Source organism: Cytobacillus spartinae (assembly GCF_042865285.1).
GTDB classification, from domain to species: domain Bacteria; phylum Bacillota; class Bacilli; order Bacillales; family Cytobacillaceae; genus Robertmurraya_A; species Robertmurraya_A spartinae.
In genome coordinates this window covers 115,343-171,771 of the sequence record NZ_JBIACK010000010.1, presented here as the reverse complement: position 1 = coordinate 171,771, position 56,429 = coordinate 115,343, and the positions used below count along the sequence as shown (strand labels likewise).

The following is a 56,429-nucleotide window of genomic DNA, read 5'->3' as shown; positions in this document are numbered from 1 at the left end:
CTATTTAAATCACCTACTTGTACAGAGCAAGATGTAGCTGCAGCTAAGGAGTTAGCTGAAATTGCGGGAGTAGACGCTGATCAGTATGGACTAGAAATGCTAAAGGCTGGAGCTGATTTAAGTGATAAAACGATTGAACAGTTGATTTCACTAGATGCCAAAGAGTTCCAAATGGGAACAAAAAAGGTAGAAATTGCTCAAGTAAACGCAGTAGATGTAAATGATGTACTATCAAAACAAACAGAAATCGAAGAAGCTCTTAACAAAATCATTGCAGAAAAAAACCTAGATTTATTCCTATTTGTTGTAACGGATATTCTAAACAATGATTCTACTGCCATTGCGCTAGGGAATTCAACAAATGCCGTTGAAGAGGCATATGAAGTGACGCTTAATCAAAATACTGCTGTTTTAAAAGGGGTAGTATCACGTAAAAAACAAATCGTTCCAGTGCTGACAGATATCTTTAATAGCAGAGCATAATTTGAGACGTAGACAGTGAAGAAACTCGGGTTTCACGATTTTCTTTACTGTCTTTTTCAATAATGTAATGAAGGATAATTTCTTCTAAGAGTTCAAAAAAATGTCTTTCATAGCATGGATGAAGGACAATTTCTTCTAAAGTTTTAGAGAAATGTCTTTCATAACACGAAAAAGGCCAATATCACACACTTGATTTGCGTTTAACTAGGAGTTCCGACTAGCCCCAGCAACAGCTTATGTCGAAGGAGAAATTCACCTCTAATTCTTCCCAAAAGGCTCCGTAAATCCCCACTAGAGGAACTGATTGTTGTAAAACAGGCAGTTTGTCTTTTTCTTGAATTACCATCCCCGTTGGTAAACACTTGAAGTAGAACTCACCCATACTACAATTTAGTAAAGAGAAAAAGTTCTCTATGCCCCCTTCAACACTTTCAACCCCTGACATTTCTAGTCTGTTTTTTTTGCTTTATATAAGCACTTCCCAGCAAAAAAATTTTAACAAAATCGGTAAGGTTTTATAACGATTCAACTTAAAGCGCTTACATAAAATCTGAACATTTTTTTGCAATTGACATATAAATGTTCGTTAATGTAAAATAGTCAGAAAATTGATGTTATTGGGTGGGTGATTTTTTTATGTATCAGATATTGGTAGCTGATGCAATTAATGCAGAGGGATTACAGCCCCTGTTAGAGTATAAAGATGCTGTAATCATTGAGAAAAAAGTGACTGATCCTGAGGTGGAGCTTGAAAAAATAGATGCTCTTTTAGTAAGAAGTGCTACTAAAGTAACCGAAGAATTATTTGAAAAAATGCCTCAGTTAAAAATTGTTGCTCGAGCAGGAGTCGGTGTTGATAATATTGATGTTAATGCAGCAACGAAGCGCGGAGTTATCGTTGTTAATGCTCCTGATGGCAATACGATTTCTACCGCTGAGCATACCTTTGCTATGATGGCTGCACTAATGAGAAATATTCCTCAAGCCCATCAATCTGTTAAAAACCTAGAATGGAAAAGAAATGAATTTGTTGGAAATGAACTATATGGAAAAACATTAGGTATTCTTGGTATGGGTAGAATCGGAACCGAGTTGGCTAAACGATCGAAAGCATTTGGCATGAATGTTCAGGTGTTTGATCCATTTTTAACAAACGAAAGAGCTAGTAAATTAGGCGTGCAAAATAGCTCCTTAGATGAAGTTCTAGAACATGCAGATATCATCACTGTTCACACCCCTTTAACCGCAGAGACAAAAGGTCTCATAAACGAAAAAGCATTAAGTAAGACAAAAAAAGGTGTATACTTTTTGAATTGTGCTCGAGGTGGCATCATCGATGAGGATGCTCTAGCAACCTTTATTGGTAACGGACATGTTGCAGGTGCAGCCTTAGATGTTTTTGAAGTAGAGCCACCAGGTGAATATCCACTATTTAAATTTGATAATGTCATTGTAACCCCACATCTCGGTGCATCAACTAGAGAAGCTCAATTAAACGTTGCTACACAAGTAGCTAAAGAAGTAAGAATGTTCTTTGAAGATAAACCAGTATCTAATTCCATCAATCTACCAGCAATGTCAAAAGATATCTTTGAAAGAATACGACCTTTTCATTATTTAGCGAAACAAATTGGGTCGACTTTATCTCAGTGTATAAATGAGGGAATCCAAGAGATTTCAATCACGTTCTCTGGAAGTGTTACTGATTTAGAAACAACCTATTTAACAAAAGCCCTTCTATCTGGGTTCTTCAAGAATCGAATTGATATTTATGTGAATGAAGTAAATGCTTTACTCACTGCTAAAGAACGTGGAATTACTGTAGGCGAGAAAATTTCCACGAATTCTTTTGGTTACGCAAATTGCATTTCTGTTACAGCTAAGAGTGAGACTCGTCAGTTTACGATTAGGGGTACTTTTATAGATCACTATGGTCCTAGAATTGTTTATTTGAATGATTTTAATATTGATTTTTATCCTGAAGGAAATCTTCTATACATTCAACACATGGACCGACCTGGAGTAATTGGACGTGTAGGGAAAATACTTGGCGATCATTCAATAAACATTGCTACGATGCAAGTAGGGAGAAAGCAGGTAGGTGGAGAAGCGATCATGATTCTTTCATTTGATAAACCTATCGATGATATCGCAGTTAACAAGTTGAATGAACTTGACGATATTGTATCCATGAATCATATACTTTTATAAGTTAATGCTTTTTTAGTCGGAGGGGAAAACCTCCGACTTTTTTATTCGTATGTGACTTAACTTCAATCACTCATTTTGAATGATGAGTAATACTTGTTGTGGGTGAATAACTTCATTAGTTAATCGATTGATTTCCATAAGCTGCTGAACGGTTGTTCCCGTTTTCTGGGCAATCGATGACAGGTTATCAAACGGTTGAACAATATATTGGTTTTTAGAAATTCGTTGAATCTTTAATGTCTGACTTGGTACGATTTGATCACCTTGAATTTGATTTGAAGCTTGTATACTCTCAATTGTAGTATGATATTGTTCTGCAATGGACCATAGAGTTTCACCAGGCTGAACCACATGTTCTAATTGATCTGCTTCTACCTCAACTTCTTCAGACGCTATTGCCACTTCTTCAAATTCTTCCATGAAATGTCCATAATTGAGCTCTGCACCTTCGTATAATCGGATTCTTCCAATCGTCTCTAAGGCTTCTTTAGAGTATGTATCCTCATTGAACGCCAGAACAGTCTGGCCAACTTCTACTTCATTTAACACAACTACAGGATCAATTACATTCTCTTTATTAATGGTCCATTCCGATTGATGAACTTCGAAGTGAAGATGCACACCAGAAGAATCTCCTGTGCTTCCCATGTTCCCGATTATATCCCCTTGAATAACCTCTTGGCCTTCATCTACATTTCTCGTTTTTAAATGAGCATAGACTGTTTCCAACCCATTTGCATGTTTGATAAACACCACATTCCCGTAAGAATACGAGTAATATGCTTTTGAAACTACCCCATCATCTACTGTATAGACGGGAGCTCCGTACGATCCAGCAATATCAATCCCTTTATGTTTTCCGTGTCTTGTTCCAAACGTATCTGTTATAAGACCATCGGACGGCCAAATCCAATGTGCAGTTTTATCTTTAATGGATATTTCTTCTGCTTGAGAGTGTTTCCCTCCGAGAAAGAGTAAGCTGATACAAAGTGCCATTATACCCGCAATAATCAAACGCCTTATGTAATCTCGCATGGTTTTTCCTCCTTGTTCTTGTACTCTCTAAATTCACCATATGAATGCATGTACTTTTTTAGAACAACTTGTATGGTACTTACCTAAAAAGCACTATTCTAAAAAAGAAAGTACAATAAAGAATAGACATTAACAGTTACTCTTCTGTCACTAAGGCTGTTTTCGCATAGATTTTTGCTACTCGAATATGGTCTCCAGCACGGATTCTATGCTGCTTCGTGGCGTCTTTTCTTCCTTAAACAAGAAACAGCACCCTAGTCCTTTTTAAAAGCAATTTTAAGTATTTAAATAGCAACAAAATTTACGAATAGAGCCTTCACTAAAAACACATTTGTTATTATTAGGGTAAAGTGAATTTTTTTATGCAAAAATAGGAAAAAAAGATCAGCAAATGAATGCTGATCTTTTTTTGAGATGCCTATTTATATGACTTGAGGCTTATTCCATAATATATTTCTTATTAGGAGCAACTGGAACCTTCCACTCTTCGTTAAAAACAAATTTTCCAGCTTGTTCAGTTGGTGCATTTTCAATCTTCACTTTCTTAAAGTCAAAATCCTTAGCCGTTAAAAGAATGGCTTCTACCATATAAGTTATCTTAGAGCTATCCCCTAATTCAGATTGATCTTCTAGACGAATAACAATCAGTTCCTTAGTAGGCGTATCAACTTCAAATTCAAGATTAGATGGTATTGAGGCCTTCAATCCATGTGTTTCAATGTCATTCTTCATTGCTTCTAGTGCCTCTTCTAGACTTTCATGTGTATCTAAGTAAGGGACTAGATAAGGAACGCTGCCTTCAAATGGATAGTAAAAATAATAAGCATGGTTCGTATCTACTTGTGGTGTATATTCATTCAAGACCCCTGTGTTCCCCAACATGATTCCACGATTACCTTCTGTAGAAAGAATGACCTTATCAATATTTAACATGTTTAAAGAATCATTTAATACCTTCTTAAAAGCATTTTCAGATGCTGCACCATCCCCATAGTAGTGCCCTTCAGGTACATCAACTAATAATTCATTCACATCTTCATTATATTCGAGTGTCGCATTTAAAGGATAATACTCACTCAAACCCCATTCTTCTTCCTTAAGCTTTGGCATCGCTTCAGTAAAAAGCTCAAACTTAGTTTTTCCTTCTTCCTTTGGAACAGTTATACTAACAGGAACCGCAATTTGCGCGTTCTTATCCGGAATCGCAAATGTAAGAACCTCTTGGTCTTCCATTATGTCCTCTTCATAAAGAGCTGTATGCGAATCAGCTACGAAAGATTTGTGTGTAGCGTCTCCATCACTTACTTCTACAGAGTCCATAGCAACATCGTTGGTCTCTTCTTCTATTACTTCTTCATTTTCTTTCATCATGGACATTTCCATTTTGGCTTCTTCAGAGCCAGCCGACTCATTTGTACTTTCCATAGACTGGTCAGCGGAATTCTGCCAATTAGTCAAGGTAGGAGAAAGAAGTAAGAAAAGAAGAAATGCTGCGGCTGTAGCAACTGAAGGAACAACCCAAGCTTTTTTCTTTCTACGCTTTAATCTGCTTTCTATATTTTGATAAATGTCTCGAGGATTGCGATGATCTTCAATCTTTGGCATTTCACGTAAAAGTTCCTCTAGTTGGTTATCGCTCCACTCTGACTTTCTCACCATCAATCCCCTCCTTTACCATTAAATCTTCCATTTCCTTTTTTAAAACTTTTAAAGCCCTGTGCTGTGTGGTCTTTACCTTACTTTCTGTCCAGCCAAGTGCTTCTGCTGTTTCAGAAATAGAAAGTTCTTGAATATACCGCATGATAATGACCATTCTTTGATCAACCGTACAATGATCTAAACATTTATAGATAAAACTGATTTCTTCTTTTTGCAAAGCGATTTCTTCAGGGATGGGGTGTTCATCCTTTACTTGTTGGGTGGACCAATCGAACTTTTCCATAATTCTTTGCTTCCAACCCTTTTGTTTCCTGAATGAATCAATTGCAACATTCCGTGCTATTGAAAATAGCCATGTTTTTTCGCTGCTTTTTCCTTCAAATTGTTTGTAGGATTTTAACACGCGGATATACACTTCCTGAACAAGGTCTTCAGCTTGCTCCCGGTTTTTTACCATATAAAAAAGAAATTGAAAAACGTCATGATGATATTTGGAATATAATTCATCAAAAACGGAGTCCATTGGTTTCCCCTCCCCGTTCAATTATTTAGTCGTATATTCTATATAAAAGGTTACACTTTTAAATATAGTATTTTTCCAAAAAAAAAGGAAGGCTTTCTTTGAATAGCCTTCTCCTAAAACGTGAATATTAAATTTTTAAAAAGTCATTTGTAAAATGTTTCTCGTGAATCAAGAACAATCGTCATAATTTTCCGTATTATTCGTAATTTCGAGGAATAAAGAAGGAAAATGTCGTTCCATGGCCAACTTTGCTCTGAACGGAAATATGACCTCTATGTGCCTCTATAATATTCTTCGCAATAGCTAAACCAAGGCCTGTGCCCGATCCTCTTGTACGAGCCTTATCCGCTTTATAGAAACGTTCAAAAACAAATGGTAAATCCTCTTCGGGAATCCCATAGCCTGAATCACTAACTTCCACATAAAAACCCTTTTCATCTGTTCTCCCAGTAATTTCAACTGCACCATTTGCTGGAGTATGCCTAATCGCATTGTCAATTAAATTGGTTAAAACTTGTTCAATTCGATCAGGATCAAAATAGAAATAAGGATCTTTATAGTCCATTCTTTCGTTTAAAAGAATATCTTTTTCTTTAACTAGTCCTTGAAATTTACGGGTAATTCGATGGATATAAGGAACTAACTCTATTTCTTCAATGGTTAATTGGATATGGCCAGCTTCCATACGAGCAAGATCTAATAATTCATTTACAAGACGTCCCATACGTAGGGACTCGTCGTAAATAACTCTAGCCATTTCTTTTTTCTCTTCTGTCGTCTCAGCTATATCATCGACGATAGCCTCACTATAACCTTGTAGCATGGAGATAGGTGTTCTGAGTTCATGTGATACATTTGCGATAAAGTCTTTCCTCAGTTTATCTAGCTGTCTTTCCTCCGTCATATCCCTCACAACAGCTACCGCTCCACGGATGAACTTCTTATTGTAAAGTGGACTTACGATAACCACCCAGAAGCGACCTTGAACAGAAATTTCTCCAATCTGTTCCTTTTCGGTATTTACAGCCAACTGAAAAAGCTCCATAACCTCTGACGGTACCGCTTCTGAAGAGGCAGTAAATCCATCTTGTTCGTAAAACCAACTCTGCAGAAAACGCTCAGCAGGAGGATTTGTAATAAGAATTGTACCATCTCGATTAAAAGTGATTACTCCATCTGCCATACTACTTAAGATACTACTTAGCTGTTCTTTTTCCTGGCTAAGAGCATTCATATTAAATTTTAATTGCCTTCCCATTTGATTGAAGGCAGTAGCCAGCTCCCCAATTTCATCGTTCGTCAAAATCGGAACTTTCGTATCAAACTTTCCTCTAGCCGCCTCAAATGCAGCTTCTCGCATTTTTCTAAGAGGAGCCGTGATTCTAGTTGATAAGAAAAAGGCAAAAATAGTAGTAAGAATGATAGCTACTCCTGCTGCTAACAATATAAACTTCGTGGTTGATTGGGTGGTTTCTTGCATAACCTGTAAAGATTGAAAAATAAACACTGCACCGCGTTCATTTCCTATTTCCATTGGTACTCCAATAATCAGTATTCGCGAGTCCTCTTTGTAGTTCTGATTCGGAATAGTTGCTATTTGTTTTACCGTTTTTTGATCATCAAAAGCCCTAGATAGCTCCTCATCCTCAAAAAAGAACTCCACTGGTAGTTCCACTGATGTTTCACTATTTGGAGAATAATAATACTCATTAGGATTTTTAATAATCATGGCTCTTGTAACATCGTCAAGTAATTCCCATGAGATTTGAAGCCCAATTTCCTGCTCTTGGTCCTCTAAAAAGTGAGCGATATTTAAAGCTGTATTTGTTAGGTCCTTTTCCGTTTCGTTGATATGATAGTTCTCAAAGAACTCTAATAACATAACGGTTAAAATAAACAAAAGAAAAGAAACTAACAGAAGGATTGTAAACCATAGTTTACCTACAACGCTTCGCCAGAACATCATTCATTGACTACCTCGAACTTGTAGCCTACGCCCCAAACTGTCACAATCATTCTAGCTGCTTGCTCAGACACCTTGTTTAGTTTTTCACGTAATCTCTTTACATGAGTGTCAACCGTTCTAAGATCTCCGAAGAACTCATAGTGCCAAACTTCTTTTAATAGTTGTTCACGATCAAAAACTTTATCTGGAGATTTAGCCAAGAAATACAATAATTCATATTCTTTAGGAGTTAAGCTCACTTCTTTCCCATCTGCAAGTACACGGTGTGCATCATTATCAATCGTTAAATGCGGGAATACAATAACATCCTTCGTCGTTGTTTCTGTTTGTAAATAACTTGTTTTAGAAGAACGGCGAAGTAATGCCTTTACTCGTAATACCACTTCTCTTGGACTGAAAGGTTTTACAATGTAATCATCCGTACCCACTTCAAATCCTTGAACTCTGTTAACTTCTTCACCCTTAGCAGTTAGCATAATGACTGGCGTAGCTTTCTTTTCTCTTAATTCACGACATACTTCTACTCCGTCTTTACCAGGCATCATTAGGTCTAAGAGAATGACGTCATAGTCGTTGTTCAATGCTTTGTCCAAAGCTTCAATCCCATCTTCAGCTTCTTCAATCATATAGTTTTCACGCTCTAAGTACATTTTTAATAAGCGACGAATTCTTTCCTCATCATCTACTACTAAGATTTTTACATCCTTTTCCATAAAACAATCCCCCTTATAATCATAAGCTTTTCATGCTTTAAATTAGCTTTTTAAAAATAGCCCCCACCATACAAAGTGAAGGCTATATAAAACGTTTTACGAACCAGCATAAGAGTGAAGACCAGCAATAACTAAGTTAACGGCAACAAGGTTAAACATAATAATGATAAATCCAATTACTGCTAACCATGCTGACTTTTCACCATGCCAACCTTTTGAAAGGCGTAAATGCAAGAATGCAGCATAGAATAAGAAAGTTATTAACGCCCAAACTTCTTTTGGATCCCAACCCCAGAAACGAGTCCAGGCTATTTGTGCCCAGATCATTGCAAAGATCAGTCCGCCTAGAGTGAAGACAGGGAATCCTATTAATACGGAACGATAGCTTATTTCATCTACTAGATCTAGATTTACATTTTTCGCTAGAGGCTTAAGTACTGCCCCTAAACGTTTACGTGCTATTAATCTGAACAATCCATATAATATTAAACCTACGCCAAGTGACCAAACAACAGTATTAAGTTTCTTTGCATTAATAATTCCAGGGACTTCAACAAGAGGCTCAAATTTTCCCTCTGTTAATAGTTCTCCTTCATTTGGACCTATTAATGCAGGGACATGATACTCCATTGTTGCTTCATTCCCCTGTTTATCTATCCAGTTAAAGTTTGCTTTGTAGTCCATCATCGAAAATGTAGTTATAACAATAATAAATCCAAGTGTTGCAACCAGGCCGTACATAACAGCTTCTAGCCATCTTGTACTCTTGCTACTTTTTGTTTGATCTACAGCTTTAACCAAATAGATTAATGCTGCACCAAAGCTAACAGCTAAAATTGCCTGTCCTATCCCTACAGTCGTTACATGGATATGAAGCCAATCACTTTGTAATGCAGGTATTAGTGGTGAGATGTCTCTAGGAAACATACTTGCATATGCAATAATTAATAAGGCTATAGGCATTGTAAATAACCCTAATACTGGTGTTTTATAAATATAATAGATGACAACGAATGCACCTACTAAACACATTCCAAAAAAGGCTGTATATTCAAATAGGTTACTAACTGGGGCGTGCCCAGCTACAATCCATCTTGTAATAAAGAAACCCAATTGTGAGGTAAAACCTAAGATAGAGACGATGATTCCAAGTTTTGCCCATTTATTTGGAGCTGTTTTTTCTCCACCTAGTCCTTTTTTTTGCTTAATCCCACCCGCAAAAAGCGGAATAGCAATTAAGTAAAGTATGAAAGCAATATATAAAAGATTTTCACTTAAAGTGACCAACCTTCTTCCCCCTTACCCGACTTTTTCTTCTTTTAACTGATCTTGTGGTTCAGTTAATTCCGTATCTGCTATAACTGTTTGAATTTCTCGTTTAATTCCAAACCAGTTCTTATTTGTATGTGCTGCAATCCATACTTCATTTTCATGGCGATGTACCCAAATTCTACGATGGTTCCAATACGACCCTTGGATAACACCAATCATAAAGATAATACCACCTATTCCGATTGTCCAAAGCGTCAGATCTTTACGGACCGTTAAAGCGGAAACATCCTTCGTTTCTATCCCATTAAATACCATCTTGTAAATATTATCCCCAAATGGCTCAATATTTTGCTGAATGGCTATGAAACTAATTTCTCCTTCTGGTTTCTCAGGAGAAAACATTTTAAATACAAAGGCTGGATTATTCGGAATTCTTGATTTCGTTTTTGGGTCTCCGTTTTTATCAAATTCGAAATCCGGAAAATAACTAACAATCTCCACCGAATATCCTTTGCCTAAATCATATTTTGTTGCTGGGTTTACTAAATCAACCGTAATCGTTCCGAATTGTTCATTTGTTGTCTTATGTGCTAAAGCAAATGACATTTTATTTAATTCATCTAACTTATAATCCACTTGGTAAAGCGCAAAATCTTCGAATTTTAATGGTTCGTTAACTCGGATGTTATATTCCTTTACTACTTCTAGTTCAGGTTCTTCCCCTGCTACTGTGTTACCCTTCGTTTTATAAAGGACAACATCAGATTGGTAGTTTTTAGCTACCATTCCGGCTTTATCAAGCGCTTCTTCAAATGCTTCATTATCTTTTTCTTTATCGTAAACTTCTACGGTAAATTCCTTATTTTCAAGGTAATACTCTCCATTTGTTTCTGGAATTACTTTCGTTTCGCCTTCTCTAATCCATAGGATCTTATCAACGTACATCCCAGGAACAAACCGAAGCATACATCCGACTAAGAATATGATTAGCCCTACGTGGTTAACGTATGGGCCCCAACGAGAGAAACGACCTTTTTCAGCTAATAAGTTGCCGTTTTCTTCACGGACGTTATACCGTTTCACCTTTAGCTTTTCTTTTACTTTAGCTATCTCTTCATCAACATTATTGGGCGTTGAAGTCCCATATAAACGCTGCTTTTTTAAAAAGCCTTCATGCCTAGTAACCCTTTGCTTTTTTAAGGCACGGTATAAAGGGATAACTCTATCTAAACTACAAATCACTAAAGAAATACCGATAGAAGCGATTAAGATTAAGTACCACCATGAGCTGTATAAATTATTAAATCCTAAATCATAGTACAACTTACCAAACCAACCATATTGATCTTCGTAGTATTCAGCTGCGGGCATAACCGGTGGAATATACATTTCTTGTGGTAAAATCGTTCCGAAAGAAGATGCTATTAACGTAATAACAATCAACCATACTCCAACTTTAACAGAAGAGAAAAAATTCCATATCTTATCAATAATAGTTTTATTGTATGTTTGAGAACGACGTGCACTTCCTTCATAGCGCATGTCTAGAAGTGTTTCGTTTTTATTCCCTTCTTCAAGTCCTTTTCCACATGCTTCACATAAAATAGTTCCATGTGGATTTACATGTCCACATTCACATTTTACTTCTTTCATTTTGTAAGACTCCTCTTACCCTAAGGTTTTATCTTTTCTAGTAAATTTGCAACATCACTTTCTTTTAATAATTCACCTTTATGAATATCAACAACCATTCCTTCTTTATCAATTAAGAAAGTAATTGGAAGGGGGTTAACACCATATGCATTCATAACTTGGCCGTCCTTATCGATAGCAATTGGAAACTGAAGGTCATATCGTTTTGAAAATTCTTGTACAGCAATATCCGATTCCATGACATTAACAGCTATAATTTGGACTCCCTTGTCTTTATAAATTTCATATACGCTATTCATATATGGCATTTCTCTCTCACATGGTGGACACCATGTAGCCCAGAAATTTAAGAATACTCCTTGTCCTTCATAATCAGACAGTCGATGTTTTTCACCATTAAGGTCCGTCAAGACAAAATCAGGTGCTTTCTTGCCTAATTCTACCTTTTGTATATCATCCTTTGTGAAATTAGCATACAGTGTGTATCCAACAGCAGATAATAAAATGATCAAAATAATTGTGCGGATCACTAAACGCTGCTTCTTCATAAGTAACCCCCCAAAACAAATAAGCAATTTGGTATCTATTATATCATTTTTCAACATGAACATATTGTTATCATTTAACGCTAAGTGTGACACTTCTATGAACTTTTATTCGCCAATTTTATCCAGTCTGGAACCTACTTTTTATTGGCCAAGGTTCTTAGCTGTTTTACTTCATGAGGGGTTAACTCTCTTATTTCTCCTACACTTAATCCTTGAAGATTTAAAAAGCCATATCGCTCTCTTTTTAACTTTAGAACTGGATGTCCAATTGCTTCAAACATTCTTCTAACTTGTCTATTCCTACCTTCATGAATGGTAATTTCTACAATGGATGTTTGTTTTTTCTTATCAAGGCTTAGCATCTTTACTCTTGCTGGAGCGGTTTTTCCATCTTCTAGCTGAATACCCCTCTCAAGACTTTTCATTTTTTCACGCAGTGGAATTCCTTTCACTTTTGCTACATAAACCTTGTCAATTTCGTTACTTGGGTGCATCAAAAGATTAGCGAATTCTCCATCGTTCGTTAGCAGTAACAATCCAGATGTGTCATAATCTAATCTTCCAACAGGGTAGATTCTTTGTTCAATATGTTCGAAGTAATCAGTAACCACTTTTCTACCTTTATCGTCATTTACACTTGAAATGACACCTCTCGGCTTATAAAAAAGAAAATATACGGGCTCTTCTCTTTCAACCGGTATACCATTTACCTCAACCTTATCAGATGGAGTTACTTTTACCCCAAGCTCTTTAACTACTTTTCCATTTACTCTAACCTGTCCATTTATTATCAATTCCTCAGCTTTTCTTCTTGACGCAAAACCTGCGTGGGCAATTACTTTTTGAAGACGTTCCATTATCGTCACCTCGACTGTATTCATTACTTCTATTATTCTTACTATCCTAATGCATTATGACACAACTTTGCGTGATTTCAAAGTAACGAGTAACTGTAAGAAAGCTTTTTCTAAGGCTGTATTCACATAGATTGGTGCTATTCGTATATGTCTCAAGCACGGATCACATACTACTTCGTGGCATCTTTTCTGCCTTAATTAAAGAAAATAGCACAATAATCCGTTTAAATGCAGGTTAAAAGTACTTAAATAACAACAAATTATACGAAAAGAGCCTTTTCTACAGAACATTTTCTAACACAAAAAGAGATGCCAGTCGTTTGGCACCTCAAATTTATATCTATATCAAGTTCCAAATACGATTGTTACAACTACGATTGCTGCAATGATCCCCACAAGGTCAGCTAGTAATCCTACCTTTAGAGCATCTCCCATCTTTTTAATTCCGACTGCTCCAAAGTAAACGGTCAGCACATAGAAGGTTGTATCTGTACTTCCTTGCAGAGTCGAAGCTAATCTACCTATAAAAGAATCTGGTCCATAAGTAGCCATTAGATCACTTGTCATCCCTAGAGCTGCTGTACCAGATATCGGACGGATAATTGCAAGTGGAGCTATCTCTGCTGGTACTCCTATTGCTTCTAAGCCTGGCCTAATAAAATTCATTAAAAACTCAAGAGCTCCTGATGCACGAAATACAGAAATAGCAACAAGCATGCCGACTAGAAAAGGAATGATTGAAATGGCTATTTTGATTCCTTCCTTTCCCCCTTCAACAAAGCTTTCATACGTTGGAACCTGCTTAACGGTTCCATAAAGTAATATAAATCCTATTAAAACAGGAATCATCCAAAGTGAAACTATAGAAATAATACTCATACTGCATTCATCCTTTACGGCTTCTTCGGTAATAGAAATAGCGGTCAATTAAGATTGCCCCAACGGTTGAGCAAAATGTGGCAACCAAAGTAGTACCGACTATATCGGTAGGAGAAGCAGAGTCATAATTCATACGAATCGCTATTACAGTTGTAGGAATTAAAGTCAAGCTCGAGGTATTAATGGCTAGAAAGGTAATCATTGAACGACTAGCTTCACTCTTACCACCATTCAACCTCTTCATTTCTTCCATAGCTTTTATTCCTAGAGGAGTAGCTGCATTTCCTAAGCCAAACATATTGGCCATCATATTAGAAAGAATATACCCCATTGCTGGATCATCTTTTGGTATTTCCGGAAATAACCTTTTTACAATTGGTTGGAATAGAAGCGATAACTTTTTTAATAGCCCTGAATCTTCTGCAATTCTCATAAGTCCTAGCCAAAACACTAAAATGCTTATTAACCCTATACACAACGTAACTGCCTCTTTAGCTCCATTAAATATCGCTTCATTTACTTCCTGCATGGTCCCATTAATCATCGCAAATACAATTCCAATAATCGTCATGCAAACCCATATAATATTAACCATCTGTTTTCACACCAATAACAACTAGAAATATACTTTTAAAATAATCCATGTAAGAGGTCTCTTGATCATTCTCTGTTTTAAAATAAACGGGCATTTCTTTTATCGGTCGTTCATCAAAATATATATGGACTTTACCGACTACATCAGGAACATTCCTCTGATCATCCCAATCTTTTTTAGGACTCAGCATCTTATACTCTATACGGAATAAATTCTTTTCTTCTTCTGTTACAGGGTAAGTAAAGTTATGATCTAAGTAGGTTTTATTTTTGTAAAATTCATGATCAACATGATCTATAACTCCATCTGGTAGTACTTCTACTAAATCATAATGCTTAAATGCAGTCTCATACATATTTATATGATCATTCCAATCATCAGGGCCATTTAAGGTTACAGCAATTAAATTCATGTTATTTTTTGTTGCGGTTGTCACTAGAGTTCTTTTAGCGAGCTTCGTATATCCAGTTTTTCCTCCAGTACAATAATCGTACAACTCTGTTAACAGTCTATTTTTATTTCTCCAAATTCGATCCCATTTCTCATTTGGATTTGGCGCACGATGAACTTCAGTACCAGCAATTTTCTTGTAGGTATCATTCATCATGGCATACCTCGTTAACATGGCCATATCATAAGCAGTTGAATAATGCTGATCTGAATCATCAAGACCGTGAGGATTCATGAAATGAGTATTAGCCATTCCAATTTCTTCCGCTTTTTGATTCATTAAGAAAGCAAACCCCTCTAAGCTACCACCTACATGTTCAGCAATAGCTACGGCTGCATCATTTCCAGACCTTAGCATTAAACCATAGACCAAATCTTCTAGTTTAATTTTTTCATTAGCCTGTAAATAGATTGCTGATCCTTCTGCTCTAATTGCACGATCACTAACTGTTACCATTTCATCTAGCTTCCCAGATTCAATTGCTAGGATAGCAGTCATGATTTTCGTTATACTCGCAATTCTTCTTTTTTCATGAGATGCTTTTTCATATAAGATTCTCCCAGAATCCTGCTCAATGATAATTGCATTCCTTGCACTTACAGATGTGAACGCTTCTGCTTTATAAGGAATATTCATAGCTAGCAACGAGACTAAGAGAGAAGAAATTATAACCTTATAAATTTTCATATACACTAGACCTCGTCTCATTTTATGGTTTGTACAATTCTATGCGGGACAAGTTCTGTTATGACTAAAAGCTAGAAACTAACGAAAGTTGTTATGTAAAATTATTCCATTTGATAAACAAATAGAAAAGGTGCTTGCATTAACAGCACCTTTTCCTATGAAAAATTTCCTAAGAAATATTTTAATATTAAAATGGCTTCCACTTTAATTCACTAGCCTTCTCAAAGCGCTCCTCAACATTTTTCCAATTCACTATATTCCACCAATTTTCGACATAATCACTTCTCTGATTTTTATACTGTAAGTAATAAGCATGTTCCCAAACGTCTAGAGCAAGTAGTGGAATGGTATCCCACTGAGTTAAAAGCATATGTCGTTCTGATTGTAGAATTTCTAGATGACGCGATCTTGGAGACCATACTAATATCGCCCAACCGACGCCTTCAACCGCTTTAGCTGCTTCACTAAAATGCTTTTTAAATGATTCAAAGCTACCAAAATACTTCTGAATTTCAGAAAGCAATCTACCTGAAGGCTTTCCTCCTCCTCTAGGACTCATGTTATTCCAAAATATGGTATGAAGGTAATGTCCTGAACCATGAAATGCTAGTTCTCTTGACCAATGCTTCACTAAAGAAAAGTCATCCGATTTCCGAGCTTCCTCTAGCTTTTTCTCGGCTTTATTTAAGCCATCCACATAAGATTGGTGATGTTTCGTATGATGAAGTCTCATAATTTCTTCAGCGATATAGGGCTCTAGTGCATCATAAGGGTAAGGTAATGGAGGTAATTTGTGGCCTCCTGCCTGTACAAACGGTTCATTCACATAAATCGTTCCAATTTGTTGCCGTTTGGTGAAATAGCGTTCCATCTCTTCGTGAAGGTTATCAACTTGTGCTTGAACCTGTAGTAATCTATCTTGGTTCATTTCATTAGAATTGGGTATACTTCCTAGAAAATCGGTTAATTGATCGAGCTTAGTCCATAATTCGTCATTCCGGTCAATTTTCTCTGATTGTAAAAAACTCCTTAAATCCTCGTTCCAGTTAAGTACTTCTTTAAAATAATCATCAAATTGCTTCATACATCCTTCACCTTCGCTTTCAGACATTGGTCTTTCCTATCCTATGAGCGATTAGCTTGGTTGTTTCTCTAAAATACAAAAACGACCTATCCAAAGGATAGGTCGCTTTTGTTAAATAATTATTTTGATTGAATCATTTTTGTTCGATAATCTGTTTCATAGTATTCTAATTCTTCACGAATACGTTGAAACTCACCTTCTAACCCTTTTAAAAGGTCAATGATACTCTTTGGAGTTTGCTTTTGAAGCTTAATGGAGTTTTTACCAGTATATGCAGAACGACTATCTTCAAACCATGCATCATTTTTTGGTGAAAAAAATTCTTCAATGCATTGGTGATAAATTCGGTACAATGTCTTTTCAGCTGCACCCTTTTGAAAGGATTCAGACTGTAAAATAACAGAACATGCGTCTAAACCTTCTTCACAATACACAAGTAATTTTCGAATATTCGAGAGAATCGTTTTGTAATAATCCTCTTCCCCAGCCTCTTCATTCATCAGCTTGGTTAGTGTTGTTTCATTTAGAAAAGTTTCTAACTCTAATACCGTTTTAGAAAGAAAACTTTTTACCTCTTCTAATTGAGTTTTTACCATTGAATTTCCCAATTCATACACCCCTAAATTAAAAGAATCATGCGCCTAACCAGTAAGTATCATAAGTCCATTTACCATATATTCACTGTCGTTGGACAATATATTCTAAAGGAGAACGCAATTCGCAGCCTCCATTTTTACCTAAAGCTTCAAATACTGATTTTACTTTTTCAAAATCAATGTCTTGAAAATAAGAGGCAAATTCGTTTTGTGAATTAATATAGATACGTTTTCTATGACGTAATCCTGGATTCTTTATAAGACAACAAATCGCAACCATGTCTTTAAAATTTATAGTTTGTGAGTCAATTTGAAAAACTGGATCCTGTTCAAAGGGAGTAAATTCACTCATTTTTTCATCAAAATAGCGAATATATAATACATTTAATGTTTTTACTTCACCATTTTCAGTAAAAGTAACTTCACTTCTATTAAAGAAGTCTTCTGAAGTGTTGGATTTCTCTTTTTCTAACTCGTATCCACTGCAAGATTTAATGAACAATTAAACCATCCCTTTCCACGGGTTATCTTGGATAAATATGTAAGTAATTAAGTAGTAACTCTAGGTGGATGATAGAAAATGCTTCATGTACATGAAGCATTTAGAAATATATATAGTAAATTTATTTTACCATAATCTATATACAATGTGTCAGAAAAGTGGCTATTCGCTTGATTCTTTAAATTTTTCAAAGAATAGATCTGCCTCTTCCTGGACAAAGTCATCATCCACTTTTTCAGGTAATGGAGGTAATTCCTCAATACTTCTTAATCCAAAATAATCAAGGAATTCTTTTGTAGTGCCATATAGGATAGCTCTTCCAGTCCCCTCTGCTCTCCCTACTTCCTTAATTAACGCCTTTCCAGTTAGAGTTTGGATTGGCCTTTCTGTTTTTACTCCTCTAATTTCCTCTATTTCAGTACGAGTAATAGGTTGCTTATACGCCACGATTGCTAAAGTCTCCAGTGCTGCTTGTGATAACGTATTTGTGTTGGGGGATTCGACCAACTTTTTAAGATATACAGAATTCTCTTTCTTTGTAGCTAGCTGATAGGTTCCAGCTAGTTGAACGATTGTAATACCCCGTGACCGGTCACTGTTAAAATCCTCAGCCAACTCATTAATTACTTGTTCTGCAAGAGTGATATCCATTTCTAACACGTGTGCAATTTGTTTGAGTGAAAGTCCTTCATCTCCAGCGGCAAACAAGAGACTCTCTACAATCCCTTTCCAATTAATAATCTCCAACCGCTATTGCTCCTTTCCCATAACAAATATTTCTGCGAAGTTCTTTTCTTGTTCAATAATGATTTCTTTCCGTTTCATTAACTCTAATATAGCTAAAAAGGTAACCACAATATGATTGCGCTCTCGGTACGGAAATAAATCATAAAAGCTCTTCTTACCCTTGAATGTTTTCAATTCCTGAATAATCTCTTCTATTCTTTTTTCAATCGGTATTTCCTGTCGTGCTATTCTAGTTGCCATAGGTCTTTGTAGTTTTTTTCTTCTTAAGAGCTTTTGGAAGGCCCCAAGCATGTCGTATAAAGAGACATTTAAATCTTTTCTCTCAGATTGAACCTCTTTTGAAAAATCAGTTAAATCGCTCGGAGGTTTAGTGAACATTAATCCCCGCTCTTGCTCTAACAATTTCAAGTCCACTGCAGCTTCTTTATATTTCTTATACTCAATTAATCTTTCAACAAGTTCATCTCGTGGATCTTCTTCCATTTCAAATTCGAACTCGTCCTCTAATTCTTCTTCGTGCTTAGGAAGGAGCATTTTACTTTTGATGGCTAACAAAGTAGCTGCCATGACTAAATATTCACTTGCAACATCTAATTTTAGCTCCTTCATTGCATGTATATAAAAAAGGTACTGCTCGGTTATTTTTGCCATCGGAATATCATATATATCAATTTCCAACCGATTTATAAGGTGAAGCAATAAATCGAGTGGTCCTTCAAACGCTTCTAGTTTAACATTATACTGCTCCATCGTTTCCACCAAAGTTTCTGTTTAGGATCAAAAATACTATTCTTTACTTGTGTTAATGCTCTATCCTTCAAGCATTTCTTCTACTCTTTACATATTCTTAAATGCTACTAATAGTATAGAGGATTCATCCTGTTTATCCAATAAAAATTTGTCTCTACGTTATTATTGTAAAAATTAGGCTATCCGCCCATACGTTTTATATTTTGCCCACATAGGATGTAAATGTATTAACTAAGAATTTAGGAGGTATGTTATACAATGTCAGAAGTTACAGGCGTTGGCTTTGGTTCAGGATTTGCGTTAATTGTGGTGCTTTTCATCCTATTAATTATCGTAGGTGCTGCTTGGTTATAAGATCGATTTAAAAATCTTTTAGGATAGATTCAAGGGGCTAACTTGCTTGTCAATGCTTGAAACAGTTGGGTAGGAATTCAAATCCTTTCAAACTGTATCTAGGATTGGCAAAAGGTTAGCCTCTTTTATATTAGGGCATTTCTCGCATTTAATAATATTAGATAATACTTAAAACTGTGATACACTAATCATACATCTCTTAAGGAGTGACCATATGTACCCGAAGGAATACATTGAATACTTAATCCATTTTCATGGAGATCGAGATTACTTTGAATGTCATGAGATATTAGAGGAATATTGGAAAGAAACAGATTCGAGGAATAAAGAATCCATACTGGTTGGATTTATATTACTGGCAGTTTCCAACTATCACCACCGAAGAAGTAATTATAAAGGTGCACAGAGAACCCTCAATAAAGCATTTTCCATCTTCATTCAGCATCGTGAAGATTTGGCTAAGTATGGACTAAGAAGTGAGGATTTCATCCCTTTTCTAGAAAATTGCATGATAAAAATTAAAAACCTGGAAGAGTATAAAAGCTATAACCTGCCCATACATGATCCTCAATTAGTAGATGCATGTATACAAGCTTGTAACGAAAGAGGCTTCAATTGGTGCCAGAGTAGTGATTTGGCAAACTTCGATTTAATCCATCGCCATTCCACTCGTGACCGAAGTGAAGTCATCGCTGATCGGAAAAAAGCGTTAAAAGTGAAACAAAATAAAGGCAGGGAATAATTACTTATTCCTTGCCTTCAACCAATTCTTCATTATAGACACATTTTTCAATAAATGATGCTGTATCTTCATTTGGTTTTATTTCTTTATTAGGGAGAAGTTCTTTTAATCCCCAGACCATACTCTTTCCAATTCCCTGATGACGATGAGAAGGATTAACAGAAATATGTTGAATTTCAACTGTCTGTTCGTCTACCATTAAAACTCCGATAAGTCCAATGATATCCTCCTCTTTCCACAAGAACAATTGCCAATCATCTGCTGTTTCATACTGTTTCATCGTTTGTTGTAACTTCTTCAGCTCTTTTTCATTTGGCATGAAAGATAACAAACCCATAGCAATTTTTTCAAATGTTTTCTTATACCGAATTAGCATAGTAATCCCTCATTAATTGAATAAAACATATAAAAATTATTTTTCCTACATAGGCACATTAGTCATAAGACTATTTTTTCCAATTTTTAATCTTTTTAAACTTTTTATTATAGTATGTAAGTGTTATATATTGGTTCTTCCGTTCTTAATTGTAAAAAGTATGTTAAGAAAAAAATCAATCGTTAATATCATACAAGATAAGAATCATTTATTCAATGGAATGTTTTCAACTAGTTGGTGCAATAAACATCCAATAATATACTCCCCAGGCTAACCCCATTAGTAAGATAAAGATGAACAGTATCCAATTATTCTTTTTCATGCTAGAGAAAATAACCTCCTAACCAAAGTAGATCACATCTGTGACGTACTTATTGTACACGATAGTGCGATTTTCATCCATCCCCATTCAGTGCTTACAAACTTTGAAGTATGAGAAAACACCCCTTTAGTACATGTGGTTGCCATCTACTATAAGGAGTGTCCATTATTCCTAGTTATTCACTTTAGTTTTCAGTGGAAGATCTAGTCGCACAATATCATCAAATGTTTCACGTCTGACCACAAGTTGGGCTTTACCTTTTTCAACAAATACAACAGGAGGCTTAGGGATACGATTGTAGTTGTTTGACATCGCATAGCCGTATGCACCAGTACAGAACACTGCTAATACATCATTACTTTCAGCCTTTGGAAGAGGCAGATCCCAAATTAACATATCGCCAGATTCACAACATTTCCCAGCAATTGAAACAGTTTCTTCAGGTGTTTCTAATGCCCTATTTGCTAAAATCGCTTCATACTTAGCCTCATAAAGAGCTGGGCGGATATTGTCACTCATTCCACCATCAACAGCCAAATACTTTCTTACATTTGGGACATCCTTCTTTGATCCAATCTGATAAAGTGTTGTTCCTGCGTCACCAACTAAAGAACGACCAGGTTCAATCCAAATCTCTGGAACTTCCATTGATAATTTCTCAGCTTGATCTTTTACTTCAGCAATAATTTCCTCAACGTACTGAGAGGCGGGGATGGGATCGTCTTCTTGTGTATAACGAATTCCGAAGCCTCCACCAAGATTTAATACTTTTGACTCAAAGCCAAGTGATTCCTTCCACTCTTTTAATTGAGTGAAGATTTTTCTAGCAGCTAATATGAATCCAGTTGTTTCAAAGATTTGAGATCCAATATGACAATGAACTCCTAGTAAATCTAAATAATCAGAGTCTATGGCTGTTTTAAGGGCAGTCGTTGCCTGTCCATTTTGAAGTCCAAAACCAAACTTAGAATCCTCTTGACCTGTTAAGATATAATCATGTGTATGTGCCTCTATCCCCGGTGTTACTCGGAGTAAAATCTTTGCTCTCACATTTTTAATTTCACAAAGCTCTGCAAGAAGTTGTAGTTCATGAAAATTGTCAACTACAATACAACCAAGACGGTGCTCTAGAGCCATTTCTAATTCTTCTCTGCTCTTGTTATTCCCATGAAAATGGATTCTATCAACAGGAAAATCTGCAGCTAATGCCGTATACAACTCTCCACCTGAAACTACATCAAGAGAAAGTCCTTCTTGATCAGCAAGTTGAACCATGGCAACAGTAGAGAATGCTTTACTAGCATAGGCAACTTGTGCCTTAATCCCCAATTTTTCAAATGTATCTTTAAAGCCTTTAGCTCTGTCACGAATGAGTGCAACATCATAAACATAGACAGGAGTACCAAACTCCTTCACAATTTCAATGGTGTCTACTCCACCAATTTCCAGATGCCCCTTATTATTTATCTTAGAAGTTCCATGTAAAAACATTATTTCCCCTCATTCCTATAGTAAAAATAGGCAGTGTCATAGAAAACTACTGCCTATCTATTCTCTTTATCCCTTTATTCCATTAAATTAAACATAACTTTATCATATTTTGTTTGTTCTCGCAATTACCATATGTCCTTCTATTTATGAATTGGACGGCTGTTTAAAGCGATTTTTAGGATGTACAATACTTGGTCGAATTTTTGTTCCAGGAACCGAACGTCTGAAAAGTATTTGCAAACATGCTCTTGGGCTAAATGGTAGTAAAGGCCATAAATATGGACTACTAAATGACTTAATACTCCCAATAAATAAGATAAACAAAGTTACTCCAACTACGAACCCAGGGGTGTGGAAAATGGCCACCGCGATTAATAACGCAAATTTCGCCAACTTATTCGCTATACCCAATTCATAACTAGGAGTTGTAAAGGTTCCAATGGCTGCAACAGCCACATAAAGGATGACTTCAGGGACAAAAAGTCCTACATCTATAGCAATTTGTCCAATTAATACTGCAGCAATTAAGCCCATTGATGTAGCTAAAGGGGTTGGAGTATGGATTGCAGCCATTCTTAAGAATAATATCCCTACATCCGCAAGCAAGAGCTGAACAATAACTGGAATATTAGATTTCTCATTAGGCCCAATAAAATCTAATGCTTTCGGTAGTAATTCTGGTTCCAGTACAAACAGTAACCATAACGGTAACAAAAATAATGATGCCAACACGCCCAAGAACCTTGTCCACCTAATGAATGTCCCAACAGTAGCTGATTGCCTATATTCTTCAGCATGTTGCAAGTGGTGGAAAAAGGTTGTAGGTGTAATCATAACACTAGGTGATGTATCAACATAAATAATGACATGACCTTCTAATAAATGTGTGGCAGCCACATCTGCCCTTTCCGTATATCGCACAAGAGGGTAAGGATTATAGCCTTGTTTGACTAGGAATTCCTCGACCGCTTTATCAGCCATCGTTAGACCATCGACCTCAATCGCCTGTATCTCTTTTTTTATGATATCTACTAAATCAGGATTAGCAACATCTTTAATATATCCAATAGCGATATCCGTTTTCGACCTTTCTCCGACCTGCAGTATTTCAAATCTTAGTCGTTCATCTCTTATTCTTCTTCTTGTCAATGCTGTATTTACAATGATGTTTTCTACGAATCCATCTCTAGAGCCCCTTATGACTTTTTCCGTATCCGGCTCTTGAGGAGTCCTGCCAGGATAACTTCTTACATCAACTGTTAATGCTTCCGACTCCCCCTCCATAACGATGACAATCAACCCTGATAAAACTTGATCGACTAATTCATCTAACGTTTTTATTTTAGTTACAGACTGATGGACAATGCGATTTTCAATCTTTGCGAGTAAATCTGTTGATGATTTTTCATGGTCATTAATTCCGACTAATTCTTCAAGGTTTTCAATGATAAATCCTGTGTCACAAAGGCCATTAATAAAATATAACCTTACATCTTTTTTAAGTATCTTTATTTTTCTAGTACCTAAATCAAAACTTTCTCCTAAACCAATCTTATCTTTCATAAACTGTTCTACTTCATCTGGACTTTCAGGTATTGGTCGTTTTTCTTTACTCGCTGTTTGATTCATAAAATCCGCTCCTTTCTAAGATGAGTTCAATTGCTTGTTTTGTAATAGGTGAGCCGATTTTGTAATGATCTTTTCTAGCCATTTTCCCAATATCACCGATGCCTACAACAATAGGCACATCAAGCTCGTCTATACAATAGACGGTGTCACCATTCATTTTTCCGATCTCTAATTCTGGTTCTCCATATTTATCTACACCATATGGGGTTAATTCTCCATAACGATCTACACAAACATCTACCTTTGTCCATTCTGCTTGCTTGGTTTTAGAGGCAACAGCTAAAACTCCTAGAACCTTAATATCACTATGGCGTGCTACGTATTTCAGAGCGGTTTCTCCTGCGCCCTCTCCTACAAACCCGCTATCATCAAACATAACGAGTACAGGATCGTATGGAGATTTCTTGATTAACTCTACAATCTGAGGACCTTTAAGAACAGTTGGGTTTCCATGAGACATCGATATGCATCTACCACCTATCTCTTTTGCAACATGTTCCACTGCTTTTCTTGCGTATTCGTCCCCATCTGTAATCAGGATTACGCGCCGCCGTTCCTTCATAGTGTAAGTTCCTTTCGTTTTATAATGTACGTTCTAAGATTTGTTCCTTCCTTTCATTCCAAGCATTTTAAAATGATCCTTTTATCCTTTTGCAACAAAATACACCCAATGAAAGAGTGAACCAAAGACCTTGCCTAATACGATGGCCATAAGTAAAATCACGATTTTTCCATCAAGGCCTATCCTTTTAGCCAAAATTGGAAGGACATTAAGGACCTCGGTCAGAGCAGCAGCAAGCATGCCAATAAAAGTACCACATGCTAAGCCGAGCGGGATTAAAAGGTATGGGGTAAAATTAAAGTTAGGGGAAAATAAGCTGGCTACCGTCCCCCCTATTGCGCCAAGAACAACTGACCATTCGTACCAGTGAATCATTTTCATCGTTTTTGATAACTGAGTGAGTCTCGGAATGATTCCCAAAACAGTTAGAAACGCAACAAATCCAGATCCAACTGCTAGTCCACCAGCAAAACCGATAAACATTACAAATATGATGTTAACGATCATGCAATCTTTTTATACTTTCTTTGTTTTCGTTCATACTTACGTAATGATCGAGGTCCTGCTGGTAATTAAACATTTCAACTTCTAGTGGACTTGGCTCTTCATTTATCCGTTTACGAAAAACGTGGTTAAAAAATATAATCATTCCTAACCCCAACCCCAAGGAATAAGGTATTTGAAAAATTAATGGATACTTTTCAACTTTTCCAGTAATAATGGTGTAAATTCTTTGATGAACACTCAACATGCTGACATCCTCATGAAAGTTCATAATGGCTAGTGCAGCACCAAAGAAAAGTAAAAGCCATATTAAAAGAAAAAAAGGAATGGATACTCCTCTTTTTTTGGTGATTACTTCTATAATCGTTTGAGAAGCTCCAATGGTCTGAATCTCAATGTCCCTATAGACCTCATGTACAAGGGAAATAACTTTCATTACATCAAGAACGATAAAGTTTTGATCTTGCTTTGAAACCTTATAAATCGGAAGATTTTTTAAATCATTGATTATGGAGTCATCCGTAATTACTTGTGCAATGTCCTTCAGCAAAACATGGTCGTGCGGTTGAACTTGGGCTTTATGTCGCATGCGAATATAAACCGTTTTTTCCATGACGTTCACTTCCCACACATTGATTTCCTTGTATAAATAGTATTAGTAACACCTAAATTGTTCATGAACACCAATAATTGGTTCGCTTGGTAAAATAAAAGGGGAAGGTCGCAAATTCCATTCAGATTTGGTAATTTGTAGTTTGGGAAACTTATGAGGCATATTCGCGTGTTTATGCGGGAAATTCATCATTTTATGCGGGGGTTTTTGCACCTTTATGCGTCGATTTCATGACAGACGCGGAATTAAGAATTAACTGTCGGCAGCCAACTAAGTCCATTTAACGAAACGATAAAGCATTAGAAAAAAGGATCGTATAGACTTTATAAGTCCATACGATCCTTCATTTGTTGCAGTATCTTTTTCTCTAGCCTAGAAACTTGCACTTGAGAAATTCCTAGCCGTTCGGCGACTTCAGACTGGGTTTGATCTTTATAATATCGCAAGTAGACAATAAGCCTTTCTCGCTCATCAAGTTCCCTTATTGCTTCCTTTAAGGCAATCTTATCAAACCACTTACCCTCATTTCCATCATCAATCTGGTCGAGTAATGTGATGGGGTCACCATCATTTTCATACACGGTTTCATGAATGGAAGAGGGTGAGCGACTTGCTTCCTGTGCAAGAATGATGTCTTCAGTCGGGATATCCAAGTATTCAGAAAGCTCATTAACAGTAGGTATTCTCCCCAAAGTCTTAGAAAGCTCATCTTTTGCTTTGCGGATTTTGTTAGCCATCTCTTTCAAAGAACGACTTACTTTTACAGTTCCATCATCACGGATAAACCTTTGTATTTCACCAATAATCATGGGTACTGCATATGTTGAGAATTTGACATCATAGGAGAGGTCAAATTTATCAACAGACTTAAGTAAACCAATACAGCCAATCTGAAATAGATCGTCAGGCTCGTATCCTCGATTTAGAAAACGTTGAACGACTGACCATACGAGACGCATGTTTTTTTGAACGATTAAGTCTCGTGCCTCTTGATCCCCATCATGACTTCTTTGAATAAGCTCTTTTACTTCATGGTCCTTTAAATATGTCTGGGTCTTCTCTGACTTTACCTCCACATCCATAGGCAATACTCCCTTAATTGCATAGCATTTTGCTCTGTGCTAACTGTTTTCTTAATCGAATTTCTGTTCCTTGACCAAGTTGTGAATGAACTTCTATCTCATCCATGAAATTTTCCATAATCGTGAATCCCATTCCGGACCTCTCTAGCTCAGGCTTTGTCGTAAATAATGGTTGACGAGCTTCCTCAATATCCATTATCCCTAAACCTTCGTCCTTAATGGACATATCCATAAAGCCGTCTTCTAACTTCACGGAAATATAAACAATTCCATTCGGATCATTTTCGTAACCATGGATAATAGCATTCGTAACAGCCTCTGATACTACTGTCTTAATTTCTGTTAATTCATCCATCGTTGGATCAAGTTGAGCAATAAATGCTGCAACAGTGACACGGGCAAAAGATTCATTTTGACTCAAAGCGCTAAATTGAAGCTGCATTTCGTTTTTCATTAATTTACGCTACCCCCAATCGTTCCAAAGCAAATTCTTCTGTCGGTTCAAGACGAATTATTTTAAATAAACCGGACATATCGAATAATCGTTGAATAGCTGGGGAAATAGCACAAACGACCATCTCACCGTGTTGCTGTTTAATTTGTTTATATCTTCCTAAAATAACTCCTAGACCTGAACTATCCATAAAGGAAAGCTGTTCTAAATTTAGGACAATATGACGAATACGATGCTTTTCAATTGCTTCAGTTGCATGTCTACGCAATTCATCAGCAGAATGATGATCCAACTCTCCATCTAGACGAATGCACAAAACATCATTTTTAACTTCCATTTCAATGTTAAGACTCACTATCCATAGGCCTCCTTATCTGGTATAGTGAGTCAATTCTATGCTTAATACGCTAATTCCTTCTCATTGACAGAACTAGTGGTTATTCGCTAAAAAAAGTTGGAATACACAAGGTTTTCGACAAACTTTTTTCAGGTTTATTACTATAAGTATTAACGAAAAAAATTTAAATCTTGTTATTTCCCAGCTTTCGTAAACATACCGAATGCTCTTTTGTAAAGAACCCACCAGCTTGCTTCAGCCACATCTTCTTTTGCAACTAACGGGCTCTTCACCAACGTTTTCCCGTCTTTTACTAGCTTAAGTGTTCCAACCTTATCTCCTTTTGCAATTGGTGCCTTAAGCTCTTTTTCAAAAACAACTTCTTGCTTAACGTCATCAACACTTTCCCCTTTTTTCGTTAATAGAGAAATAGGTTCACTAGTTAATGCAGTGACTTTCTTTTTATCTCCCTTGCTAACTTCCACATTTCCTAATGTGAAGTTTCTTTCATACATTGGATGTGTCTCATATTGAGTAAAAGCGTAATCTAACATTTTTGTAATTTGCGCATTTCTCTCTTTAGAAGTAGGCGCTCCAAAGACAACAGCTACCACTCTCATTCCATTCTTTTCAGCAGTTGCTGTTAGACAATATTTCGCCTCGTTTGTAAATCCTGTTTTTAAACCGTCCACTCCAGGGTAGAACTTTACAAGTCTATTTGTGTTGACTAACCAAAATTTCTTATCTGTATTTTCACGTAAATAGGATTCATATTTCCCTGTGAAATTTGTAATTTCTTTATACTTTAGAAGCTCTTTTGCCATCACTGCCATATCATGTGCAGTACTGTAGTGGTCATCAGCCGGTAACCCAGTTGCATTTTTGAATGCAGTATCTTTCAATCCTAATTCCTTTACTTTAGCATTCATCATGTCAACAAAGGCTTCTTCTGACCCAGCGATTCTTTCAGCAAGTGCAACGGATGCATCGTTTCCAGAACCAATGGCAACCCCTCTTAACATCTCTTCGGTTGTCATTTCTTCACCTGGTTCTAAGAAAATTTGTGAACCACCCATGGATGCAGCATGTTCACTAGTTCTGATTTTTTCATCCATTTTTAACTTACCTGTATCTATTGCCTCCATGATTAAAAGCATAGTCATGATTTTCGTCATGCTTGCCGGAGGTAATTGTTCATTGCTGTTTTTATCGTATAGTACAGTTCCAGTATCTCTTTCAATCAAAACTGCAGATCTCGCATTATCTACTAATTCAACACCAGTTTTTTCTTCAGCTAAGGCATAAGGAGCAGTAATAGATGTTAATAAGATAGTGATAAGAAATAAAGTTGCAAATCTTTTCATGACATAACCCTCCATTCTTTATACGCTCCATTTTTCACCATTAGCGAACAATTTATACAACTTTTTCCTGTATTATAAAATTTTTTCCACACAGAAAATCCAGCGAAGGTATTTCCCTTAAAGAAAATATCCATTTAATATGACTATTAACTAAAAGACGCAAAAAAAGCCAAGGATCATCTCCTTGGCTAAATTCAATCATACTCATGGTATCCGTTGATTTATGCTACGGGCGAACGCTTTACGCGGGCGGGGCCGAGCCGCTTCCCTCGCTCCGCTCAGTCCAGGGCTTTTCCCACAGGAGTCGTCGCCCTTCGCTTCAATCAACTAAGTAAACTGTAATATTTTGAGGTGACGTTCCTAATGACTAAAATACCAAACCAATGAACGCAACAATTAGAAATACTCCCGATTGATCAATTAGTTCCTGGAAATTACTAGTCGCTGGGCACTAGAGCTGGACGTGTTAACAAACATTTAGTTATACACACAGGCTAGTAACTTTAGAATTTCCTAAAACATAAAAAAAAGACAAAAGGTATCAGTTCGATGACTTTTGTCTACAATTTTAAGCCAAGGACCGTCTCCTTGGCTAACCTTACTATTCTGTTATCTCTTCGTAAATCAATCTCTGCGCTTCTGCTCTCTCTGGTGTAATTTTGATGTTTTTATATAACTTATCTTTTACTTCTTCAACCTGTTCAAAATTACTATAGATCGTTACGATTGATTCGCCTCTTTTAACTTCGTCACCTATTTTTTTGTTTAAAACTAAACCGACTGCTAAATCAATTTGTGAATCCTTTGTTGCTCGGCCCGCACCTAACAACATAGCCGCCGTTCCTATTTCGTCCGCAACCATATCAGAAATAAACCCATCTTCTCTTGCCTCTAACTCATATGTATACTTTGCTTGAGGTAGCTTAGATGGATCATCGACTACTGAAGGGTCGCCACCTTGGGATTCTAAGAACGTCTTCATCGTGTCTAAAGCACGGCCATTCTCTATTGCTTCTTCAAGAAACTTCCTTGCTTCTTCTAAAGTGTTTGCTTTGTTTGCTAGGTAAACCATATGACTTCCTAGTGTCAGGCAAAGCTCAGTTAAATCCTCTGGACCTTCACCCTTTAACGTATCAATTGCTTCTTTTACTTCCAATGCATTACCGATGGCAAATCCTAGAGGCTGGCTCATATCTGAAATCACTGCCATTGTTTTTCTGCCGACATTATTCCCTATCCGAACCATCGCTTTAGCTAATTCCCTTGAATCTTCTAACGTTTTCATAAACGCCCCAGAACCAGTCTTTACGTCTAGAACAATTGCATCCGCACCTGCAGCAATTTTTTTACTCATAATGGAGCTTGCAATCAGCGGAATGCTGTTAACGGTTGCAGTTACGTCACGAAGTGCATAAAGCTTTTTATCAGCTGGAGTTAAATTGCCGCTCTGGCCTATTACTGCAATTTTATTTTTATTGACCAAATCTATAAATTCATTATTATCAATTTCCACATGGAACCCTTCCACAGATTCAAGCTTATCAATTGTTCCACCTGTATGACCTAGTCCGCGTCCTGACATTTTTGCAACCGGAACACCAACAGAAGCAACGAGTGGCCCTAAAACTAACGTAGTTGTATCACCAACTCCACCTGTAGAGTGTTTGTCGACCTTAACTCCTTCAATTTTTGAAAGATCGATTTGATCACCAGATTCAACCATAGCCATTGTTAAATTTGCTCTTTCCTCTTCTGACATCCCTTGAAAAAAGACTGCCATGGTCCACGCGCTCATTTGATAATCAGGAATATCTCCTTTTGTATATCCTTGAACAATAAATTCAATTTCCTCTTTTAAAAGCTCTTTTCCATCACGCTTTTTTTCAATTAAATCCACCATTCTCATACCAATCACCACTTTTCCAATAAATAGCTAGCTTTACTACTTAATTTCTTTTACGATTTCTCGTACAAAACGAAGGAAATTTTCTTTTACTTTCTCTGTTGTTTCAATCACTTCTTCATGGTTTAAGGGTTGATCTAATATTCCTGCTGCCATATTCGATATACAAGAGATTCCAAGCACCTCTAATCCACTATGACGGGCTACAATCACCTCTGGAACCGTCGACATCCCAACAGCATCTCCCCCGATTACTCGAAGCATCCTAATTTCTGCAGGTGTTTCGTAGGAAGGACCAGTGTTTCCAACATACACGCCTTCTTTTACTTGTATAGATAGCCTAGTTGCTATTTCCTTTGCCATTGTTCTTAATGATTTTGAATAAGCCTCTGACATATCAGGGAACCTTACTCCGAGTCTTGAATCATTTGGACCAATTAGAGGATTTGAGCCCATATTATTTATATGATCTGAAATAAGCATTAAATCCCCGGGAGAAAAACTCTCATTGACACCACCTGCTGCATTTGTAACAATAACCGTTTTTACTCCTAATTCTTTCATTACTCGAACTGGAAATGTAACTTGCTCAAAGCTATAGCCTTCGTAATAATGGAAGCGGCCTTGCATGGCAACAACTGCCACTCCGTTTAGTGTTCCAAATACAAGCTGCCCGGCATGACCTTCCACAGTTGAAACAGGAAAATCCGGGATTTCACTATAAGGTACTTTCACAGCATCTTCTATCTCTTCTGCTAGAACCCCTAGTCCTGAACCAAGAATAAGACCAATTTTTGGCTCACCCTTATAATTTCCTTTTAAAAAATCAGTAGCTCTTTGTATTTTTTGAAAATCCATATTCGTCCCTCATTCTATAGATTCTTATTTTCATTTTCGATCCTATTTTAAATGCCCTAAGAAACTCTTTCCGAACTTAGGCATTTCCACCTTAAAATTATCTGCCACTGTTGCACCGATGTCCGCGAACGTTTCACTTATAGGAAGTTCTTTTCCTTCAGCAAATGATTTTGAATAAACAAGTAGGGGTACATACTCACGCGTATGATCGGTGCCTGGGTGGACAGGGTCATTTCCATGATCTGCTGTAATCACTAGCAAATCATCGTCTTTTAATTTTGCAAACACTTCTGTAAGTCTAGCATCATATTCCTCTAAAGCCTTTCCATAGCCCTCAGGATCACGGCGGTGCCCATACAAAGCATCGAAATCAACTAAGTTCAAAAAGCTTAGCCCCGTAAAATCTTCGTCGAGTGTCTGAAGAAGCTTATCCATCCCATCCATATTTGAAACGGTTCTTAGCGATTGAGTAATTCCTTCTCCATCATAAATATCAGATATTTTTCCAATAGCAATGACTTCGTAATTAGAATCCTTTAACTCGTTCATCACTGTTCGAGAAAAAGGTTTTAATGCATAATCATGGCGATTGGATGTTCGTTGGAAATTCCCTGGCTCTCCAAGAAAAGGTCTAGCAATGACACGACCTACCATATACTTCTCATCTAATGTTAGTTCTCGTGCAATTTTGCAGATTTTGTATTGCTCTTCAATAGGGATAATATCTTCATGTGCAGCGATTTGTAAGACGGAATCAGCAGATGTATAGACAATGAGAGCTCCCGTTTTCATATGATCTTCACCTAATTCATCCAAAATCTCCGTACCACTAGCCGGCTTATTCCCAATAACCTTTCTACCAGAGCGTGATTCTAACTCTGAAATAAGTTCACTAGGAAACCCGTCAGGAAACACCTTAAAAGGAGTTTGGATGTTAAGTCCCATAATCTCCCAATGACCTGTCATTGTATCTTTTCCATTAGATGCTTCTTGCATCTTTGTGTAAAAGGCAAGAGGCTTATCTGCTTTTTCAATTCCTTTAATTTCTCTAATATTGCTTAGCCCCAATTTACCCATATTAGGCATGTGAAGTCCGTTCATCTTATCAGCAATATGACCTAAAGTGTCTGATCCTTTATCGCCAAATCTTTCAGCATCAGGAGCTTCCCCGATCCCTACTGAATCCATCACAATTAAAAAAATCCGTTTATATTTGTAAGGCATTATATCTCCTCCATATGTATATGTATTTGAATAATCAGCTTATCATCCATAATATTGCCCTTGTCGATAAGGAATAACCAATGTGCTTAAGATATCCATAGTTGGAATTCATTTTTTAAAAGCCAGTATTGATCACCTAAAAAAATGATAATCTAATCAGTATTGAGATGACATAATTAGGGATTCGTCAGAAGTCTGACATCTCATTTATATTTTACAAAAGAAAATACAAAAAGAACAAGAAAAAGCTACCTTGAATATGGCAGCTTTTTGAACAAATCTATTTATCTTTAAGTCTATGAAAGCAATCATACAAACGCTCTTATGCTCTTGGATGAAATTGACTATACACATCTTTTAGTCTTGTCTTTGTTACATGCGTGTAAATTTGTGTGGTTGATATATCCGCATGTCCTAGCATCTCTTGTACCGCCCTTAGATCGGCACCATTTTCTAGTAAATGTGTAGCAAATGAATGACGTAACGTGTGAGGAGTTAGTTCTTTTTGTATACCTGCCTCTTGTGTTAATCGCTTGAGAATTTTCCAGAATCCCTGTCTAGATAACCCTTTCCCGTGATGATTTAGAAAAAGGGAATCATCTCTATATTTCTTAGAAACAAAGTGTTGCCTTCCCTCTTGTAAATATTTTTGGATGGCCTCTGTAGCCTTATTTCCAATAGGGATAATTCTTTCTTTATTTCCTTTACCTATACAACGAATGAACCCCATGGTTAGGTGGGCATCTCCAATATTCAAGCCAATTAACTCGCTTACACGAATACCCGTGGCGTAAAGTAACTCTAGCATGGCTTTATCGCGCAACCCGTAATGATCATTTGTATTCGGAGACTCTAATAGGAGTTCCACCTCTTTTAGGTTTAATACTTTCGGCAAGGATCGTTCAAGTTTAGGCGTTTCAATGTGTACGGAAGGGTCGTTGTCAACGACTTTTTCTCTTAATAAAAACTGATGAAAGGCCCTGATTGATGCAACGTGTCTTGCTAGTGTTTTCGAGGATTTTCCTTGCTCTTTTAGTTTTCCTGAAAAATGAACAATTTGTCCTCTCTGTACATCTTTTAAGCTATTTAAATGTTCTTCTGTTTTCAGATATTTAATGTAACTTTTCAAGTCCCTTTCATAGGACACAATCGTGTTTTGTGCTAGTCCTTTTTCAACAATTAGGAAATGTAAAAAATCTTTCAGTTGGTCTTCCATTCCTAGCATTACTCCCCGTTTAAGTAGAACAAGATTAATCTATCAAACCAAGTTGATTCCTCTCCTTCAATAGGTGCAGATACTTTCACTGCTGCTCCTTTTGGTTCATCATACTTGTGATAGCCTTGATACTCTTCATTTATCCACATGATACCATAATAAAATATAATTGTGCATCCAGTAAAAAGAATAAACACCTTAACCGTTTTAAAAATCATTTTAAACCACGACTTCATATACAAGCCTCCACAACATCCTATTATATTTAAAGGTATGCCATTTTGGACAAGAATTATACCTGATTTCAACGTTTCTCTTACTGTTTATTAGATTTCTTGGCGGGACATATAACTCTACGAGATACGTCTATGTTATCGTGGAGGTAACTAAAAGAGACAACTTTTTTTCACCACAAAATACAAAAAAACCTTTTCCTACTTGAAAAGGTTTCGTCTTATTATTCTTGTTCTTCTTTTTGCTGACATTTTTGACAGATCCCATGAAAGGTTAAGCGGTGATCTTTAATTTTAAAGTGCCAATCACGTTCTACGATTGTCTCAACGTCCTCTAGTAAATCTTCTTGAATCTCCGCTACAGAACCACATTCAATACATACTAAATGGTGATGAAAGTGAGCGGCACCCTCTTGTCTTAGATCGTATCTAGATACACCATCACCAAAATTTATTTTATCTACGATTTTTAGTTCGGTTAGTAATTCTAACGTTCTATACACAGTTGCTAATCCAATTTCAGGCGATTTTTCTTTTACAAGGAGGTACACATCTTCTGCACTCAAGTGATCCTCTTCATGTTCTAGTAACACTCTTACGGTAGCCTCCCGTTGAGGTGTCAGCTTATAACTAGATGAATGCAACTGTTTCTTTATTCTTTCAATTCTATTTTCCATCACGAAAGTCCTCCCTCGCCACTGTCATAATCATTATAACAGATGCTGGGAAAGTTTCAAAATGAAATCATTTTAATTTAGGAAAAAGAATGTTTGTTATCTTATAATCATTATAATATAGGACGAATACTAGGGAAAATTAAAAAACGGTTACTTAGTATTTCTAGGAATCTACGAAATGGTATTAACGACTGCTTTCATAAGGATTGGGGATACATAAGCCTCGATGCTTGCAGCTATCATTAGTAAAAGTAAGGCAGCAAGAAATACAGTCATATATCTTCCTAATAAAGGCATGAGTGGCTGACCCATTTTTTTCATAAATTGTCTTCTAATCATTTTTAACGAGAAAGAAACAGATAGTGTGGCTGTCACGATAAAGACTGGGATAATAATAAAGTTTTGTGGTAGGACTGATACAAATGATAGTAAAAATCCATCCCATTGCATCTGGTTTACTAAAAACCCTACTGTAAACCCAACAACCATTCCCTTTATAAACAATAGTATTAAGATAATAGGCAATCCAATAATAGAGATTCCTAAAATCCACATTAAGCCAATAAACTTACTATTATGAAAGAAGCTCTGGAAAAACAAATCCTTCGAAGCAGCAACTTTTCCGTCTGAAACCTGTCCAAAAAATTGTGATAGATAATAGAATAAATCTTCCTTTTGAGTGAAGCTTAAACTATTAACTACTATTGCTCCAAATATGACTCCCATCATAAATAAAACAATTACGAATAAATAAATCGAGGAATGTTCGCGAATATGATTTGTTAAGACGTTCTGGTACATTCTATTCTTCATTGCTTTTCCTCCTAAAACACTGTTACTCGAGTGAATTCATGTAAGCATTTAAGAGTAGAGTGCTAATAGAATTTATCACTCGATACTTAACTATATGCATGTCCGAATTTGCATATGACATCCGAATCTACTAAATCTCTAATATAGAATATCTTTTAGATATAGCTCGTTCTGGTTACACAGTAGGGGTGTCTTTTCGGGACTATGAGAGAAAAATCTATGAATCTTTTTAAAAACATTGTAATTCATCAAAAAATTACTTATAATCTTCCAAATATATACTATTTTTTATATAGGAGATGAAGCGATGAGTTACTTATTAATAGAGTTTCCTGAAAGAATTGAAACGGAGAGGCTTTATATACGACCATGTCACCCCGGAGATGGACCTACCTTGTACGATAGCATTCAAGCTTCAAGAGAAGAGTTAAAAAAGTGGTTGCCCTTTGCCAATAAAGAGCAAACGGTGGAGGAAATAGAAGAGGGAGTCCGTAAATCATTTTCAGCCTTCATCACTCGTGAGGACTTCCGTCTTCATATATACCGAAAAGAAGATGATGTGTTTATCGGATCAACGGGTCTCCATCGGATTAACTGGTCTGTTAGGAAATTTGAAATTGGCTACTGGTGTGATACTCGCCATCATAAAAATGGGTTTATCTCCGAAGCTGTTGAAGCCTTAACTAAGTTTGCCTTTGAAACATTAGAAGCAAATAGGGTGGAGATACGATGTGATCCTGACAACATCAGCAGCAAAAAAATACCTGAGAGATTGAATTTTACTTTAGAAGGAACTTTAAGAAATGATAGTATGAGTGCTGATGGAACAACCATTCGAGACACTTGTGTATTTTCAAAGATAAGGGAGACTAGCAACAGCTTCAAAACTACTACAGATACTCACTAACTCGCAATAAATTCACATAAAAACGACCGATTTTTCCTGAATCGGTCGTTTTAAACTATTGTTCGCTAATCTTCCCATACTTTCCTCCGCCACCAGCGTGAAAAGAAAGTTCACCATTTCTTGCACTTATGATTAGATCGGCTACCTTGGTAGGTACAACTTCAGCTAGCGCCTCTCGTGGTACCTGATGTAATATAGCCATTTCTGTCCCAAAATGATGTAGGAGTTTCTCTAGCAATTTCGGACCAAGACCGGGAATAAATTGTAGTGGAACCTGATGAATATATGGTGGCCGATCCATACGACCTTTTTCAGCCGTTCTCAATTCGCTAATTCGATCAGCCACCCCTTTTATTACTTTATTGTGACCACATTCCATGCATGAATTAGAGTTCTTATCTTGTGCTTCGAGGCAATTTGCACAAACCGTTTGATGATACTTTCCTAATAGAGGGTCTAATCCATAATTGAAGGTAACTTGTTGACCATTTTCCTCATGTAATGCCTCTTTTAATCTTAGAAAGGTTGGCTCTATCATCTTGATTATTTGGTATTCTCTTGCTATTTTTGCCAATGAATGTGCATCGGAGTTTGTTACAAAAGAATATCGATGCAATTCTTTTATTTGGTCAGCCATCTCTGTATTCGCACTTAGACCTAGCTCAATTCCGTCAATTAAATCTACCTCAAAAACCTCAGTTAATGAAGCCTTTACACCTTTGCCAAATAAGCTTTTAAAAGGCGTAAACACATGAGCAGGAACAAATATTCCATTCAGCTCTTTTACTTTCTTTTGCAATTCCCGTCCTGTTACATAAACTCGTTGGGAACTTAATTGGATATTTTTTAAATGCTGCGTGAGCCAATTTGAAAAGAATTTCATCTCATTCAAAGTTGGAAAATAACAAAGTACATGAATAGGACCTTTACAGTTCTCATCATAGATTTCAAGTTCTGACCCAGGGATAACTGTTAACCCTCCATAAAAAAGGCCACCGTCTTGATGCTGTGTTAGTTCACCTGCTTCTAGTAGCTTTTCCATTTCGATGATAACCTCTGGAGAGTGGCAATCGATGATCCCAATCATATTGAGGCCTTTTTGGTCCCGCGCATGTTCAATTATGTTGGAAAACGTCAGAGTTTTAGCCCCAGTAATCTTTACAGCTTTCCCCGAAAAGGTTCTACCAATATGTATATGTAAATCTACAAAATAGTCTTTCACTTATTCAATGCCTCTTGTAGCTGTAGATATTGAATAGCATAGGCTGTTTTCGCATCATAGATTCTCTGTTCTCTTAGATATTCTTGAGCCTTTTCTAACGTAATCTCCATTACGTTAACAAATTCATCTTCATCTAAGGAAGCAGCATTTTCCTTTTTAAATAACCCTTTCGCTACGTAAAGATGAATGATTTCATCGGCAAAACCTGGGGAAGTATAAAATGAGATTAACCATTCTAACTTTTCACAGTCATACCCTGTTTCCTCTTCTAATTCCCTTCTAGCCGTTGATGCAGGTTCTTCTCCCTTTTCAAGCTTGCCAGCAGGAATCTCTATAATCATCTTCTCTAATGCTTTACGATATTGCTCAACCATGACGATTTTATTTTCATCCGTAATGGCTAGGACAGCCACCGCACCAGGATGTTTAATGATTTCTCTTTTCGATGTTTTTCCGTTAGGAAGTTCGACATCGTCTACTTGTAAACTAATCACTTTTCCATTAAAAATCTTTTCCGTTTTAATCGTTTTTTCCTCAAGGTGACTCATCATTCATCACTCCGGTTCTATTCCGATATTATTTGCTCATACATTTTATCATACCTTATTTGGAGGAGTATGATATGAAAATATATATCCACTCAAAAGGAATCACCATGGCAGGGAAAGCATGGGAAATACGAACGAAACTACAAGAATACCAACAACATTATGATTTACTAAAAGACTGGGTTGAAAACACCCAATCACCACCAAATAATATCCATCCCATTAGGACCACTAAAAAAGTATAATTTTCACCAAAAGAGGCTATGAAAAATAATGGCTCTTTTTTTTTTTTGAAATGTCATTACAAAATATACATAATTAGGTAAAATATATGATTACATAAACTGTTTGAATTGGGGGGTTTACATAATGGAAATCTGGGATATTTATGATGAAAACAGAGTTAAAACAGGTAGGTTCCACGAGCGAGGAAAAACAATGATGGATGGAGATTATCACCTAGTCGTTCATGTTTGGATCATGAACGGAAAAGGAGAGTTTTTAATTCAAAAGAGACAGCCATGGAAAAAAGGGCATCCCAATATGTGGGACTGTTCAGCAGCTGGTTCTGCAATATGCGGAGATAACAGCGAGCAAGCAGCTATACGAGAAACAAAAGAAGAAATAGGAATTGATCTCGATATTTTTAATGGGGAAGTATTATTTACCCATTATTTCTCACATGGCTTTGATGACATTTGGCTAGTTAATCAAGAGGTAGATGTAAAGGATTTGAAGCTACAGGAGGAAGAAGTTGCTGATGCTAAGTGGGCTAGTGAGGAGCAAATCAAAGAAATGGTCACAAATGGAGAATTTATAGCTTTTGAATATCTTGACCGCTTTTTTGAATTAGCTAGAGCAAAGTACATCCATTCTGGAAAGTAGGTTCTCTTTATTTGTTTTCCCTTCTCCTCTTTCGATAAAATAAAAATAAAAATAAAAATAAACGTTATTATAGAGGTGAAGATCTTTGAAAAAGAGAAAGTTAGGAAACTCTAATTTAATGGTCAGTGAACTTGCCCTAGGCTGTATGTCATTAGGGACAGATGAAAACAAGGCAAGATCTATCATTGAGGCGGCTTTAGAAGAGGGAATTAACTATTTTGACACTGCAGACTTATATGACTTCGGGATGAATGAGAGCATTGTTGGTCATTCTCTTAAAAATGTTAGAGAAAACGTTATTATAGCCACAAAAGTCGGAAACCGATGGAATGAAAACAAAGACGGCTGGCGCTGGGACCCTTCTAAAACCTACATAAAAGAAGCTGTCAAGCAAAGTTTAAAAAGACTTCAAACTGATTACATAGATTTATATCAACTTCACGGTGGTACTATGGAAGACCCCATTGATGAAGCCGTTGAGGCATTTGAGGAATTAAAAACAGAAGGGTTGATTAAATATTATGGCATTTCTTCCATACGGCCTAATGTCATTCGAGAATATGTCAACAAATCTAATATCGTTTCGGTCATGATGCAATACAGTATTTTAGATCGTCGCCCTGAGGAGACCATCCTCTCTATGCTCGGTGATCATGACATTAGTGTTGTGGCACGCGGACCGTTAGCTAAAGGCTTATTAAGTAACAAAGCATTAGAAAAAGCTTCTCAATCTGTCATCGAAAAGGGCTATTTAGATTACCGGTTTGAGGATTTAGAAGAATTAATTAATAGTTTGAAGGACAGATTGTTGGGGCGAAGTCTTACTGAAATTGCTCTTCAATATAATTTAGCGAATCCAACCATCGCCTCTGTTATTGCTGGAGCAAGCTCGGTTGAACAATTAAAAGAAAATGCTAGAGCTGTTCAAACGGATGCATTAACATCTGAAGAAGTTCGACTTATTCAATCTTTGTCAAAAGCAAATCAATATGAACAGCATCGGTAAGTAATAAATATAAGAGAATTTGTTTTAAGAGGGAGATTAATGACTAGACCTAGAGCATTTGCTGCCATTATCAAAAATAATCATATTTTAATGGTCAAGGAGAACTATCCAGACGGATCTTTTTGGACATTGCCTGGAGGTGGACTTGAAGAAGGCGAGTCTTTTGAGGATGCGGTTATACGTGAAGTAAAAGAAGAAGTAAACTTGGATGTAAAAGTTGTTAAATATCTATTCTCTGGAAGGTATAGCCGCGGGGAGGAACGGTGTTTTCTTGTGAGTTTATTAAATGACCGAGAGCCAACACTTGGTTACGATCCTGAAGCTGGAGACAATCAAACTTTATCCGAAGTCAAGTGGCATTCCTTAGAATCTATGAAAGATGACTTGCATGTCTCAAGAGTGTTAAAGGCATTACATACAAGCTCTAATAATCCGTTTCTAAGACAAAATGAAGCTTGAGGTAGTCCTCAAGCTTTTCTCATCAGAGCACTTCATTCTGCACCCCAGATTAAGGCCTTTCTCTCGAATTCCTTTATGATTGAATCTTTTTCCTTCATATAAGACTGAATGTCCGTCGGAAATTTTTTGGCAGCTTCCTGTTTCACTTGCCCATACTGTTTAGCTAGTTCTGGGTGAGCACGTAAATAATCACGGAACAGAAGATGTCTGGTTATTTCGTGGCTACCTTTTTGAAAAGCATGGAGATGAACAGGTAGGTCCTCTATTTCTCCATTTTTAGGTTTGGAAAAATAACGACGACCAGGAATGCCAAATTCACCTTTTGCTATATATCCCTTTTGCTCCAGCTGATGTGTATGCTGCTCGTAGATTTCAAGTTCCTCAGCTTCAGCCAAGATATCAATAATTGGCTTTGCACAAAGTCCTTCGATTGAGGTACTTCCGATATGGTGAAAAATCACCTTGTCCCCAAAGATTTTTAATAGTTCTACGTGCTCATTGTTAAATGCATTTTTCCAATCCTTATTGTATGGAAGAACCTCTACCTTTTTAGTGATGGCCATGCTACTTGAATTCCTTCCAATTCAATGAACTATCTTGAAGTAGCTCTTCAAAGGATTTATTCTTTTCCTTAAGTCTTCTCTCTTCCCTTTTTCTAGCTTCTTCTTCTTCTTTTAAACGTTCCTCTTCAGCCTTTAACTGCTGTTTTTTCTCTTTTAACTGTTCCATGATGTCTTTATTCATTAAATCGCCCAGTGTTACCGGCTTATCCTCATTTTTAGCTACTTGTCTTTGTGGTCTCTTCTTCATACGAATCCCTCTTTATCATTTTGGTTCCAATATTATAACATCTTTAGAGATAGGTAGTGAACTTTTGTATTTTTGAATATCACTGATTAAATTCTAAAAATTCGATTCGGTTTCCAAAGGGGTCATTGACAAAAAAACGTTGTCTTCCTTCAATTGGTGGTTCTTCTTTTATGTCTAATCCCGCTTTGACTAAGTGTTCACGTAATGACTTAAGATTCTTAACCGTAAATCCCGGATGAGCTTTGGTAGCTGGAACAAAATCTTCTTGTACTCCGATATGGATTTCTTGGCGCCCAAAAATAAACCAACATCCACCTCTACCTCTTAGATTTTCTGGCTTTGGTATTTCTTTAAGGCCCAATATTTTTCCGTAGAAATTTCTTGCCTCTTCTTCGCAGCCTTTTGGTCCTGCTAATTGAATATGATCTATATCCAAAAAAGTAAACATGAGTTATTCCTCCTAAATAATTTCTAAAAGAAAAGCACAGCTTTTGCTGTACTTTTCGGTTTATCTACTATTAATAGGCATCTGTAATTACTGTATCGTCGATAATTAGCGTTGGTTCTGTAGATGCTACAATATCCTCCACAGTGAAGCCCTTCGCTACCTCTACTAGCTTTAAGCCTGATTCCGTTACATCAATGACAGCTCGTTCCGTAATAATACGGTTAACGACACCTTGACCTGTTAGTGGTAAGCTACATTGCTTAAGGATTTTTGAGTCCCCACTTTTATTCGTGTGGTCCATGATGACAATAATTCTTTGAGCACCATGGACAAGGTCCATCGCTCCGCCCATTCCTTTAATCATTTTTCCTGGAATCATCCAGTTTGCTAAATCACCCTTTTCAGAAACCTCCATTCCTCCAAGGATTGCTATATTTACGTGACCACCACGAATCATCGCAAATGACTCTGCACTATCAAAGTAAGATGAACCTGGGATAGCTGTAACGGTTTCTTTTCCCGCATTAATTAAGTCAGGGTCCACTTCAGATTCAGTTGGATATGGTCCTATTCCTAATAGACCATTTTCTGATTGAAGAACGACTTGTTTATTGTCCGAAATATAATTTGCTACTAGAGTCGGGATCCCGATTCCAAGATTGACATAAAAACCACTCTCGATTTCTTTTTCCGCACGTTGTGCAATCTTTTCACGATTGTTACTCATGAACTCCTCCCCTTTCTAATCTATTTTTGTACCGTTAATCGCTCAATTCGCTTTTCTTGCTTCCCTTGAATCAAACTCTGCACATAAATGCTAGGAGTGTGGATATAATTTGGATCAAGTTCGCCCGTTTCAACCAATGTTTCTACTTCAGCAATGGTTACTTTTCCTGCTGCAGCAATCATTGGGTTAAAGTTTCTAGCTGTTTTATGGTAAACAAGGTTCCCCATTTTATCGGCTTTCCATGCTCGTACCAAACTAAAGTCAGCTACTAAGGCTTCCTCCAGTAGATAATCTTTTCCATTAAAGCTTCTAGTTTCTTTCCCTTCAGCAACAGGAGTTCCCACACCGGCTGGAGTATAGAATGCCGGAATCCCAGCTCCACCTGCTCTAATCTTTTCAGCCAAAGTCCCTTGTGGTAGAAGTTCTACTTCAATTTCACCCGAAAGAACTTGTCTTTCAAATTCTTTGTTCTCACCTACATAGGAACCTACCATTTTTTTAATTTGTTTATTTTTCAGAAGCAATCCTAAGCCCCACTCATCAACTCCACAGTTATTGGAAATGACAGTTAGGTCTTTTACACCTTTTTCGACTAGAGCTAAAATTAGATTCTCTGGAATCCCACAAAGACCAAAGCCGCCGACCATTAATGTAGCTCCGTCTTGAATATCAGCAACTGCATCCTGAAAGGAAGTACAAATCTTTTTCATGCTTTTCTCTCCTTTCTTCTGTAACCGTTTACTTTTTATACTAACCTACTAGGCTAACTCTACGATTGTCGCAACCCCTTGACCGCCACCGATACAAAGCGTCGCTAACCCTTTCTTTGCTTCTCTTCGCTTCATTTCATGAATTAATGTAACTAGAATTCTAGCTCCACTTGCTCCAATCGGGTGTCCAAGCGCAATCGCTCCACCGTTTACATTTAAGATATCTTTGTTGAATTGTAGCTCTTTGTCAACCGCAAGTGATTGAGCTGCAAACGCTTCATTTGCTTCAATTAGTTCTAGTTCTTCCATTGAAACAGCTGCTTTTTCAAGAGCTTTCTTAACCGCTGTAACAGGTCCAATACCCATGATGCTAGGATCAACACCAGCACTTGCATTTCCTTTGATCGTTACAAGAGGTTTTACTCCTAATTCATCTGCTTTCGCTTTACTCATCACAAGTAAAATGGCTGCTCCATCATTGATACCAGAAGCATTACCAGCTGTTACACTTCCATCCTTTTTGAATGCTGGACGTAGTCCTCCTAATTTTTCAGCAGTTGTGCCTTTCTTTGGATACTCATCCGTATCAAACACAATTGGGTCACCCTTACGCTGAGGGATTTCAACTGCCACAATTTCATCTTTAAACTTACCGTCTTCAATGGCCTTTACTGCTTTTTCTTGGCTAGAAGCCGCGAATGCATCTTGCTCTTCACGAGTTAATTCATATTTATCGCATAGATTTTCAGCAGTGATTCCCATGTGGTAATCATTAAAAGCACACCATAATCCATCCGCAATCATGCTATCAACTAATTTTTGATCTCCCATTTTGAAGCCATCTCTTGCGTTCTTTAATAAATACGGAGCCTGACTCATGTTCTCCATACCACCAGCAAGGACAATGTCAGCATCTCCTGCTAAGATAGCTTGCGTAGCTAAATGAACTGCTTTTAAGCCTGATCCACATACTTTATTTATTGTCATAGCTGATACCGTTTCTGGTAGACCAGCTTTTAACGCTGCTTGTCTAGCAGGATTTTGACCAAGCCCTGCTTGTAACACATTCCCTAGAATGACTTCATCTACTTGTTCTGGTTTAACCCCAGCTTTTTCAAGTGCCCCTTTAATGGCTACTGCCCCTAATTCAGGTGCAGATACCCCTTTTAAACTCCCATTAAAGCTTCCAATTGCAGTACGAACTGCACTTACAATGACTACTTCTGTTGATGCCATACAATCTCATCCCTTTCTTTCATCTACATCCTTTTTATATTTCTAGTGAAAACAGAAAAATCCTCTTATTTCGTCTAAAATTCTACTATTTCTTCATTAGTAAAAAATGACAGAGAAGAATTAACTACTAACTCGGAAGGATTAATTTCCTTTTACGCGAAATATATATATGATGCTAGGAGGGGAAAACATGACGATCCATTTACCAAAAGAAGTTACGATTATCGAGGTAGGACCTCGAGACGGATTGCAAAATGAAAAAGTTTTTATTCCAACAGATGTTAAAAAGAACTTTATCAACTCATTGAAGGAAGCTGGCTTGAAAGAAATGGAGCTTACTTCATTTGTATCTCCAAAATGGGTTCCACAAATGGGGGACGCTGCTGAAATCGTAGCTGATTGTCTCGATGAACATACAAGAAACATTGTTTTGGCGCCTAATCGAAAAGGAATTGAGCGAGTAGAATCAACTGACTGTAAAGCAGTAGCTATCTTTGTCGGTGTAAGTGACGGATTTAATAAAAAGAATATTAATAAAACAACAGAAGAGAGCATGATTGAATTAATTCCGATTATTGGTGAATTAAAAAATAAAGGGTATTTCGTGAGAGCTTGTATATCAACTGCTTTCTACTGCCCATATGAAGGCAAAGTGAGTGAGGAAGATACCATCCAATTATGTGAGCAATTTGTAAATGCTGGTGTTGATGAGCTTAGCGTTGCAGACACGATCGGAATGGCTTCACCAACTGAATCATTTTCTTTATTCAGTAAGCTCAAGAAAGCGTTTCCAAATATTCTATTAACGGCTCACTTCCACGATACTAGAAACATGGCGTTAACGAACATTTTTGCTGCTCTGCAAGCTGGTGTTGACCGATTTGATACTTCTGCGGGAGGGCTTGGTGGTTGTCCATTCGCTCCTGGGGCTGCAGGAAATGCGGCGACAGAAGAGGTTGTATATATGCTTCACAGAATGGGAATCGATACAGGTGTGGATCTAGACAAACTAGTCAAAGCAATTGAAGTGGTACGTCCTCACCTCTCTCGCACCATCGACAGTGCTTATTATCGACTTAACAGAGAAACCACCTCCCATGCATAACCTTGCGTTTGTTAACTCATGTTATAAGTGATACTTATTTGAAGGGAGATTTCACAGCATGAGTCAAAAGCGCGATAAAGGCTATAGCCAAAGAGGAAAATCCGATGCTAACAATGTCAAACAAAAAATTTCTGCAGAAGAATTAGATAAGGCGATTCATCCGACTAAGAGACAGAATTCACCTCAATAATGAAAAGACTCGGGAATATATTCCTGAGTCCTTCTTTTTGTTTTAAATCTCTCAATAATGGTAAAATAAAGAAAAATACTTCTCGGAGGGATGGTCTTGAAAAGAGCGTTCCGTTACTTCTTTTCGTTCCTAGTGCTCCTGACATCTTTAGGAGTTTATTTTTCTAATCGAATCATGTATATGAAAACAAAAGAAGCCGACTTTATCACAAATCGTGAAAAAGAGGCAGGAAGATTTAACCCGTTTGACTATGAACATCTGCCGAAAAGAGAAGTCTTAATCGACTCTCCCTTTGGTTATCAACTAAAAGCCGTTGTGGCAGAGCCTCATCAGACAAACAAATACATGATCATTTGTCATGGTGTTACCGAAAATAAAATTAATTCGATTAAGTATATGAATCTGTTTTTAGAGCGCGGATTTAATACAGTTATTTATGATCACCGTCGGCACGGAGAATCAGGCGGGAAAACTACCAGCTACGGACACTTTGAAAAGTACGATTTGAAAGCGGTAGTTGACTGGCTTAGACAAGAGCAAGGAGAAGACCTTGTACTTGGTATTCATGGGGAGTCTATGGGGGCTGCAACCATGCTTCTATATGCAGGGATTATTGAGGATCATGCTGATTTTTATATTGCCGATTGTCCTTTTTCCGATTTTAAAGAGCAGCTTGCGTATCGACTAAAAACGGAAATGAAGCTTCCACCTAAAGTTTTTTTACCAGTTGCCGATTTATTTCTACGTATTAGAGAGAAATATTCTATCAATGAAGTGTCTCCTATAACCGTTATTGAAAATATTAAAAAGCCCATCCTGTTTATTCATAGCCAAAAAGATGATTTTATTTTACCTTCAATGACGGAGGCACTGTTTGAAAAAAAGCAAGGCCCTAAAAAATTATTCTTAGCTGAAAACGGTCTGCATGCTCAATCCCTAAACGAAAACAGGGATGATTACGAAAAAGTAGTAGACGAATTTTTGCATGATTATGTGTTTAAAGATATAGCTCGAACTAAAAGTGAGTTAGATGCTTAAATTAGGTACGCACATGATTTTAGGTCAGCACCTTGAAATATTTATCCATTTAAAAGAGGCTTATGCTAAAAGCCTCTTTTCTAATTCTGTTTGTACTCTTCAATCACCTCTCCTCCGGTCCCTAGACCTCTCACCACTCCGTAAGTTCCGAGTTTAAAATAATATCTTTTGTTATTAATAGTTAATATGTCAGCCTTTGTAAGTACTTGTGTTTGGTTGGATAATTCTACTTCCTTGATTTGTGTATTGTTGATTTCTCCATACAAAACAGATATCTTTTTGAGCAATTTTCCTTTTTTATCATAATTATAAAACTCGTCAAAATGAGTAGTCATGTTTTGATTTTCTCCGTATTCCCAATGGTTATGTCCGACATTTTCCCATCCCTGCTTGTTGTTCCCCTTCATATAGGCTACGGTTAATGCTAGGAAAGATTTGAATTCATTCTGTTGATTGGTTGTATAAAGGACAATGGCCCCATCTTTGATTATTTCTGTATGTATCACTTGTTCTACATTAAATGGAATTTGCTCTTTAATAGCCTCATCTAAAGTAGCCGATTTACAAGCAGTCAACATGATGACGGTCATGATGATAAATATGACCCTTGTACTCCCCTTCACGTTTCCCCTCCTTATTTTTCACGTCTTTATCATTTAATGTAATAAGAAAGGGGATTATTCTATATTTTTCCATTTCACTATTTCTTACCTATTTTTGCAAAAAAAAATAGACCAAATGATTGGTCCACTTACTCCACCGTTTTGTCTATAAAACTCATTCTTGGGTTTAAATATTGATTAGGGCTCTTTAACTGGAAGCAATTTGAGGATGCTGAAAAATCAATTTTTAATTCATCATCTAAAAATACTTCTTTTGATTTTTCAACATATACAGGAACCATATTCGTTTGGATTTCTCTGTCATCCTCATCCAGCTCATTCACAAACCATAATGAGGTGACACCACTTACAACACACCCACAACCTTCAGTATCATATTTCAGCTTCAAGAACCCCTGTTGGTTCTGTATTTTTTCTTGAATTTTCTTACCTGCTACCTCTGTTAACGTAATATTCATCTTCTGAACTCCCTTTTAACGTCATATGACTATTGTAAGAAAGTTGCGTTAAACTAGCAAAGATTGTGCATGACTTGGAAAAAATTTTCATTAAATATTTGCTTTTTCTTCAATTTCCTTTTATGATCGAAGGAAAATGTGACAATTGTGTGAAAGGATGGGATTTGATGTCAAAGGTACAAATTAAAGTAATGGATAATGGATCTCTGCGTGTAACAGGTGACGTGGAATTAATTGATGTTGATGGAAATGTTTTTGAAACGAAGCAAGCCTTTTCCCTCTGCCGCTGTGGCCTATCCGCTAAAAAACCTTTTTGTGATGGTGCCCATAAAGGGAATTTTGATTCTTGTGTTCGTGCAGAAAAAGTATTTGATGATAAAGAGTAATTCTAAAAGTCGTGTATGTTACCAACACGACTTTTTTTACTCATCTGTTAATCGTACATCTGCTATTTGAGAGAGAGGCACTCTGTGCACTTCTTCGAACCGGTCTACGATATGTAACTTTTGGCCGGATTCATCCCAATAGTGAATAGTGCCTATTACTAATTCGTATTTTCGATTCCGGTAATGGGTAACAGTCACACTTTTTCCGAATTCCATTGCATTGAATATGATCTCATTCATCATTTCTAAATGCTGTTCATCCACCTCTTTGCTACTTTCATACATGTCCTCTTTAGCCCAATCACGTAATAACTTAACATGCTCAGGCAACATCATCGATGTCCATTTGATTCTTCCTCGATCTCGAATCATTCGCCGAACTCCTTTCTTACATTTTGTGACCTCCAACCAGCTTTGCACGATGTTTCGCCGTTCCTGCATTCGTATAGGATACTGCTCTTAACAAGGAACCTGGTCCAAACCGCCTCCGAATATGATCAACCACGTATCCTAGTTCTCTTTTTTTCCAGCCATTCAAATCAAAGATATTAAGTTGAAACTCTCGGTCGTCGACAATTTGACTAAGTGCAATGGAGATTTTCCGAACGGTTTTTCCTTCATAGTTCTCATGAAAAAGTTCCAAACAGACCCGGTACAAATCCATCGTGATATTGGTCGGTTGATCAATTGTTCGCGATCGGTAAAAACCACCGCCAAACTCGTCTTGGCTGTAGCCGACACCGAAGCTAATCGTTCTACCTGCCTTAAAGTGAGTTCTAGCTCTTCTCGCAACTTCCTCACACATTTCTAAAATCACATGCTTGATTTCCTCTTCCTCTTTATAATCCCGAAGCAAAACCTGACTTTTCCCAAAACTGATCTGTCCTTCCATAATCGGTGCTCCAATCTCAGAAAGATCAATGCCCCATGCGTGATAGTAAAGCTGATTCCCCATCACTCCAAATTTTTTCTCCAGCTTTTTCAAATCATAGCGTGCAAGCTGCCCTACTGTAAAAATCCCCATACTATTTAATGTTTTTTCCACTCTACGGCCAATTCCCCACATCTCTCTGAGCGGGGACACAGGCCAAAGTTTTTCCGGTATCTCTTCGTATGTCCACTCATCAATTCCCTTCTTCTTCGCATGTAAATCTAGACAAAGCTTTGCCATTAGCATATTAGGTCCTATTCCAATTGCGCATGGTAATTGAAATTCTCGTTCAATATCATCTTTAATTTTTCTAGCGATCGTATGGGCATCTCCCCAAAGATTAATAGCCCCATCCACCTTGATAAAACTCTCGTCTACGCTATACGTATGGATGGCTTCTTTCGGGACATAGCGATGAAATACCTTCGTAATCTCGGTTGATATCCGTAAGTATGTTGCCATGTTCGGTTCTACTACTTTTATACGTGGATCATTGGGGATTTCAAACATTCGAGACCCGGTTTTAATCCCGAATTCTTTTTTCACCTTTGGGGACGCCGCAAGCACAATGCTTCCCTGCCTTTCCTTATCACCTACTACCACCAAATAGCATTCAAGTGGGTCAAGGCCGTGCATAACGGCAGAACAACTTGCGTAAAAGCTCTTCATGTCGACGCACAATATTTTGTTATCTGGCATCTGGCTGTAATCGACCATGACCTTTCCCTCCTGATCAGTGTTTAATCGCTCCAAAAGGAACATCTGTTCTGTATTATATTCTTTATCTTAAGGGAATATACGTTCGGTTTCAATGGTAATAAGGGGAAAATTCTTAAGTTTTTTTGTATTATTTTTTATTTATCACTAGGAATTTTTTGTACAAGCAATCGTGCGAAATGATTGAAAAGGCGCTATAATCAGGATTGAGGTGTGAACATATGGAGAAAAAGTTAGTATACAAAATGGTACAGAATTGTTTTAAACAATATAAACACGAACACGATGGAATTCCACTGAGTGAAAAAGATTATGAGGATCTGTATGAGAGGATTGTGCTAGTTAAAGAAAATGAGAAGGACACTCCATTAAACGATATCATCAATGATGTAGTTTACGAGTTCTTGGCTGGACAATAAAGTACTGCCACAGTTAAAGCTAAAACAAAAAACCGCCTAATGAGGGCGGTAAATCAATGAATACTAGCTTGTTCTGTTTTAAAGTCATAGTAAATGTTAACTTCTTCATCTGTTTCATGAAAGACTCGTAAAACCGATTCAAAGCCATTTCCATCACTAGAAGTCTTGCCATCCAATAAAATAATTGGCTTTTCATATAGACTGTGTGCAAGCGCTAAGATGGCTTGAACAGCTCTCTGCTCTTTTTTGCTATCACTATCATTCATCACGATTAACTTAACTGCTTTTGTTTGACAAGGATAAGATTCAGCAGCGATTCCATTTGACCAAGCCATCACTTTCATCCCAATTTCTAGATCCTCACCTGAAAGCTTACTCCCGTCCTCTTCCATGATGGTTGTATCGTCATCTAGCGCATAGAAGCAATCCTTCACCAATACTCGATTATTTTCGGTATCGGCGATATAAGATTGCACATCTGGATCAGAATGGCCTTTCCCGTCCTTTACAGAACTTGAACCACAGCCTAATAAAAATAACATACAAATCCCAATTGATAACCACGATTTTTTCATAGAAAAATCACCTCATTAAAAATGACGAGGTGATATCTACAAAAGTTACGCCTATTTTTGTTTTAACATCCGTCCTGCAATTTTCTCAAAAAGCCCCGGAAATAGTACATATATCGCACTTCCAAAGTTCATCCACCTTGGCAAGTTAATCTCCCTTGTACGGGTAAACATGGCATCGACGACTTTTTTTGCCACAAATTCAGGTTGTAACATAAACTTCTGAACATTCTTTACATATGTACCCTTTTCATCCGCGATCGCAAAAAAATTCGTTGCAATCGGGCCCGGATTAACAGCAGTAACAAACACATTGAGATTAGAAAGCTCCATTCTTAAACTATTCGTATACCCAAGAACCGCATGCTTCGTAGCTGAATAGACACTGGATTTAGGAGTAGCAATTTTACCAGCTTGGGAAGCAATGTTAATAATATGACCGCTCCTCTGGTCCCTCATATAAGGCAGAACCACACTTGAACAAGCAATAAGGCCAACGACATTCACGTTAAACATTCCTGTAACTTCGTCCACACTTGCTTCGTGAGCCTCGCGAAAAACTCCAAATCCAGCGTTGTTAACAAGAATATCGACACCGCCTAACTCACTAATCGCCTTCGGAAAAGTTTCCTTCACTGAATCGGTGTCAGAAACATCCAGCTGGTACACATTAACTCGTACTTGGTAACAGCTCTCTAATTCTTTCTTTAAATCCTCTAATTTTTGTAGGCTACGAGCAAAAAGAGCAAGATTTGCTCCCCTCCCGGCACAAAGTCGAGCCATCTCTGCTCCAATTCCTCCTGATGCCCCCGTAATAAAAATTGTTTTCCCAATAAGGCTATGTCGCGCCATACTCTCCACCTCATTTAGCTGAATATAAGAGTGCTCCTTGATTTATATTGCTACTATTAATCTCACCTAAATCAGCTAGATAGTCAAGTTGGGCTACCGTTTCAGATATGGTAAGTGAAAGTTCACGTTCATACACTTTTGGAAAAAGACGTTGACATACTTCGAAGGTAGACAGCGTTTCTTCTTCAAGCCATTTTTTAACACGAAGAGCCCGTTCATGCTGCTGCATAAGTCTCTTTTCTATCAACTCCTTTGTATTCGTGACCTCTTCCCCATGACCTGAATAGACAAGGCTAATTGGGTAATCAAGTAGCTTACGTAACGAGTGATTGTACTGTAGCTGTGGTTTGGGCCTTTCGGATTCTCCAGGTAGAGGCGGCTCTAGTAAAGGATTAGGAGATATATGGGCTAGTAAATGATCGCCACCGATGTAGATTCCATCCTTCTCTCTAAATAAACCAATATGACTTTGTGCATGTCCTGGGGTTTCAACAACCGTCCAGTTCTCCAAGCCTAAAGGAGAATCTCCTTCAACTAACGTTCCTGTTAGAGAACGATTACAGGAGTAACGTAACGTCTTTCTCATACGTTCAATTGCGATAAAATACTTCTCTGGAATTCCAAACTCCATAAAGCTTTTTCGATGGAAACGATCATGGTCTATAAAAAAAGCCTCTCCTCGATTTAACCATCTTTCATTAATAGGATGTCCATAGACTTCGAGCGATTCCGGAAAATAGTCTAGCAATCCAGCATGATCGGGATGATGATGGGTTAAAACTACCTGTTCAATGTCGGCTATTGATAGCCCTAAGTCCGCTAACTGTGATTTTAAGGACTCAAAAGCTTCATCTGTTTTTGGACCAACGTCCACAAGTGTTAATCTGTCACCCTTTACAACATATACATTTACATCCCCAACCGGAAAAGGTGTGGGTAGGATGATTTTTGCAATTCCATTGTTCCAATGTGCCATTTTTAAAACTCCCCAAATCATTATATTTAAATAAAATAGTTTTCATATAAGTAATATGCAAGCTAACCTAAAATACACCCATAAAGTAAAGAATAAATAAATAACATAGAGCCATAGCATTAATATATATAACTTTTCGGTTGGTGTATAATTTCCACAATTCCAGAAAAATCTAATATTAACCTTAAGTTTAACTTTATTTTGATAAATTGTCATTATTTTCACATAACTTTTATAAGATGGATTTATAAATTAAAAATTATTACTCTTGACAGACAACCACTATTTCTTGCATAATCACAATTAAAATTTATGAATCGGCAATAAGCAATGATTAGGGCCAGTAAATGGAAAATGACGAAAGAGAGTGTAGCTCAGCGGCTGAAAGGCTTCACCGTCCTCTTGACCATTGAACCTACCTTAAGAGCTGTTAGGAAAACCTAACCGTTTCTCCGGCGTTAACGGATTTGAGCTGCACCTTTCAATGTTTATTTGAATAGGTGAATGAAGGTGGTACCACGGAAGTTAAGACCTTTCGTCCTTTTACTGGATGAAGGGTCTTTTTGTTTTTCCAGAAAGGAAACCAACAGACTTTTTTTAATTCAAGGGAGGAAAAGTGATGAAAAAGTTAGCAATTATTGGAGCTGGATCCATGGCGGAAGCATTAATTTCCGGAATGGTTGAGAATCAATTTATTAATAAAAAGCAAATTTGGGTAACAAACAGAAGGAATGAAGAGAGGTTAAATCAGCTTCAGGAACGATACGGTGTTAGCACCTCCTATGAACTAACTGAGCTTTTAGAGGAAGCAGATATCGTTGTATTAGCCATGAAGCCAAAGGATGCAGCAAGTTCCATTGAGTTGATAAAGCCTTATCTAAAAAGAGAAATGCTTATTGTGTCTGTTTTAGCTGGAGTGTCTATTGAAAGTATTGAACTATTGGCTGAGAAGTCACTATCAGTTGTTAGAGCTATGCCCAATACATCGGCAGCAATTGGGAAATCAGCCACTGCAATCGCCGTAAATGACCATGTATCCTCTAATCAAAGAAACTTAGTGAAAAATATGTTTGATACAGTTGGGCTAACTACAATTGTGGAGGAAGAACAACTAGATGCAGTCACAGGATTATCAGGAAGTGGTCCAGCCTATATTTATTACCTAGTTGAAGCAATGGAAAAAAGTGCAGTTGAGATTGGACTAGAAAGGGAAATGGCAAAGGAACTGATTGTTCAAACATTGGTAGGTGCAGCTGAAATGGTATTAAAAACAACGAAAACCCCTGAACAACTTAGAAGAGAGGTAACAAGTCCGGGTGGAACAACTGAAGCTGGAATTAAAGTATTGGAATCTCACCATGTTCAGCACGCTTTTATCAATTGCATAAAAGAAGCTACCTCACAATCCAAAAGGCTAGGAGTAGCACTAACTGACGGAATTAAGGCAGTAAAGTAAACTCCCAGAAATGATTTACAAAAACAAGGAAGTGCAAAGATGCTAACAATCTTGCTTAGTTTAAGTTTGTTCGTTTGGGGCGTCGCCTTATTAGATGCATATTTAGGCTTTAAGAAGCTCGATAGGTTGGAAGAAGAAAACGGATTAAAAGAAGGACCCAAACTTTCTATCATCGTAGCTGCTAGAAACGAAGAAAAGAACATCGCTAAAAGCATCAAGAGTCAATTAGAACAAAGCTATAAGAATATAGAATGGATCTTAGTAAATGATCGCTCTACTGATAAGACTGGTGAAGTAATGAATGAATGTAAATGCTCTGATTCAAGGATAGAGGTTATTCACATTACCGATTTACCCGACGGTTGGCTAGGCAAAAATTATGCCCTTTACAAAGGGGCTAGGAAAGCGTCGGGAGAATTAATTCTATTCACAGATGCAGATGTAGTGTTTAAGGAAGAAGCGATAGAAAAAGCCATCAATTATTTCAAGCGAAACCAGCTTGACCATTTAACTGCAGCACCTAATTTGAATGGAAAAGGGTTTTGGCTAAAAAGTTTTGTAGCTTTCTTTCTTTTTGGATTTTCATATTATAAAAGACCTTGGCAAGCTAACAAAAAACACTCTAAAACAGGTATGGGAATAGGTGCTTTTAACTTAATTTCAAAACAAGCATATGAAAAGTTCGGAACTCATGAAGCGATAAAGATGCGTCCGGATGATGACTTAATGCTAGGGATGGTAATGAAGCGTAAAGGATTCAATCAGAAAATCGTTACGGCTTTAGGTTTAATTGATGTAGAATGGTACGGCAATGTACGAGAAGCACTAGTCGGCCTCGAAAAAAACACGTTTGCGGGATTGCACTATCGATGGAGTATGGTGTTCTTTGCCATTCTAGGTACATTTTTTTCTCAAGTACTCCCCTTTTTAACTTTATTTTCTCCAAACTTAGTCATCTTTTGGTTAAGCCTAGGGAATGTTATCTTATTGGCTAGTCTATATATTTTGATTGTGAAAAGAATGACAACCTTTTCACCAGTATTATTTTTAGCTTTTCCCTTAACAGCCCTTCTCTTTATATACGCCATTATCAGAGCTAGTTTTTTAACCTTTAAAAGAGGCGGTATTGTATGGAGAGGAACGAAATACCGTCTTAAAGATTTGAAAAAACAGTCTTAAAAAGATTACTGAAGTTCGATTGATCCTATTAAGCATCTTTTTTCTCATTTTCAAAGTCGCCTGTTATACTAATCATATTTAGGATAACGAAATAAGGAGGATTTTCTATGCAACCAAAGTTATTTTCACCATACACAATCAAAGATGTTACGTTTAAAAATCGAATTGTAATGGCTCCAATGTGTATGTATTCTTCTCATAAAGAAGATGGAAAGGTCGAAAACTTCCATTTAACACACTATGTTAGCCGTGCCGTCGGTCAAGTAGGATTAATTATTCAAGAAGCAACTGCTGTTACCCCTCAGGGCCGTATTTCCCCACAAGACTTAGGAATTTGGGACGATGATCATATCGAAGGTTTACAGCAATTAACTACTCTTATAAAGGAGTATGGTGCAAAGACTGGAATCCAGCTAGCCCATGCAGGAAGAAAAGCAACGGTAGAAGGAGAAATTATTGCACCATCAGCGATTGCTTTTAATGACAAATATAAGACGCCTAAGGAAATGACTTTAGATGAAGTCAAAGCAACGGTTGCTGCGTTTGTAAAAGGAGCAGAACGTGCAAAGAAGGCTGGCTTTGATGTAATTGAGATTCATGGTGC

General features: G+C 37.1%; 66 protein-coding genes (2 of these 66 running past the window's edge). 17 read left to right on the top strand and 49 right to left on the bottom strand.

The window, feature by feature from the left end; all coding sequences use genetic code 11:
• Both ACFYKX_RS18700 and serA read left to right on the top strand, forming a co-directional pair.
• Positions 1-483: the 3' portion of a manganese-dependent inorganic pyrophosphatase gene (locus tag ACFYKX_RS18700; RefSeq protein ID WP_389362593.1), read on the top strand. Its footprint begins 453 nt before the window's first position; the window shows 483 of its 936 coding nt (coding positions 454-936); its start codon lies off the left edge, out of view; it ends in the stop codon at positions 481-483.
• Between the two features lie 636 nt (positions 484-1,119).
• Positions 1,120-2,694: a phosphoglycerate dehydrogenase gene (serA, locus tag ACFYKX_RS18695; protein ID WP_389362592.1), complete on the top strand. Its 1,575-nt coding sequence runs from the start codon at positions 1,120-1,122 to the stop codon at positions 2,692-2,694.
• A 66-nt stretch (positions 2,695-2,760) separates the two neighbouring features.
• Here serA and ACFYKX_RS18690 read toward each other — a convergent pair whose 3' ends face one another.
• The 17 genes from ACFYKX_RS18690 to ACFYKX_RS18610 form a co-directional block, all read right to left on the bottom strand.
• Positions 2,761-3,729 (bottom strand): peptidoglycan DD-metalloendopeptidase family protein, encoded by a 969-nt coding sequence (locus tag ACFYKX_RS18690; protein ID WP_389362591.1) that lies wholly within the window; start codon positions 3,727-3,729, stop codon positions 2,761-2,763.
• Positions 3,730-4,167: 438 nt separating this feature from the next.
• Positions 4,168-5,388 carry a negative regulator of sigma-X activity gene (locus ACFYKX_RS18685; RefSeq protein ID WP_389362590.1) on the bottom strand — a complete coding sequence of 407 codons (1,221 nt, stop codon included), beginning with the start codon at positions 5,386-5,388 and terminating at the stop codon, positions 4,168-4,170.
• On the bottom strand, positions 5,360-5,911 hold the full coding sequence (gene sigX / locus ACFYKX_RS18680) for an RNA polymerase sigma factor SigX (protein ID WP_389362589.1): 552 nt from the start codon (positions 5,909-5,911) through the stop codon (positions 5,360-5,362). The genes ACFYKX_RS18685 and sigX overlap by 29 nt, the downstream gene beginning before the upstream one ends.
• Before the next feature lie 196 nt (positions 5,912-6,107).
• Complete coding sequence (locus tag ACFYKX_RS18675) at positions 6,108-7,877, bottom strand: ATP-binding protein (RefSeq protein WP_389362588.1); 1,770 nt, start codon at positions 7,875-7,877, stop codon at positions 6,108-6,110.
• Positions 7,874-8,590, bottom strand: coding sequence for a response regulator transcription factor (locus tag ACFYKX_RS18670; RefSeq protein ID WP_389362587.1), 717 nt, complete (start codon positions 8,588-8,590; stop codon positions 7,874-7,876). The genes ACFYKX_RS18675 and ACFYKX_RS18670 overlap by 4 nt, the downstream gene beginning before the upstream one ends.
• Before the next feature lie 96 nt (positions 8,591-8,686).
• Positions 8,687-9,877 (bottom strand): c-type cytochrome biogenesis protein CcsB, encoded by a 1,191-nt coding sequence (gene ccsB, locus ACFYKX_RS18665; RefSeq protein ID WP_389362586.1) that lies wholly within the window; start codon positions 9,875-9,877, stop codon positions 8,687-8,689.
• A 12-nt stretch (positions 9,878-9,889) separates the two neighbouring features.
• Complete coding sequence (resB, locus tag ACFYKX_RS18660; RefSeq protein WP_389362585.1) at positions 9,890-11,515, bottom strand: cytochrome c biogenesis protein ResB; 1,626 nt, start codon at positions 11,513-11,515, stop codon at positions 9,890-9,892.
• 20 nt (positions 11,516-11,535) lie between these two features.
• Positions 11,536-12,063 (bottom strand): thiol-disulfide oxidoreductase ResA, encoded by a 528-nt coding sequence (resA, locus tag ACFYKX_RS18655; RefSeq protein WP_389362584.1) that lies wholly within the window; start codon positions 12,061-12,063, stop codon positions 11,536-11,538.
• Between the two features lie 134 nt (positions 12,064-12,197).
• Positions 12,198-12,920 carry a 23S rRNA pseudouridine(2605) synthase RluB gene (rluB, locus tag ACFYKX_RS18650; protein WP_389362583.1) on the bottom strand — a complete coding sequence of 241 codons (723 nt, stop codon included), beginning with the start codon at positions 12,918-12,920 and terminating at the stop codon, positions 12,198-12,200.
• Between the two features lie 345 nt (positions 12,921-13,265).
• Positions 13,266-13,799 (bottom strand): spore maturation protein, encoded by a 534-nt coding sequence (locus ACFYKX_RS18645; protein ID WP_389362582.1) that lies wholly within the window; start codon positions 13,797-13,799, stop codon positions 13,266-13,268.
• 7 nt (positions 13,800-13,806) lie between these two features.
• Complete coding sequence (locus ACFYKX_RS18640; protein WP_389362581.1) at positions 13,807-14,394, bottom strand: nucleoside recognition domain-containing protein; 588 nt, start codon at positions 14,392-14,394, stop codon at positions 13,807-13,809.
• A complete protein-coding gene (locus ACFYKX_RS18635; protein ID WP_389362580.1) occupies positions 14,387-15,532 on the bottom strand; it encodes a D-alanyl-D-alanine carboxypeptidase family protein in 1,146 nt (381 codons plus the stop codon). Before ACFYKX_RS18635 ends, ACFYKX_RS18640 begins: the two co-directional genes overlap by 8 nt.
• A 187-nt stretch (positions 15,533-15,719) precedes the next feature.
• The gene (locus ACFYKX_RS18630) at positions 15,720-16,616 is read right to left on the bottom strand and encodes a superoxide dismutase (RefSeq protein ID WP_389362579.1); all 897 of its coding nucleotides are present in this window, start codon (positions 16,614-16,616) and stop codon (positions 15,720-15,722) included.
• A gap of 119 nt (positions 16,617-16,735) precedes the next feature.
• The gene (locus ACFYKX_RS18625) at positions 16,736-17,224 is read right to left on the bottom strand and encodes a YpuI family protein (protein ID WP_389362578.1); all 489 of its coding nucleotides are present in this window, start codon (positions 17,222-17,224) and stop codon (positions 16,736-16,738) included.
• 70 nt (positions 17,225-17,294) lie between these two features.
• The gene (locus ACFYKX_RS18620) at positions 17,295-17,714 is read right to left on the bottom strand and encodes a hypothetical protein (protein ID WP_389362577.1); all 420 of its coding nucleotides are present in this window, start codon (positions 17,712-17,714) and stop codon (positions 17,295-17,297) included.
• Between the two features lie 162 nt (positions 17,715-17,876).
• Positions 17,877-18,461 (bottom strand): SMC-Scp complex subunit ScpB, encoded by a 585-nt coding sequence (scpB, locus tag ACFYKX_RS18615; RefSeq protein WP_389362576.1) that lies wholly within the window; start codon positions 18,459-18,461, stop codon positions 17,877-17,879.
• Positions 18,462-18,464: 3 nt separating this feature from the next.
• A complete protein-coding gene (locus ACFYKX_RS18610; protein WP_389362575.1) occupies positions 18,465-19,211 on the bottom strand; it encodes a segregation/condensation protein A in 747 nt (248 codons plus the stop codon).
• Between the two features lie 258 nt (positions 19,212-19,469).
• Here ACFYKX_RS18610 and ACFYKX_RS18605 point away from each other — a divergent pair, with 258 nt between their 5' ends.
• Entirely contained in the window at positions 19,470-19,565 is a 96-nt protein-coding gene (locus ACFYKX_RS18605; protein WP_389362574.1) for a YjcZ family sporulation protein, read from the top strand.
• 214 nt (positions 19,566-19,779) lie between these two features.
• Positions 19,780-20,307 carry a DUF309 domain-containing protein gene (locus ACFYKX_RS18600; protein ID WP_389362573.1) on the top strand — a complete coding sequence of 176 codons (528 nt, stop codon included), beginning with the start codon at positions 19,780-19,782 and terminating at the stop codon, positions 20,305-20,307.
• Positions 20,308-20,311: 4 nt separating this feature from the next.
• On the opposite strand, the gene ACFYKX_RS18595 is transcribed toward ACFYKX_RS18600, so the two are convergent.
• The 17 genes from ACFYKX_RS18595 to spoIIM form a co-directional block, all read right to left on the bottom strand.
• On the bottom strand, positions 20,312-20,683 hold the full coding sequence (locus tag ACFYKX_RS18595) for a GNAT family N-acetyltransferase (protein ID WP_389362572.1): 372 nt from the start codon (positions 20,681-20,683) through the stop codon (positions 20,312-20,314).
• A gap of 493 nt (positions 20,684-21,176) precedes the next feature.
• Positions 21,177-22,496 (bottom strand): diaminopimelate decarboxylase, encoded by a 1,320-nt coding sequence (gene lysA, locus ACFYKX_RS18590; protein WP_389362571.1) that lies wholly within the window; start codon positions 22,494-22,496, stop codon positions 21,177-21,179.
• 144 nt (positions 22,497-22,640) lie between these two features.
• Positions 22,641-24,125 (bottom strand): spore germination protein, encoded by a 1,485-nt coding sequence (locus ACFYKX_RS18585; protein ID WP_389362570.1) that lies wholly within the window; start codon positions 24,123-24,125, stop codon positions 22,641-22,643.
• Positions 24,106-24,687: a stage V sporulation protein AE gene (locus ACFYKX_RS18580; RefSeq protein WP_389362569.1), complete on the bottom strand. Its 582-nt coding sequence runs from the start codon at positions 24,685-24,687 to the stop codon at positions 24,106-24,108. The genes ACFYKX_RS18585 and ACFYKX_RS18580 overlap by 20 nt, the downstream gene beginning before the upstream one ends.
• Before the next feature lie 81 nt (positions 24,688-24,768).
• The gene (locus tag ACFYKX_RS18575; RefSeq protein WP_389362568.1) at positions 24,769-25,194 is read right to left on the bottom strand and encodes a stage V sporulation protein AB; all 426 of its coding nucleotides are present in this window, start codon (positions 25,192-25,194) and stop codon (positions 24,769-24,771) included.
• Entirely contained in the window at positions 25,184-25,804 is a 621-nt protein-coding gene (locus ACFYKX_RS18570) for a stage V sporulation protein AA (RefSeq protein ID WP_389362567.1), read from the bottom strand. The genes ACFYKX_RS18575 and ACFYKX_RS18570 overlap by 11 nt, the downstream gene beginning before the upstream one ends.
• 323 nt (positions 25,805-26,127) lie before the next feature.
• Positions 26,128-26,886 (bottom strand): RNA polymerase sporulation sigma factor SigF, encoded by a 759-nt coding sequence (gene sigF / locus ACFYKX_RS18565; protein ID WP_389362566.1) that lies wholly within the window; start codon positions 26,884-26,886, stop codon positions 26,128-26,130.
• Positions 26,887-26,899: 13 nt separating this feature from the next.
• Positions 26,900-27,340 carry an anti-sigma F factor gene (gene spoIIAB / locus ACFYKX_RS18560; RefSeq protein ID WP_389362565.1) on the bottom strand — a complete coding sequence of 147 codons (441 nt, stop codon included), beginning with the start codon at positions 27,338-27,340 and terminating at the stop codon, positions 26,900-26,902.
• 4 nt (positions 27,341-27,344) lie between these two features.
• Complete coding sequence (gene spoIIAA, locus ACFYKX_RS18555) at positions 27,345-27,695, bottom strand: anti-sigma F factor antagonist (RefSeq protein ID WP_389362564.1); 351 nt, start codon at positions 27,693-27,695, stop codon at positions 27,345-27,347.
• 176 nt (positions 27,696-27,871) lie between these two features.
• On the bottom strand, positions 27,872-29,041 hold the full coding sequence (locus ACFYKX_RS18550) for a D-alanyl-D-alanine carboxypeptidase family protein (RefSeq protein ID WP_389362563.1): 1,170 nt from the start codon (positions 29,039-29,041) through the stop codon (positions 27,872-27,874).
• Positions 29,042-29,642: 601 nt separating this feature from the next.
• Positions 29,643-30,947: a pyrimidine-nucleoside phosphorylase gene (locus ACFYKX_RS18545; RefSeq protein WP_389362562.1), complete on the bottom strand. Its 1,305-nt coding sequence runs from the start codon at positions 30,945-30,947 to the stop codon at positions 29,643-29,645.
• A gap of 36 nt (positions 30,948-30,983) precedes the next feature.
• Positions 30,984-31,802, bottom strand: coding sequence for a purine-nucleoside phosphorylase (locus ACFYKX_RS18540; protein WP_389362561.1), 819 nt, complete (start codon positions 31,800-31,802; stop codon positions 30,984-30,986).
• Positions 31,803-31,844: 42 nt separating this feature from the next.
• Positions 31,845-33,026, bottom strand: coding sequence for a phosphopentomutase (gene deoB, locus ACFYKX_RS18535; RefSeq protein ID WP_389362560.1), 1,182 nt, complete (start codon positions 33,024-33,026; stop codon positions 31,845-31,847).
• Between the two features lie 322 nt (positions 33,027-33,348).
• Positions 33,349-34,242 carry a site-specific tyrosine recombinase XerD gene (gene xerD / locus ACFYKX_RS18530; protein ID WP_389362559.1) on the bottom strand — a complete coding sequence of 298 codons (894 nt, stop codon included), beginning with the start codon at positions 34,240-34,242 and terminating at the stop codon, positions 33,349-33,351.
• Between the two features lie 8 nt (positions 34,243-34,250).
• The gene (locus ACFYKX_RS18525) at positions 34,251-34,478 is read right to left on the bottom strand and encodes a YqzK family protein (RefSeq protein ID WP_389362558.1); all 228 of its coding nucleotides are present in this window, start codon (positions 34,476-34,478) and stop codon (positions 34,251-34,253) included.
• Between the two features lie 221 nt (positions 34,479-34,699).
• Entirely contained in the window at positions 34,700-35,152 is a 453-nt protein-coding gene (gene fur / locus ACFYKX_RS18520; protein ID WP_389362557.1) for a ferric iron uptake transcriptional regulator, read from the bottom strand.
• A gap of 171 nt (positions 35,153-35,323) precedes the next feature.
• Positions 35,324-35,965, bottom strand: a complete 642-nt coding sequence (gene spoIIM, locus ACFYKX_RS18515) for a stage II sporulation protein M (protein WP_389362556.1) — start codon at positions 35,963-35,965, stop codon at positions 35,324-35,326.
• 307 nt (positions 35,966-36,272) lie between these two features.
• On the opposite strand from spoIIM, the gene ACFYKX_RS18510 reads away from it, so the two are divergent.
• The gene (locus ACFYKX_RS18510) at positions 36,273-36,872 is read left to right on the top strand and encodes a GNAT family N-acetyltransferase (protein WP_389362555.1); all 600 of its coding nucleotides are present in this window, start codon (positions 36,273-36,275) and stop codon (positions 36,870-36,872) included.
• Between the two features lie 55 nt (positions 36,873-36,927).
• Here the strand turns inward: ACFYKX_RS18510 and ACFYKX_RS18505 are convergent, their stop codons facing one another.
• Together ACFYKX_RS18505 and ACFYKX_RS18500 are read right to left on the bottom strand one after the other, a co-directional pair.
• Positions 36,928-38,094, bottom strand: a complete 1,167-nt coding sequence (locus ACFYKX_RS18505; protein ID WP_389362554.1) for an endonuclease Q family protein — start codon at positions 38,092-38,094, stop codon at positions 36,928-36,930.
• Positions 38,091-38,642 carry an NUDIX hydrolase gene (locus tag ACFYKX_RS18500; protein ID WP_389362637.1) on the bottom strand — a complete coding sequence of 184 codons (552 nt, stop codon included), beginning with the start codon at positions 38,640-38,642 and terminating at the stop codon, positions 38,091-38,093. Before ACFYKX_RS18500 ends, ACFYKX_RS18505 begins: the two co-directional genes overlap by 4 nt.
• A 74-nt stretch (positions 38,643-38,716) precedes the next feature.
• Here ACFYKX_RS18500 and mciZ point away from each other — a divergent pair, with 74 nt between their 5' ends.
• The 4 genes from mciZ (at position 38,717) to ACFYKX_RS18480 (ending at position 40,992) form a co-directional block, all read left to right on the top strand.
• Positions 38,717-38,887: a Z-ring formation inhibitor MciZ gene (gene mciZ, locus ACFYKX_RS18495; protein WP_389362553.1), complete on the top strand. Its 171-nt coding sequence runs from the start codon at positions 38,717-38,719 to the stop codon at positions 38,885-38,887.
• Between the two features lie 124 nt (positions 38,888-39,011).
• Entirely contained in the window at positions 39,012-39,527 is a 516-nt protein-coding gene (locus ACFYKX_RS18490; RefSeq protein WP_389362552.1) for an NUDIX hydrolase, read from the top strand.
• Positions 39,528-39,612: 85 nt separating this feature from the next.
• The gene (locus ACFYKX_RS18485; protein ID WP_389362551.1) at positions 39,613-40,533 is read left to right on the top strand and encodes an aldo/keto reductase; all 921 of its coding nucleotides are present in this window, start codon (positions 39,613-39,615) and stop codon (positions 40,531-40,533) included.
• A gap of 39 nt (positions 40,534-40,572) precedes the next feature.
• Complete coding sequence (locus ACFYKX_RS18480; RefSeq protein WP_389362550.1) at positions 40,573-40,992, top strand: NUDIX domain-containing protein; 420 nt, start codon at positions 40,573-40,575, stop codon at positions 40,990-40,992.
• Between the two features lie 32 nt (positions 40,993-41,024).
• On the opposite strand, the gene ACFYKX_RS18475 is transcribed toward ACFYKX_RS18480, so the two are convergent.
• The 6 genes from ACFYKX_RS18475 to ACFYKX_RS18450 all read right to left on the bottom strand — a co-directional run bounded on the left by ACFYKX_RS18475 (position 41,025) and on the right by ACFYKX_RS18450 (position 44,923).
• Positions 41,025-41,555: a GrpB family protein gene (locus tag ACFYKX_RS18475; protein ID WP_389362549.1), complete on the bottom strand. Its 531-nt coding sequence runs from the start codon at positions 41,553-41,555 to the stop codon at positions 41,025-41,027.
• 1 nt (position 41,556) lies between these two features.
• Positions 41,557-41,802, bottom strand: coding sequence for a YqkE family protein (locus ACFYKX_RS18470; RefSeq protein WP_389362548.1), 246 nt, complete (start codon positions 41,800-41,802; stop codon positions 41,557-41,559).
• Between the two features lie 79 nt (positions 41,803-41,881).
• Positions 41,882-42,250 (bottom strand): VOC family protein, encoded by a 369-nt coding sequence (locus ACFYKX_RS18465; RefSeq protein ID WP_389362547.1) that lies wholly within the window; start codon positions 42,248-42,250, stop codon positions 41,882-41,884.
• Between the two features lie 70 nt (positions 42,251-42,320).
• Positions 42,321-42,977 (bottom strand): CoA transferase subunit B, encoded by a 657-nt coding sequence (locus tag ACFYKX_RS18460; protein WP_389362546.1) that lies wholly within the window; start codon positions 42,975-42,977, stop codon positions 42,321-42,323.
• A gap of 20 nt (positions 42,978-42,997) precedes the next feature.
• Positions 42,998-43,687: a CoA transferase subunit A gene (locus ACFYKX_RS18455; protein WP_389362545.1), complete on the bottom strand. Its 690-nt coding sequence runs from the start codon at positions 43,685-43,687 to the stop codon at positions 42,998-43,000.
• Positions 43,688-43,735: 48 nt separating this feature from the next.
• Positions 43,736-44,923: an acetyl-CoA C-acetyltransferase gene (locus ACFYKX_RS18450; RefSeq protein WP_389362544.1), complete on the bottom strand. Its 1,188-nt coding sequence runs from the start codon at positions 44,921-44,923 to the stop codon at positions 43,736-43,738.
• A gap of 190 nt (positions 44,924-45,113) precedes the next feature.
• Here ACFYKX_RS18450 and ACFYKX_RS18445 point away from each other — a divergent pair, with 190 nt between their 5' ends.
• From ACFYKX_RS18445 to ACFYKX_RS18435, 3 genes are all read left to right on the top strand, one after another.
• Entirely contained in the window at positions 45,114-46,028 is a 915-nt protein-coding gene (locus ACFYKX_RS18445) for a hydroxymethylglutaryl-CoA lyase (protein ID WP_389362543.1), read from the top strand.
• 58 nt (positions 46,029-46,086) lie between these two features.
• Positions 46,087-46,218: a hypothetical protein gene (locus tag ACFYKX_RS18440; RefSeq protein WP_389362542.1), complete on the top strand. Its 132-nt coding sequence runs from the start codon at positions 46,087-46,089 to the stop codon at positions 46,216-46,218.
• Between the two features lie 96 nt (positions 46,219-46,314).
• Positions 46,315-47,256 (top strand): alpha/beta hydrolase, encoded by a 942-nt coding sequence (locus ACFYKX_RS18435; protein WP_389362541.1) that lies wholly within the window; start codon positions 46,315-46,317, stop codon positions 47,254-47,256.
• Positions 47,257-47,336: 80 nt separating this feature from the next.
• Here ACFYKX_RS18435 and ACFYKX_RS18430 read toward each other — a convergent pair whose 3' ends face one another.
• Both ACFYKX_RS18430 and ACFYKX_RS18425 read right to left on the bottom strand, forming a co-directional pair.
• Positions 47,337-47,879 (bottom strand): hypothetical protein, encoded by a 543-nt coding sequence (locus ACFYKX_RS18430; RefSeq protein ID WP_389362540.1) that lies wholly within the window; start codon positions 47,877-47,879, stop codon positions 47,337-47,339.
• A 128-nt stretch (positions 47,880-48,007) separates the two neighbouring features.
• Entirely contained in the window at positions 48,008-48,337 is a 330-nt protein-coding gene (locus ACFYKX_RS18425; protein WP_389362539.1) for an iron-sulfur cluster biosynthesis family protein, read from the bottom strand.
• Between the two features lie 167 nt (positions 48,338-48,504).
• Here ACFYKX_RS18425 and ACFYKX_RS18420 point away from each other — a divergent pair, with 167 nt between their 5' ends.
• Positions 48,505-48,723 (top strand): CDGSH iron-sulfur domain-containing protein, encoded by a 219-nt coding sequence (locus tag ACFYKX_RS18420; RefSeq protein WP_389362538.1) that lies wholly within the window; start codon positions 48,505-48,507, stop codon positions 48,721-48,723.
• Positions 48,724-48,759: 36 nt separating this feature from the next.
• Here the strand turns inward: ACFYKX_RS18420 and ACFYKX_RS18415 are convergent, their stop codons facing one another.
• Positions 48,760-49,095, bottom strand: a complete 336-nt coding sequence (locus ACFYKX_RS18415; RefSeq protein ID WP_389362537.1) for a YolD-like family protein — start codon at positions 49,093-49,095, stop codon at positions 48,760-48,762.
• Between the two features lie 16 nt (positions 49,096-49,111).
• Positions 49,112-50,371, bottom strand: a complete 1,260-nt coding sequence (locus ACFYKX_RS18410; RefSeq protein WP_389362536.1) for a Y-family DNA polymerase — start codon at positions 50,369-50,371, stop codon at positions 49,112-49,114.
• Positions 50,372-50,592: 221 nt separating this feature from the next.
• Here ACFYKX_RS18410 and ACFYKX_RS18405 point away from each other — a divergent pair, with 221 nt between their 5' ends.
• Positions 50,593-50,790: a YqzH family protein gene (locus ACFYKX_RS18405; RefSeq protein ID WP_389362535.1), complete on the top strand. Its 198-nt coding sequence runs from the start codon at positions 50,593-50,595 to the stop codon at positions 50,788-50,790.
• Positions 50,791-50,843: 53 nt separating this feature from the next.
• On the opposite strand, the gene ACFYKX_RS18400 is transcribed toward ACFYKX_RS18405, so the two are convergent.
• From ACFYKX_RS18400 to ACFYKX_RS18390, 3 genes are read right to left on the bottom strand one after another with little or no spacing between them, the layout of a single operon-like run.
• Positions 50,844-51,365, bottom strand: a complete 522-nt coding sequence (locus ACFYKX_RS18400) for a DUF3221 domain-containing protein (RefSeq protein ID WP_389362534.1) — start codon at positions 51,363-51,365, stop codon at positions 50,844-50,846.
• Between the two features lie 51 nt (positions 51,366-51,416).
• Positions 51,417-52,214 (bottom strand): SDR family NAD(P)-dependent oxidoreductase, encoded by a 798-nt coding sequence (locus ACFYKX_RS18395; protein ID WP_389362533.1) that lies wholly within the window; start codon positions 52,212-52,214, stop codon positions 51,417-51,419.
• A 10-nt stretch (positions 52,215-52,224) separates the two neighbouring features.
• The gene (locus ACFYKX_RS18390) at positions 52,225-53,190 is read right to left on the bottom strand and encodes an MBL fold metallo-hydrolase (protein ID WP_389362532.1); all 966 of its coding nucleotides are present in this window, start codon (positions 53,188-53,190) and stop codon (positions 52,225-52,227) included.
• A 619-nt stretch (positions 53,191-53,809) separates the two neighbouring features.
• Between ACFYKX_RS18390 and proC the strand changes: the two genes are divergently transcribed.
• The 3 genes from proC to namA all read left to right on the top strand — a co-directional run.
• Positions 53,810-54,646: a pyrroline-5-carboxylate reductase gene (gene proC / locus ACFYKX_RS18385; RefSeq protein ID WP_389362531.1), complete on the top strand. Its 837-nt coding sequence runs from the start codon at positions 53,810-53,812 to the stop codon at positions 54,644-54,646.
• A gap of 39 nt (positions 54,647-54,685) precedes the next feature.
• Complete coding sequence (locus tag ACFYKX_RS18380) at positions 54,686-55,825, top strand: glycosyltransferase (RefSeq protein ID WP_389362530.1); 1,140 nt, start codon at positions 54,686-54,688, stop codon at positions 55,823-55,825.
• A gap of 107 nt (positions 55,826-55,932) precedes the next feature.
• On the top strand, positions 55,933-56,429 hold the start of the coding sequence (namA, locus tag ACFYKX_RS18375; protein ID WP_389362529.1) for an NADPH dehydrogenase NamA. It continues 520 nt past the right edge of the window; 497 of the gene's 1,017 nt are visible here — the first part of the coding sequence; the start codon lies at positions 55,933-55,935; the stop codon falls past the right edge of the window.

Coding starts and splice junctions, on each gene's coding strand:
- serA (WP_389362592.1), top strand. CDS start 1,120: ATGTATCAGATATTGGTAGCTGATGCAATTAATGCAGAGGGATTACAG.
- ACFYKX_RS18690 (WP_389362591.1), bottom strand. CDS start 3,729: ATGCGAGATTACATAAGGCGTTTGATTATTGCGGGTATAATGGCACTT.
- ACFYKX_RS18685 (WP_389362590.1), bottom strand. CDS start 5,388: ATGGTGAGAAAGTCAGAGTGGAGCGATAACCAACTAGAGGAACTTTTA.
- sigX (WP_389362589.1), bottom strand. CDS start 5,911: ATGGACTCCGTTTTTGATGAATTATATTCCAAATATCATCATGACGTT.
- ACFYKX_RS18675 (WP_389362588.1), bottom strand. CDS start 7,877: ATGATGTTCTGGCGAAGCGTTGTAGGTAAACTATGGTTTACAATCCTT.
- ACFYKX_RS18670 (WP_389362587.1), bottom strand. CDS start 8,590: ATGGAAAAGGATGTAAAAATCTTAGTAGTAGATGATGAGGAAAGAATT.
- resB (WP_389362585.1), bottom strand. CDS start 11,515: ATGAAAGAAGTAAAATGTGAATGTGGACATGTAAATCCACATGGAACT.
- resA (WP_389362584.1), bottom strand. CDS start 12,063: ATGAAGAAGCAGCGTTTAGTGATCCGCACAATTATTTTGATCATTTTA.
- rluB (WP_389362583.1), bottom strand. CDS start 12,920: ATGGAACGTCTTCAAAAAGTAATTGCCCACGCAGGTTTTGCGTCAAGA.
- ACFYKX_RS18645 (WP_389362582.1), bottom strand. CDS start 13,799: ATGAGTATTATTTCTATAGTTTCACTTTGGATGATTCCTGTTTTAATA.
- ACFYKX_RS18640 (WP_389362581.1), bottom strand. CDS start 14,394: ATGGTTAATATTATATGGGTTTGCATGACGATTATTGGAATTGTATTT.
- ACFYKX_RS18635 (WP_389362580.1), bottom strand. CDS start 15,532: ATGAAAATTTATAAGGTTATAATTTCTTCTCTCTTAGTCTCGTTGCTA.
- ACFYKX_RS18630 (WP_389362579.1), bottom strand. CDS start 16,616: ATGAAGCAATTTGATGATTATTTTAAAGAAGTACTTAACTGGAACGAG.
- ACFYKX_RS18610 (WP_389362575.1), bottom strand. CDS start 19,211: ATGGAGCAGTATAATGTTAAACTAGAAGCGTTTGAAGGACCACTCGAT.
- ACFYKX_RS18605 (WP_389362574.1), top strand. CDS start 19,470: ATGTCAGAAGTTACAGGCGTTGGCTTTGGTTCAGGATTTGCGTTAATT.
- ACFYKX_RS18600 (WP_389362573.1), top strand. CDS start 19,780: ATGTACCCGAAGGAATACATTGAATACTTAATCCATTTTCATGGAGAT.
- ACFYKX_RS18595 (WP_389362572.1), bottom strand. CDS start 20,683: ATGCTAATTCGGTATAAGAAAACATTTGAAAAAATTGCTATGGGTTTG.
- lysA (WP_389362571.1), bottom strand. CDS start 22,496: ATGTTTTTACATGGAACTTCTAAGATAAATAATAAGGGGCATCTGGAA.
- ACFYKX_RS18585 (WP_389362570.1), bottom strand. CDS start 24,125: ATGAATCAAACAGCGAGTAAAGAAAAACGACCAATACCTGAAAGTCCA.
- ACFYKX_RS18580 (WP_389362569.1), bottom strand. CDS start 24,687: ATGAAGGAACGGCGGCGCGTAATCCTGATTACAGATGGGGACGAATAC.
- ACFYKX_RS18575 (WP_389362568.1), bottom strand. CDS start 25,194: ATGATCGTTAACATCATATTTGTAATGTTTATCGGTTTTGCTGGTGGA.
- ACFYKX_RS18570 (WP_389362567.1), bottom strand. CDS start 25,804: ATGGAAAAAACGGTTTATATTCGCATGCGACATAAAGCCCAAGTTCAA.
- sigF (WP_389362566.1), bottom strand. CDS start 26,886: ATGGATGTGGAGGTAAAGTCAGAGAAGACCCAGACATATTTAAAGGAC.
- spoIIAB (WP_389362565.1), bottom strand. CDS start 27,340: ATGAAAAACGAAATGCAGCTTCAATTTAGCGCTTTGAGTCAAAATGAA.
- ACFYKX_RS18550 (WP_389362563.1), bottom strand. CDS start 29,041: ATGAAAAGATTTGCAACTTTATTTCTTATCACTATCTTATTAACATCT.
- ACFYKX_RS18545 (WP_389362562.1), bottom strand. CDS start 30,947: ATGAGAATGGTGGATTTAATTGAAAAAAAGCGTGATGGAAAAGAGCTT.
- ACFYKX_RS18540 (WP_389362561.1), bottom strand. CDS start 31,802: ATGGATTTTCAAAAAATACAAAGAGCTACTGATTTTTTAAAAGGAAAT.
- deoB (WP_389362560.1), bottom strand. CDS start 33,026: ATGCCTTACAAATATAAACGGATTTTTTTAATTGTGATGGATTCAGTA.
- xerD (WP_389362559.1), bottom strand. CDS start 34,242: ATGGAAGACCAACTGAAAGATTTTTTACATTTCCTAATTGTTGAAAAA.
- ACFYKX_RS18525 (WP_389362558.1), bottom strand. CDS start 34,478: ATGAAGTCGTGGTTTAAAATGATTTTTAAAACGGTTAAGGTGTTTATT.
- fur (WP_389362557.1), bottom strand. CDS start 35,152: ATGGAAAATAGAATTGAAAGAATAAAGAAACAGTTGCATTCATCTAGT.
- spoIIM (WP_389362556.1), bottom strand. CDS start 35,965: ATGAAGAATAGAATGTACCAGAACGTCTTAACAAATCATATTCGCGAA.
- ACFYKX_RS18510 (WP_389362555.1), top strand. CDS start 36,273: ATGAGTTACTTATTAATAGAGTTTCCTGAAAGAATTGAAACGGAGAGG.
- ACFYKX_RS18500 (WP_389362637.1), bottom strand. CDS start 38,642: ATGAGTCACCTTGAGGAAAAAACGATTAAAACGGAAAAGATTTTTAAT.
- mciZ (WP_389362553.1), top strand. CDS start 38,717: ATGAAAATATATATCCACTCAAAAGGAATCACCATGGCAGGGAAAGCA.
- ACFYKX_RS18490 (WP_389362552.1), top strand. CDS start 39,012: ATGGAAATCTGGGATATTTATGATGAAAACAGAGTTAAAACAGGTAGG.
- ACFYKX_RS18480 (WP_389362550.1), top strand. CDS start 40,573: ATGACTAGACCTAGAGCATTTGCTGCCATTATCAAAAATAATCATATT.
- ACFYKX_RS18475 (WP_389362549.1), bottom strand. CDS start 41,555: ATGGCCATCACTAAAAAGGTAGAGGTTCTTCCATACAATAAGGATTGG.
- ACFYKX_RS18470 (WP_389362548.1), bottom strand. CDS start 41,802: ATGAAGAAGAGACCACAAAGACAAGTAGCTAAAAATGAGGATAAGCCG.
- ACFYKX_RS18465 (WP_389362547.1), bottom strand. CDS start 42,250: ATGTTTACTTTTTTGGATATAGATCATATTCAATTAGCAGGACCAAAA.
- ACFYKX_RS18460 (WP_389362546.1), bottom strand. CDS start 42,977: ATGAGTAACAATCGTGAAAAGATTGCACAACGTGCGGAAAAAGAAATC.
- ACFYKX_RS18455 (WP_389362545.1), bottom strand. CDS start 43,687: ATGAAAAAGATTTGTACTTCCTTTCAGGATGCAGTTGCTGATATTCAA.
- ACFYKX_RS18450 (WP_389362544.1), bottom strand. CDS start 44,923: ATGGCATCAACAGAAGTAGTCATTGTAAGTGCAGTTCGTACTGCAATT.
- ACFYKX_RS18445 (WP_389362543.1), top strand. CDS start 45,114: ATGACGATCCATTTACCAAAAGAAGTTACGATTATCGAGGTAGGACCT.
- ACFYKX_RS18440 (WP_389362542.1), top strand. CDS start 46,087: ATGAGTCAAAAGCGCGATAAAGGCTATAGCCAAAGAGGAAAATCCGAT.
- ACFYKX_RS18425 (WP_389362539.1), bottom strand. CDS start 48,337: ATGAATATTACGTTAACAGAGGTAGCAGGTAAGAAAATTCAAGAAAAA.
- ACFYKX_RS18420 (WP_389362538.1), top strand. CDS start 48,505: ATGTCAAAGGTACAAATTAAAGTAATGGATAATGGATCTCTGCGTGTA.
- ACFYKX_RS18415 (WP_389362537.1), bottom strand. CDS start 49,095: ATGATTCGAGATCGAGGAAGAATCAAATGGACATCGATGATGTTGCCT.
- ACFYKX_RS18410 (WP_389362536.1), bottom strand. CDS start 50,371: ATGGTCGATTACAGCCAGATGCCAGATAACAAAATATTGTGCGTCGAC.
- ACFYKX_RS18405 (WP_389362535.1), top strand. CDS start 50,593: ATGGAGAAAAAGTTAGTATACAAAATGGTACAGAATTGTTTTAAACAA.
- ACFYKX_RS18400 (WP_389362534.1), bottom strand. CDS start 51,365: ATGAAAAAATCGTGGTTATCAATTGGGATTTGTATGTTATTTTTATTA.
- ACFYKX_RS18395 (WP_389362533.1), bottom strand. CDS start 52,214: ATGGCGCGACATAGCCTTATTGGGAAAACAATTTTTATTACGGGGGCA.
- ACFYKX_RS18390 (WP_389362532.1), bottom strand. CDS start 53,190: ATGGCACATTGGAACAATGGAATTGCAAAAATCATCCTACCCACACCT.
- proC (WP_389362531.1), top strand. CDS start 53,810: ATGAAAAAGTTAGCAATTATTGGAGCTGGATCCATGGCGGAAGCATTA.
- ACFYKX_RS18380 (WP_389362530.1), top strand. CDS start 54,686: ATGCTAACAATCTTGCTTAGTTTAAGTTTGTTCGTTTGGGGCGTCGCC.